Annotated in this window: 52 protein-coding genes (2 of these 52 cut by a window edge); 27 read left to right on the top strand and 25 right to left on the bottom strand. The window is 45.1% G+C overall.

Annotated features, from left to right (window positions below):
* On the bottom strand, positions 1–495 hold the 5' portion of the coding sequence (locus AC3WJC_RS12070; protein ID WP_492399364.1) for a LuxE/PaaK family acyltransferase. 492 nt of this gene lie to the left of the window's left edge; the window shows 495 of its 987 coding nt (coding positions 1–495); it begins with the start codon at positions 493–495; its stop codon lies off the left edge, out of view.
* Positions 496–652: 157 nt separating this feature from the next.
* Here AC3WJC_RS12070 and AC3WJC_RS12065 point away from each other — a divergent pair, with 157 nt between their 5' ends.
* A complete protein-coding gene (locus tag AC3WJC_RS12065) occupies positions 653–1,324 on the top strand; it encodes a lipid-binding SYLF domain-containing protein (RefSeq protein ID WP_492399363.1) in 672 nt (223 codons plus the stop codon).
* A gap of 58 nt (positions 1,325–1,382) precedes the next feature.
* Here AC3WJC_RS12065 and AC3WJC_RS12060 read toward each other — a convergent pair whose 3' ends face one another.
* The 6 genes from AC3WJC_RS12060 to AC3WJC_RS12035 form a co-directional block, all read right to left on the bottom strand.
* Complete coding sequence (locus tag AC3WJC_RS12060) at positions 1,383–2,075, bottom strand: DUF1345 domain-containing protein (RefSeq protein ID WP_492399362.1); 693 nt, start codon at positions 2,073–2,075, stop codon at positions 1,383–1,385.
* 53 nt (positions 2,076–2,128) lie between these two features.
* Positions 2,129–2,371 carry a YwbE family protein gene (locus tag AC3WJC_RS12055; RefSeq protein WP_492399361.1) on the bottom strand — a complete coding sequence of 81 codons (243 nt, stop codon included), beginning with the start codon at positions 2,369–2,371 and terminating at the stop codon, positions 2,129–2,131.
* 5 nt (positions 2,372–2,376) lie between these two features.
* A complete protein-coding gene (locus AC3WJC_RS12050; protein ID WP_492399360.1) occupies positions 2,377–2,706 on the bottom strand; it encodes a DMT family transporter in 330 nt (109 codons plus the stop codon).
* Positions 2,707–2,717: 11 nt separating this feature from the next.
* On the bottom strand, positions 2,718–3,827 hold the full coding sequence (locus AC3WJC_RS12045) for a thioredoxin-like domain-containing protein (RefSeq protein ID WP_492399359.1): 1,110 nt from the start codon (positions 3,825–3,827) through the stop codon (positions 2,718–2,720).
* Between the two features lie 55 nt (positions 3,828–3,882).
* Positions 3,883–5,217, bottom strand: a complete 1,335-nt coding sequence (gene argH / locus AC3WJC_RS12040; RefSeq protein WP_492399358.1) for an argininosuccinate lyase — start codon at positions 5,215–5,217, stop codon at positions 3,883–3,885.
* 292 nt (positions 5,218–5,509) lie between these two features.
* Positions 5,510–6,814 (bottom strand): flavin monoamine oxidase family protein, encoded by a 1,305-nt coding sequence (locus AC3WJC_RS12035; RefSeq protein WP_492399357.1) that lies wholly within the window; start codon positions 6,812–6,814, stop codon positions 5,510–5,512.
* 93 nt (positions 6,815–6,907) lie between these two features.
* Between AC3WJC_RS12035 and AC3WJC_RS12030 the strand changes: the two genes are divergently transcribed.
* Entirely contained in the window at positions 6,908–7,642 is a 735-nt protein-coding gene (locus AC3WJC_RS12030) for a DNA-formamidopyrimidine glycosylase family protein (protein ID WP_492399356.1), read from the top strand.
* A 3-nt stretch (positions 7,643–7,645) separates the two neighbouring features.
* On the opposite strand, the gene AC3WJC_RS12025 is transcribed toward AC3WJC_RS12030, so the two are convergent.
* Positions 7,646–8,962 (bottom strand): serine hydrolase domain-containing protein, encoded by a 1,317-nt coding sequence (locus tag AC3WJC_RS12025; protein ID WP_492399355.1) that lies wholly within the window; start codon positions 8,960–8,962, stop codon positions 7,646–7,648.
* A gap of 172 nt (positions 8,963–9,134) precedes the next feature.
* Here AC3WJC_RS12025 and AC3WJC_RS12020 point away from each other — a divergent pair, with 172 nt between their 5' ends.
* Together AC3WJC_RS12020 and AC3WJC_RS12015 are read left to right on the top strand one after the other, a co-directional pair.
* Complete coding sequence (locus tag AC3WJC_RS12020; protein ID WP_492399354.1) at positions 9,135–11,720, top strand: FtsK/SpoIIIE family DNA translocase; 2,586 nt, start codon at positions 9,135–9,137, stop codon at positions 11,718–11,720.
* 137 nt (positions 11,721–11,857) lie between these two features.
* A complete protein-coding gene (locus AC3WJC_RS12015) occupies positions 11,858–12,205 on the top strand; it encodes a hypothetical protein (protein ID WP_492399353.1) in 348 nt (115 codons plus the stop codon).
* Here AC3WJC_RS12015 and AC3WJC_RS12010 read toward each other — a convergent pair.
* Positions 12,202–13,119: a DUF72 domain-containing protein gene (locus AC3WJC_RS12010; protein ID WP_492399352.1), complete on the bottom strand. Its 918-nt coding sequence runs from the start codon at positions 13,117–13,119 to the stop codon at positions 12,202–12,204. The two genes, AC3WJC_RS12015 and AC3WJC_RS12010, sit on opposite strands and share 4 nt — an antisense overlap.
* Positions 13,120–13,145: 26 nt before the next feature.
* Positions 13,146–13,550, bottom strand: coding sequence for an EVE domain-containing protein (locus AC3WJC_RS12005; RefSeq protein ID WP_492399351.1), 405 nt, complete (start codon positions 13,548–13,550; stop codon positions 13,146–13,148).
* A gap of 137 nt (positions 13,551–13,687) precedes the next feature.
* On the opposite strand from AC3WJC_RS12005, the gene AC3WJC_RS12000 reads away from it, so the two are divergent.
* Positions 13,688–14,635: a hypothetical protein gene (locus AC3WJC_RS12000; RefSeq protein ID WP_492399350.1), complete on the top strand. Its 948-nt coding sequence runs from the start codon at positions 13,688–13,690 to the stop codon at positions 14,633–14,635.
* A 6-nt stretch (positions 14,636–14,641) separates the two neighbouring features.
* Here the strand turns inward: AC3WJC_RS12000 and holA are convergent, their stop codons facing one another.
* Positions 14,642–15,664, bottom strand: a complete 1,023-nt coding sequence (gene holA, locus AC3WJC_RS11995) for a DNA polymerase III subunit delta (protein ID WP_492399349.1) — start codon at positions 15,662–15,664, stop codon at positions 14,642–14,644.
* Positions 15,665–15,780: 116 nt separating this feature from the next.
* Between holA and AC3WJC_RS11990 the strand changes: the two genes are divergently transcribed.
* Positions 15,781–16,239, top strand: coding sequence for a type I restriction enzyme HsdR N-terminal domain-containing protein (locus AC3WJC_RS11990; protein WP_492399348.1), 459 nt, complete (start codon positions 15,781–15,783; stop codon positions 16,237–16,239).
* Here AC3WJC_RS11990 and AC3WJC_RS11985 read toward each other — a convergent pair.
* The gene (locus tag AC3WJC_RS11985; protein WP_492399347.1) at positions 16,236–18,035 is read right to left on the bottom strand and encodes an ATP-binding protein; all 1,800 of its coding nucleotides are present in this window, start codon (positions 18,033–18,035) and stop codon (positions 16,236–16,238) included. The two genes, AC3WJC_RS11990 and AC3WJC_RS11985, sit on opposite strands and share 4 nt — an antisense overlap.
* 81 nt (positions 18,036–18,116) lie before the next feature.
* Positions 18,117–20,864: a valine--tRNA ligase gene (locus tag AC3WJC_RS11980; protein WP_492399346.1), complete on the bottom strand. Its 2,748-nt coding sequence runs from the start codon at positions 20,862–20,864 to the stop codon at positions 18,117–18,119.
* Between the two features lie 394 nt (positions 20,865–21,258).
* Here AC3WJC_RS11980 and AC3WJC_RS11975 point away from each other — a divergent pair, with 394 nt between their 5' ends.
* From AC3WJC_RS11975 to AC3WJC_RS11940, 8 genes are all read left to right on the top strand, one after another.
* Entirely contained in the window at positions 21,259–23,304 is a 2,046-nt protein-coding gene (locus tag AC3WJC_RS11975; protein WP_492399345.1) for a M13 family metallopeptidase, read from the top strand.
* A 197-nt stretch (positions 23,305–23,501) separates the two neighbouring features.
* Positions 23,502–24,842 (top strand): rhodanese-like domain-containing protein, encoded by a 1,341-nt coding sequence (locus AC3WJC_RS11970; protein WP_492399344.1) that lies wholly within the window; start codon positions 23,502–23,504, stop codon positions 24,840–24,842.
* 16 nt (positions 24,843–24,858) lie between these two features.
* Positions 24,859–25,614: a DUF4262 domain-containing protein gene (locus AC3WJC_RS11965; RefSeq protein WP_492399343.1), complete on the top strand. Its 756-nt coding sequence runs from the start codon at positions 24,859–24,861 to the stop codon at positions 25,612–25,614.
* 9 nt (positions 25,615–25,623) lie between these two features.
* Positions 25,624–26,307 (top strand): tRNA (5-methylaminomethyl-2-thiouridine)(34)-methyltransferase MnmC2, encoded by a 684-nt coding sequence (mnmC2, locus tag AC3WJC_RS11960; RefSeq protein ID WP_492399342.1) that lies wholly within the window; start codon positions 25,624–25,626, stop codon positions 26,305–26,307.
* Positions 26,308–26,440: 133 nt separating this feature from the next.
* Positions 26,441–27,244, top strand: a complete 804-nt coding sequence (gene mazG / locus AC3WJC_RS11955) for a nucleoside triphosphate pyrophosphohydrolase (protein WP_492399341.1) — start codon at positions 26,441–26,443, stop codon at positions 27,242–27,244.
* A gap of 66 nt (positions 27,245–27,310) precedes the next feature.
* On the top strand, positions 27,311–27,763 hold the full coding sequence (locus AC3WJC_RS11950) for a hypothetical protein (RefSeq protein ID WP_492399340.1): 453 nt from the start codon (positions 27,311–27,313) through the stop codon (positions 27,761–27,763).
* Positions 27,764–27,765: 2 nt separating this feature from the next.
* A complete protein-coding gene (locus AC3WJC_RS11945; protein ID WP_492399339.1) occupies positions 27,766–28,383 on the top strand; it encodes an RNA polymerase sigma factor in 618 nt (205 codons plus the stop codon).
* Complete coding sequence (locus AC3WJC_RS11940; RefSeq protein WP_492399338.1) at positions 28,380–29,768, top strand: hypothetical protein; 1,389 nt, start codon at positions 28,380–28,382, stop codon at positions 29,766–29,768. The genes AC3WJC_RS11945 and AC3WJC_RS11940 overlap by 4 nt, the downstream gene beginning before the upstream one ends.
* 160 nt (positions 29,769–29,928) lie before the next feature.
* On the opposite strand, the gene AC3WJC_RS11935 is transcribed toward AC3WJC_RS11940, so the two are convergent.
* Positions 29,929–30,825, bottom strand: coding sequence for a diacylglycerol/lipid kinase family protein (locus AC3WJC_RS11935; protein WP_492399337.1), 897 nt, complete (start codon positions 30,823–30,825; stop codon positions 29,929–29,931).
* Positions 30,826–30,906: 81 nt separating this feature from the next.
* Between AC3WJC_RS11935 and surE the strand changes: the two genes are divergently transcribed.
* The gene (gene surE / locus AC3WJC_RS11930) at positions 30,907–31,647 is read left to right on the top strand and encodes a 5'/3'-nucleotidase SurE (RefSeq protein WP_492399336.1); all 741 of its coding nucleotides are present in this window, start codon (positions 30,907–30,909) and stop codon (positions 31,645–31,647) included.
* Between the two features lie 52 nt (positions 31,648–31,699).
* On the opposite strand, the gene AC3WJC_RS11925 is transcribed toward surE, so the two are convergent.
* Complete coding sequence (locus AC3WJC_RS11925) at positions 31,700–32,191, bottom strand: hypothetical protein (RefSeq protein ID WP_492399335.1); 492 nt, start codon at positions 32,189–32,191, stop codon at positions 31,700–31,702.
* A 306-nt stretch (positions 32,192–32,497) separates the two neighbouring features.
* On the opposite strand from AC3WJC_RS11925, the gene AC3WJC_RS11920 reads away from it, so the two are divergent.
* The gene (locus tag AC3WJC_RS11920) at positions 32,498–33,358 is read left to right on the top strand and encodes an N-acetylglucosamine kinase (RefSeq protein ID WP_492399334.1); all 861 of its coding nucleotides are present in this window, start codon (positions 32,498–32,500) and stop codon (positions 33,356–33,358) included.
* A gap of 79 nt (positions 33,359–33,437) precedes the next feature.
* Here the strand turns inward: AC3WJC_RS11920 and AC3WJC_RS11915 are convergent, their stop codons facing one another.
* Positions 33,438–34,157, bottom strand: a complete 720-nt coding sequence (locus AC3WJC_RS11915) for an NUDIX hydrolase (protein WP_492399333.1) — start codon at positions 34,155–34,157, stop codon at positions 33,438–33,440.
* 126 nt (positions 34,158–34,283) lie between these two features.
* On the opposite strand from AC3WJC_RS11915, the gene pfkA reads away from it, so the two are divergent.
* The 4 genes from pfkA to AC3WJC_RS11895 all read left to right on the top strand — a co-directional run bounded on the left by pfkA (position 34,284) and on the right by AC3WJC_RS11895 (position 37,875).
* On the top strand, positions 34,284–35,270 hold the full coding sequence (gene pfkA, locus AC3WJC_RS11910) for a 6-phosphofructokinase (protein WP_492399332.1): 987 nt from the start codon (positions 34,284–34,286) through the stop codon (positions 35,268–35,270).
* Positions 35,271–35,273: 3 nt separating this feature from the next.
* A complete protein-coding gene (locus tag AC3WJC_RS11905; RefSeq protein WP_492399331.1) occupies positions 35,274–36,122 on the top strand; it encodes a hypothetical protein in 849 nt (282 codons plus the stop codon).
* A gap of 5 nt (positions 36,123–36,127) precedes the next feature.
* A complete protein-coding gene (gap, locus tag AC3WJC_RS11900) occupies positions 36,128–37,123 on the top strand; it encodes a type I glyceraldehyde-3-phosphate dehydrogenase (protein WP_492399330.1) in 996 nt (331 codons plus the stop codon).
* A 137-nt stretch (positions 37,124–37,260) separates the two neighbouring features.
* Positions 37,261–37,875, top strand: a complete 615-nt coding sequence (locus tag AC3WJC_RS11895; protein ID WP_492399329.1) for a hypothetical protein — start codon at positions 37,261–37,263, stop codon at positions 37,873–37,875.
* Between the two features lie 12 nt (positions 37,876–37,887).
* On the opposite strand, the gene AC3WJC_RS11890 is transcribed toward AC3WJC_RS11895, so the two are convergent.
* Both AC3WJC_RS11890 and AC3WJC_RS11885 read right to left on the bottom strand, forming a co-directional pair.
* The gene (locus AC3WJC_RS11890; protein WP_492399328.1) at positions 37,888–38,652 is read right to left on the bottom strand and encodes an MBL fold metallo-hydrolase; all 765 of its coding nucleotides are present in this window, start codon (positions 38,650–38,652) and stop codon (positions 37,888–37,890) included.
* Positions 38,649–38,921: a hypothetical protein gene (locus tag AC3WJC_RS11885; RefSeq protein ID WP_492399327.1), complete on the bottom strand. Its 273-nt coding sequence runs from the start codon at positions 38,919–38,921 to the stop codon at positions 38,649–38,651. Before AC3WJC_RS11885 ends, AC3WJC_RS11890 begins: the two co-directional genes overlap by 4 nt.
* Positions 38,922–39,043: 122 nt before the next feature.
* On the opposite strand from AC3WJC_RS11885, the gene AC3WJC_RS11880 reads away from it, so the two are divergent.
* Positions 39,044–39,598: an AAA family ATPase gene (locus AC3WJC_RS11880; RefSeq protein WP_492399326.1), complete on the top strand. Its 555-nt coding sequence runs from the start codon at positions 39,044–39,046 to the stop codon at positions 39,596–39,598.
* Between the two features lie 3 nt (positions 39,599–39,601).
* Here the strand turns inward: AC3WJC_RS11880 and AC3WJC_RS11875 are convergent, their stop codons facing one another.
* From AC3WJC_RS11875 to AC3WJC_RS11850, 6 genes are all read right to left on the bottom strand, one after another.
* Positions 39,602–40,192, bottom strand: a complete 591-nt coding sequence (locus tag AC3WJC_RS11875) for a hypothetical protein (RefSeq protein WP_492399325.1) — start codon at positions 40,190–40,192, stop codon at positions 39,602–39,604.
* Between the two features lie 116 nt (positions 40,193–40,308).
* Positions 40,309–41,223 (bottom strand): hypothetical protein, encoded by a 915-nt coding sequence (locus tag AC3WJC_RS11870; RefSeq protein ID WP_492399324.1) that lies wholly within the window; start codon positions 41,221–41,223, stop codon positions 40,309–40,311.
* A gap of 11 nt (positions 41,224–41,234) precedes the next feature.
* Positions 41,235–42,116 carry a hypothetical protein gene (locus AC3WJC_RS11865; RefSeq protein ID WP_492399323.1) on the bottom strand — a complete coding sequence of 294 codons (882 nt, stop codon included), beginning with the start codon at positions 42,114–42,116 and terminating at the stop codon, positions 41,235–41,237.
* A 173-nt stretch (positions 42,117–42,289) separates the two neighbouring features.
* Positions 42,290–42,967 (bottom strand): outer membrane lipoprotein periplasmic chaperone LolA1, encoded by a 678-nt coding sequence (lolA1, locus tag AC3WJC_RS11860; protein ID WP_492399322.1) that lies wholly within the window; start codon positions 42,965–42,967, stop codon positions 42,290–42,292.
* A gap of 84 nt (positions 42,968–43,051) precedes the next feature.
* Positions 43,052–45,490, bottom strand: a complete 2,439-nt coding sequence (locus AC3WJC_RS11855; protein WP_492399321.1) for a penicillin acylase family protein — start codon at positions 45,488–45,490, stop codon at positions 43,052–43,054.
* Positions 45,477–46,049: a thermonuclease family protein gene (locus AC3WJC_RS11850; protein ID WP_492399320.1), complete on the bottom strand. Its 573-nt coding sequence runs from the start codon at positions 46,047–46,049 to the stop codon at positions 45,477–45,479. Before AC3WJC_RS11850 ends, AC3WJC_RS11855 begins: the two co-directional genes overlap by 14 nt.
* 181 nt (positions 46,050–46,230) lie before the next feature.
* Here AC3WJC_RS11850 and AC3WJC_RS11845 point away from each other — a divergent pair, with 181 nt between their 5' ends.
* Positions 46,231–47,940, top strand: coding sequence for an alpha-amylase family protein (locus AC3WJC_RS11845; RefSeq protein WP_492399319.1), 1,710 nt, complete (start codon positions 46,231–46,233; stop codon positions 47,938–47,940).
* A 3-nt stretch (positions 47,941–47,943) separates the two neighbouring features.
* Here the strand turns inward: AC3WJC_RS11845 and AC3WJC_RS11840 are convergent, their stop codons facing one another.
* On the bottom strand, positions 47,944–50,325 hold the full coding sequence (locus tag AC3WJC_RS11840) for a hypothetical protein (RefSeq protein ID WP_492399318.1): 2,382 nt from the start codon (positions 50,323–50,325) through the stop codon (positions 47,944–47,946).
* A gap of 265 nt (positions 50,326–50,590) precedes the next feature.
* Between AC3WJC_RS11840 and AC3WJC_RS11835 the strand changes: the two genes are divergently transcribed.
* From AC3WJC_RS11835 to AC3WJC_RS11815, 5 genes are all read left to right on the top strand, one after another.
* The gene (locus AC3WJC_RS11835; RefSeq protein ID WP_492399317.1) at positions 50,591–53,047 is read left to right on the top strand and encodes a glycoside hydrolase family 31 protein; all 2,457 of its coding nucleotides are present in this window, start codon (positions 50,591–50,593) and stop codon (positions 53,045–53,047) included.
* Between the two features lie 175 nt (positions 53,048–53,222).
* Positions 53,223–54,134, top strand: a complete 912-nt coding sequence (locus AC3WJC_RS11830; protein ID WP_492399316.1) for an OmpA/MotB family protein — start codon at positions 53,223–53,225, stop codon at positions 54,132–54,134.
* Between the two features lie 323 nt (positions 54,135–54,457).
* A complete protein-coding gene (gene glgB / locus AC3WJC_RS11825; protein WP_492399914.1) occupies positions 54,458–56,416 on the top strand; it encodes a 1,4-alpha-glucan branching protein GlgB in 1,959 nt (652 codons plus the stop codon).
* 69 nt (positions 56,417–56,485) lie between these two features.
* Positions 56,486–56,902: a BLUF domain-containing protein gene (locus AC3WJC_RS11820; protein ID WP_492399315.1), complete on the top strand. Its 417-nt coding sequence runs from the start codon at positions 56,486–56,488 to the stop codon at positions 56,900–56,902.
* 68 nt (positions 56,903–56,970) lie between these two features.
* On the top strand, positions 56,971–57,671 hold the 5' portion of the coding sequence (locus AC3WJC_RS11815; RefSeq protein WP_492399314.1) for an alkaline phosphatase family protein. 568 nt of this gene lie beyond the right edge of the window; the window shows 701 of its 1,269 coding nt (coding positions 1–701); the start codon lies at positions 56,971–56,973; its stop codon lies off the right edge, out of view.

The raw sequence follows: 57,671 nt of genomic DNA, 5'->3' as shown, positions 1-57,671 counted from the left end.
CTGATGAAATAGGTCGGCGTGGTTGTACAGGTAAAAACCGCTGTCGACGTTGTTTGATTGTTTGATCAGGTCATCAGCCATATAAATAAGCGATGAACCTTCGCGCTCCAGGTAGGAGGGCAGCAGGGCCAGCACCGTATAATCCTTTATATCGCCATAAAACAAACTGAATGTCTTGCGAAAGCTCTCCACATACCAGCTTACATCAGTAACATGGTGGCGGCTGGTAACTATGCCGGTAGTGCCCGAACTGGTAAAGGTAACCTCAATATCATCATGCGACGTAACTACCGCCTGTGATTTAAAGAACTCCACCGGCAAAAACGGGATGCTGCTAACATCCTTTACCGAAGCTGCATCAATATTCAATCCGCTTAAAAACTCCTTGTAAACAATATTATGCTCAGCCTGGTAACTGAATACATCAATTGCGGCGTGGTTAAACTCAGCCTCGTTGCTGATAGAAAATATTTGCTCTTTACCGGGTTTGTTCATTACTGCAAAGATAATTAAAAGCCCGGCCATGCAAATTTAACGCCTGCCCGGCCTATCATAATAAAGTAAAATGCACGTTTAGTTAAACAAGCATTATGCTTGTTGGTTGTAATATTGCAGCTAAATACATAGACGATACCAAACATTTAAAGAGCTTATGAAAACGCTAAAATTTTTAAAACTCCCGCTTTTGTTAAGCGTGTTTTTTATACTGACCTCAGCCGCTGACGCAGGTAAGGAAACAGAAAGAATCAATAAATCAACCGAGGTGCTTACGGCATTCACCAAAATGAAGGAAAGCATACCGCACGAATTGTTGCAGGAATACCAGGGCCTTGTAGTAATCCCTAAACTAATAAACGCGGGCTTTGGCATTGGCGGCAAACGCGGCAAAGGCGTGGCCATGGTAAAACTGGCCGACGGTAGCTGGAGCGATCCGGTATTTATTACCATGACCGGCGGTAGCATCGGTTTCCAGATCGGTGTACAATCGGTTGACCTGGTGCTGGTGTTTAAAAGCAAGGGCGTGCTAACCAAGGTTAAAAATGGCGACTTTACCATCGGTGGCGATGTGTCGGCAACTGCTGGTCCGGTTGGCCGCAGTTCGAGCGCCAGTACCGATCATGAACTGGATGCCGAGATCTACTCTTACTCGCGCAGCAAAGGCTTGTTTGCCGGTATCAGCATCAATGGTTCAAACCTAGCAATTGATAAATCATCCATTGCCAACTACTACGGTGCAAAAGCTACCTCGCAGGAAATATTCGCTTCATCAAAAACTACAACAGAGGAGGTGAAAAATCTTAAAGCTACTTTAGCTAAAATGTAATTGATTGTACCGGGTAAAAATTATACGGAAAGCCGATCCTGTACAGGGCCGGCTTTTTTTAGTTTGATACCAGGCCCGAGATAATGTTGATGCTCAAGGCTACTATCGCGGTATTGAACACAAACGATACCAAGCCATGCACCAGCGCCAAACGGCGTATGCGGCGTGAGGATATCTCCACATCAGACACCTGGAACGTCATACCGACTACGAAAGAGAAGTATACAAAATCGAGATAATCGGGCAGGGGCTCATCCGGAAATTGCAGGCCCGCAGGCGAATCGGGCTTATCAGCCTGTAAGTCATAGTAAATATGGGCATAACGCATGGTAAATAGCGTATGTACCAGCCACCACGAAGTAATAACCGCGCCAAGGGCTAAAAATACGTTTGCGGTAACTTCATCATCCGCATGGCCTTTGGTGGATTTGAGTAAGATGTAAATTGCCGATAAACTGATTAAAGCGGCACCCAATACAATGATGAATATAAGGGTACGGCTTGAGTCCTCCAAACTGGCTATCTTACGGATCTCGCGAGGGTGAGCGCCGAATATCACTATCCAATCCAGTATAATAATACTCAGGGCGAAGCCTATCCAGGTGGTAAGAATGGTAGCGGGTACCGATTCGGCACGAAAGATAAAAAATGCCCCCGCGGCCACCAGCATTGAAATATAGATACGGTAATGCGCGTCTATCCGTAAAAATAATCCTTTGGGTTTTTGCAATTTAGGGGGGATGCCGCTCATGTATCAAATATGAATAAACGGCGGCATATATTACACGGCTTGCTGATGAAATTTTAGTCGCCGATAATTTCAACTACCCGGCCCACCTGCCCGTCTTCCAGCCTTACTTTTATGCCGCGGGAATGAAATGCCGCGCTGGTGAGCAGCTTTTCAACAATGCCGCGGGTACGTGCGCCGCTGCGCTGATCTTTTTTCAGGATGATATCGACCTCCAGGCCGGGGTAAATATCTTCGCGGCGCTGGCCGTTGTTGCCGCCGCCTTCGCTGGTGAGCCTGAATGTGGGTATGCCTGCCATAATTATTAATGTGAGGATACAAATTTAAGCCCAACAATTGAACTTATCAGCGTAGCGATAAAAAATAAACGCCAGAAGCTGGCCGGTTCTTTAAAAAACAGGATGCCGATGATTACCGTGCCCACCGCGCCAATGCCTGTCCATACGGCATAGGCTGTGCCCAAAGGCAGGGTTTGGGTAGCTTTGTACAGCAGGATCATGCTCAGGGTCAAAAAAAACAAAAAGCCGCCGATCCACGACCAGTACAGGCTGCCCGAAGCTTCTTTAGCTTTACCCAAACAGGTGGTAAAGCCAACCTCGCAAAGGCCGGCTAAAATGAGTATAAACCAGTTCATGCCGGCAAATATCAGCTTTTTGCCAGATACTGATTGATAAATTCCACAACTGCCTTATCGCCGCCTTCTTCAAAGCCGTCAATTTTTTTAACCACTTTGTTGTGCTGATCAACAATATAGATCTGGGGGATAAAGCCTAAATTGTAGCGGGCGTCGGCACGGGTTTTCTCCGCTGGTTGTATTAAAAGTTGCTGCCAAGGCATTTTTTCCTGCGCCATGGCGGTTTCCCAATCAGTCTTTTCATCATCAATTGAAATGCTGACGATACGCACATCCTTAGCCGGGATTTGGTTATAGACTTTTTTAAGCGATGGTATTTCTTGCCGGCAGGGACCGCACCAGCTTGCCCAAAAAACTACAATGTTCAGCTTTTTGGTGCTATCGAGCACGGGCAGCAGTATATTGTTTTGATCCGTCAGGCGGCTTTGTATAAAGATGTCCTTGCTTGGTGGCTGCGCGTCAATAAAGCGTTTTATATTGCGGCCTTTGTAGGATGACTTCACACCGTCACTGAAATTGTTGTAAAAGCTTTCAAGTGTTTTGTGGTCAAACTCATACTGCAGATTTTGTAAGGCGTGGAGCGCGTAAAAAGCATCAGGTGTTTCTTTTATGAGTTTGTTTATCCTTGCGGCCTGCGCTTTCCTTTGATTTGAATCAATGCTGATTCTTGTAAAAGGAAGATCGTAATTTTTAAAGTAGAATTTATTTTGCGGCCCGCCGGTAAGCATCGCTTTATCACTTGGTTTAGAAATAGTTCCTTCAAGTTCGATGGTTCCTGGTTCAAGCATAAAACTATCATAACCATTTAGGCCGTGAGCGGTCATCTTCGCTCCTTGGTGAGTTATAAATAATGGGTCTTTTTTACCACCCTTATTATAGCTTAGCTTAACCAGGTCCGGTTCAATTATAGTATCGGGATGGATGTTGAATTCAAACTTACCATCAGTAACTTTTGCAGAATCAAACGGCTCGCTACTGATGGGGTAGGTTTTGGCCAGGTACACCATATCGGTGTTCAGCCCTTTAATATCACCTTTGATTATAGCGGTATTATTTTGTTTGCAGGCCGAAAAAGTCAACGCGGCAAACGCGAAGATCAAAAGGCGGGTAGTTGTATGCATAGGATCAGGTATAAGTTCCATGTAAATCTACCTATACCTGATCGTATTTTGATAATTATTCAACCAGTTTATTTACAGCCTGTTCAACCTTATTAAAATCAAAGCTTGATAATAACTCGTTGAATGCCGCGCTGATATGCTCATTGCCGAGGTTGCCAATGCTGCCTTCGTGCGTGTGGTTTACTGTTTTTTCAGGGTTAAAGTTGCCTTGCTCAATAGCCAAACCTACCTGTTTATAAGCATCGCGGAAAGGTACGCCGCTTAGTACTTGCTTATTCACTTCTTCTACGCTGAACAGGTACGTGTATTTGGCATCATCCAGAATATTGGTTTTTACCTCGATGTTTTGCAGCATAAAGGTGGCCATGTGCAGGCAGTTTTTTAGTTCCGTAAAGGCAGGGAAAAGCAGCTCTTTTAACAGTTGCAGTTCGCGGTGATAGCCTGATGGCAGGTTAGTGGTCATTAGGGCTACATCATTGGGCAGGGCTTGCAGGCGGTTACATTTACCGCGCATGATCTCCCACACATCCGGATTTTTTTTATGTGGCATAATGCTGCTGCCGGTGGTCAGGTTTTCCGGGTAGCTTACAAAGGCGAAGTTTTGGCTCAGGTACAGGCATTGGTCCATAGCCATTTTAGCCAGGGTTGCTGCTATGGATGATAGTGCCTGCGCGATAATGCGCTCGGTTTTACCCCTGCCCATCTGTGCGTAAACTACGTTATAGTTAAGGCGATCAAAGCCTAGCAACTGCGTGGTAAGCGTGCGGTTAAGCGGGAATGATGAACCATAACCCGCCGCCGAACCCAGGGGATTTTTATTGGTAATTTTATAAGCAGCCAGTACCAGTTCCAAATCATCTGCCAGGCTTTCGGCATAAGCGCCAAACCACAGCCCGAATGATGAGGGCATAGCCACCTGCAAGTGGGTATAGCCCGGCAGCAATACATCCTTATGTTTTTCACTTAGCGCGATTAATTGCTTAAACAAACTCTCCGTTTCGGCAACCACCTGCTGTAACTCATAGCGAAAAAACAGTTTCAGGTCAACCAGTACCTGGTCGTTACGTGAACGGCCACTGTGAATTTTTTTACCGGCTTCGCCAATGCGGCGGGTAAGCAGCAGTTCTACCTGCGAGTGTACATCCTCAACATGTTCCTCTATCTCAAAATTGCCGTTGGCAATCTCTTTATAAATGTTTTTCAGTTCGGCCTGTACCAGCTCAAGATCGTCGGCACTCATCAGGTTAATGCTTTGCAGCATACGCGTATGCGCCAGCGAGCCAAGCACATCAAAAGCGGCCATTTGGCGGTCAAACTCGCGGTCGCGGCCCACGGTAAAATCTTCTACTAACTGGTTAACGTTGGTTGTTTTTTGCCAAAGTTTGCTCATGCTGCAAATATGGTAATTTATAGGGAATGTATACCCGTCGAAATAAAACCTCACCCCGGCCCTCTCCAGGGGAGAGGAAGCTGAAAATTTTCCCGTCATTTCGAACGAGGTACGAGGAGAAATCTGTCGCCTGACCATGTACGGCGGCAGGTCCCTCACGCCGTTCGGGATGACAGATTATATAAATCAAGAAATAGATGCGTCATTGCGAGGTACGAAGCAATCTCTTTAGGATATTCTAAAAGATAGGTCGCTCGGGGATTGCTTCGTACCTCGCAATGACGTTTTGATTCTATATTGAACAAATCCGCTCCGCCACCGCCTTCCCGCTGCTTAACGCCGCTTCAACCGTGCCCATGGCGGTACCATCGTAAAGATATTCGCCGCAAAAGTAGAGGGTGTCATCAACGGGCTTGTAAAGCACCTCGCGTGCCTGGTCGCTGCCAACCATGTCATAAGCGTAGGAGCCGAGGGTAAAAGGGTCAGCCGTCCAGTTGGCAATGTTCCAGGCAATGAGCCTGCTTTTCAATACGTCCGGTGCTATTTTAAATATATGACTTAGCGAGGCTAAGGCTAAATGTAATATTCCTTCATCACTTATATCCTTTTTATCAAAAGCGGCAGGACCGCCCAGCCAACCGGTTAACATCGGCGAGGGGTGGGGCGATTGCGTCCACCAGGTTGGCACAGCTTCGCTGCTGAGCAGGAAACCCATGTTTTTCAGATCAGCACCGGCCAGCCTGGCTATATCAGCATCCTGCCAAAAAGCGTGATCAAACTCCAGCAAAATTTTAATGATGGCACCAAAGCCTATTTGTTTGATCGCGTTTAACTGTTCAGGAATGCCGGGCTCAAACATGATAGCGCTTTTTAAGTCGGGAGCGGATTTCAGCACGCCTAAGGGCAGGGCTATAACCGCTTTTTCGGCAGTGTACACGGTGCCCTCAGCCGTAGTTACGCTAACCTGGCCTTGTTGCCAGCTTATATTTTTTACGGTGGCATTTAAAACAATGCTGTTGCCCGCGGCCTTGCAAACATCAGCCAGGTATTTAATCAAGTGGCAATAACCCCGGTCTATACGGTATTGGTCTGCTTCCTCATGCTGCCACTCATTAGCCAGGGCTTTGGTGCCGGCCAGCGCCGGGTCGGCCGTATCGTAGCCGGATACAAAGCTGATGGCGCTTTTTCGTAACTCCGCATAACGCTCGCCGGCAAAATATTTATCTAAAAATTGTGTGAGCGGCATGTCCTCTTGCAGTAAACCCAGCTTTTCAAGCAGTTCGTCCCAGGCTTCGTTCATTTGGTTGCTTTGCAAGAAACGGCCGTTATCGTACTGCCACATCTCAAACCCGGCTTGCCGGTATTTTAAACCGGCTTCATCCAGCAACTGCAAGGTAACAGGCAGATTGCCATGCACAAACTCGGCACCCAACTCGGCCTGCTGAAAAAATAACTCGTTATTGATGGTATGGATACGTCCGCCCGTACGGTTGCGCGCCTCAAGTACCATAACCGTTTTGCCGGCGCGGGTTAGTTCACAGGCAGCCATCAGACCCGAAGCGCCCGCGCCAATTACAAGTACGTTTGTTATTTTCATAAAACGGATAGATAAAGCAAATTAACAAAACATGCGCCTTAACTCCAACCGTATGCCGTGATGCTTGTTATCATCCTTATAAACTTAGTAAAAATGCCCGAAGGCCCAACCATCATCATCGCCAAAAATAACCTGCAAAAATTTAAAGGCAAGCGGGTTATGGCAGCTATTGGCTATACCCCGGCGTTTGAGCCGGCGATGCTGGAGGGCAAAGTGCTTACTGATATTAAAACCTGGGGCAAGCACCTGCTGCTGTGTTTTGGCAAGCTCACCGTACGCGTACATTTTATGCTTTTTGGCTCCTATAAAATTGATGAGCGTGGAAAAAATAACGCCGTTTTGCAATTGGAATTTGCTAACGGCATACTCTATTTTTATGTAGCTAAATTACTGCTGATAGAACAGGATCTGGATGAGGTTTACGACTGGCAGGCCGACATCATGAATGATGATTTCAACCCCGAAAAAGCCATCGAAAAAATAAAGACCAAACCCAACCGCATGATCTGCGATGTGCTTATGGATCAGCAAATTTTCTCTGGCGTGGGCAACATCATCAAAAATGAAACCCTGTTTCGTTCAAAAATACATCCTGAAAGTACAGCCGGTTCTATCCCGGCCGCTAAACTCAAGCAGTTGATCAACCAAACGGTTAGCTATACATTCCAGTTTCTCGAACAAAAACAAGCCGGAACCCTGAGTAGCAACTGGCAGGCTTATGAGCAGGAAGAATGCCCGCGCAATCATGTGCCGTTTGTTAAAAAGGAACTGGGTAAAACCAAACGCTGGTGTTATTACTGCAACAAGTGCCAAAAGCTGTATCAGTAAAAGTTATTCTTTTTTGAAGATGGTACCCCTGCCGCCTTGTTCAATGTTCAGCTCACCTTTCGCGGTATCAAACGTAATTACAATACCCGCCGCTTCAAAGGCGAATTTATCAGGGCCGATAGGTTCCAGCGGGAAATCGCTTTGCCCGGTTGCCTGCGCGGTGAGCACGCCATTTTTCTTAGCTACGGTTATTTTTATGGATGCCTGGCTGATGCCGTAAACACCGGTGTATTTCGTTAAATCGGCATCGCTAAGTTTTATATCGCTGAATACCGGTAGCTGGTAAGGTTGCACGAAGTAGATTTTTAAAGCCGCCAAACCTATGGTATTGATGGAATAGCTGCCGCCGTTACTGCAAATGGCAACAGTTAGTTTTTCCTTAGGATAATATACCAGGTCTGAGTTAAACGCGTCGATACTGCCGTTATGGCCAAAGCCCTGCAACTCATTAAAACGATAACTAAACATACCCGACCCAAAATTACCGTCGAGCGTTTTCATCACATTCAGGCTGCTATCGCTCACCAGTTTGCCGTTAAACAATCCTTCAACAAAACGGGTCAGGTCAGCCGGGGTAGATACAATGGCTCCCGCACCGCCCGGTACGCTCATGTCGGTAGCAGTTTCCGGCTGCCATGCGTTAGCGTATTTAAAGGATTGTGCCTCACCATTCTTTGGGTTGATGGCACCGCCCGCATAGGTTTTAGCCAGGCCAAGTTTACCGGTTATACGATCTTTAACCAGTTGCGCATAGGTTTTGCCGGTAACCTTTTGCGCTATGTAGCCCAGCAGTACATAGTTGGTGTTGCTGTAAGCTGATTTGGTATCCGGATCAAAAGCTTTTGGCTGTTTCTCAAACCGGGCAATTTGCTGTTGCTCTGTTTGCGGTTGGGCGAAGTAGGTAAGGTAAGTACTGTCGTTAGTAAAATTGAACAAGCCACTGCGATGTTTTAACATCAGGCCGATGGTAATTTTATCAGCCCCGGGTATTTTAGGGTACCACTTCGCCAAGGCATCATTTAACTTTAATTTACCTTCATCAACCAATTGAAAGATGAGGGTAGCCGTAAACATTTTACTGATGGAGCCGATGCGGTATTTAGTGTCTGTCGTGGCCGGTACGCCAGGCGCTGCTATCCCTGTAGCCTTTTGATAGACTATTTTGCCATTCTGCGAAATTGCCACACTCACCATTCTGCGGTTTTTTGCCGCCAGCAGATCAAGCAGGCTGTCAAGCTTTGCTTTATTAAACGTGTTTTGCGCGAAAGCGTTCGCTGTTAAGATAATCAGGAGGCAAATGGCCGTTGCTGTTTTTTTCATTATGATGGTTTTCGGTAATGAGACTGCACCGCCGGGAAATAAGTTACACCCTATTCAGTAAAAGATTATTGTTGAATTTTGATATAAATTTCTAACAAATTTTAAAAACTACCGCCCAATAAGTTGTTAACTAATTAACTTTATATTTGAAGATTATTAGAGCTATTGCAGGATGCCGCCAAAAGGAAATCAGTTTAAAACCAATACGATAAGGGACGAAAACAAACCCCGAACCCCCGGCGCGAAGCCCGAAAAGGGCAGGGTGTTTAAGGTAAAACCCGAACATTTACCCACGTTCGACCTTAAAAATGGCCGGATTATAAAAGTTGCCGGTTTGTTTTTTTTGATCCTCTCCATATTTTTTTTAACGGCTTTTACCTCATACCTTTTTACCTGGCAGGAGGATCAGAGCTACGTATCAAAGGCTAACGGCGGCTGGGATAACCTGTTTAAAACCACGCAGGAACTCGCCCTTAAAAACATTGACCCGGTGGTTGATAACTGGCTGGGTAAATTTGGCGCGCTGCTGGCCAACCAGTTTATTTTCGAGTGGTTTGGCGTGGCATCGTTCCTGTTTGTGTTTGTGTTTTTTGTGATGGGATACCGTATGCTGTTTAAGGTGCGGTTATTCTCCATCAGCAAAATGCTGGCTTATACCTTGTTTGGAATGGTGTTTTTGTCCATTGCCTTTGGATTTTTCCATTCGTTTATTAATGATACACCACATTACCTGGAAGGGCAGTTTGGTTTTTGGAGCAACCGTTTACTTGAAGCGCAGATAGGCCAAACAGGTGTTTTAGGCATTTTGGTATTTGCCGCGTTAACAGTGCTGATCATCGCCTATAATATCGACTTTAAATTACCCGAACGTAAGGAAAAGGTAAAACCCGAGGCCATATCTGATGTGGTGCCTGAACCGGTTGATTTAATAGAAGAGGAGCCCTCAGCGCCGGTTGAATGGCCGCGTGCCAATAACCATGGTACCCTGCGCGACAAGCTGGCCGCCAACGTGCCGAAAACCGAACCGATAAGGCCGCAGCCGGTAATGCAGGATGTACCTGTTTTTCACGAAACGGTAGTACTTACGCCTGACCCGGTAGTGAACGAGCGCGTGATACATGAGCCGGAAGAAGAAGAGGAAATACCTTTAACCGTAGAAACAGAACGCCCAACTGCCATACTGAATATCGAAAAAAGCGACTCAGACAAGGCTAATGATTTGGTTGAGCAGTTCGGTATGTTTGACCCGACACTTGACCTGGCCAGCTATAAATACCCGCCGCTGGAATTGCTGGAGAATTACGGCACCAACAAAATAGCGGTTAACACGGAAGAATTAGAGGCCAATAAAAACAAGATCGTAGAAACCCTCAATCATTATAACATCGAGATTGATAAGATAAAGGCTACCATCGGTCCGACAGTAACACTGTACGAGATCATCCCGGCACCGGGTGTGCGTATCTCCAAGATCAAGAACCTGGAGGACGATATCGCGCTGAGTTTGGCCGCCCTGGGTATCCGTATCATTGCGCCAATGCCGGGTAAGGGTACCATCGGTATCGAGGTGCCTAACCAGCATCCCGAAATGGTTTCCATGCGGTCAGTACTGGCTACGGAGAAGTTCCAGAATACTACGATGGATCTCCCTATCGCCCTGGGCAAAACCATCTCTAACGAAGTATTTATTGCCGATCTGGCCAAAATGCCCCACTTACTGGTGGCAGGTGCTACCGGTCAGGGTAAATCGGTGGGTATTAACGCCATCCTGGTATCGTTGCTATACAAACGCCATCCGGCGGAGTTGAAGTTTGTACTGGTCGACCCGAAAAAGGTAGAGTTAACCTTGTTCCGCCGTATTGAACGTCACTTTTTGGCAAAACTGCCTGACGAGGCGGATGCTATCATCACCGATACTAAAAAGGTGATCAACACGCTGAACTCGCTATGTATCGAGATGGATCAGCGGTATGATTTGTTGAAGGATGCCCAGGTACGTAACCTGAAGGAATACAACGCTAAATTCATCAACCGTAAAATACCTAACCCGGAGAAGCACCGCTTTTTGCCGTTCATCGTACTGATCGTCGACGAGTTTGCCGACTTGATGATGACCGCCGGTAAAGAGGTGGAGATGCCGATCGCCCGTTTGGCGCAGTTGGCCCGTGCGGTGGGTATTCACCTGGTTATCGCAACGCAAAGGCCATCGGTAAATATTATTACAGGAACCATCAAGGCCAACTTCCCGGCCAGGCTGGCGTTCAGGGTACTGTCAAAAATCGACTCGCGTACCATATTGGATGCCGGCGGTGCCGATCAGTTAATTGGCCGCGGTGATATGCTGTTATCAACCGGCAGCGACCTGATCCGTTTGCAGTGTGCCTTTGTTGATACGCCTGAGGTGGAAAAAATATCATCCTATATCGGCGATCAGCGGGGCTACCCAACAGCGCACATGCTGCCTGAATACGTAGGCGATGGCGAGGAAAGCAACGGCCCTAAGGATTTTAATCCGGACGACCGCGACCCTATGTTTGAAGATGCCGCCCGCCTGATCGTACTGCATCAGCAAGGTTCAACCTCACTAATACAGCGCAAGCTTAAACTGGGCTACAACCGCGCAGGCCGTATTATTGACCAGCTCGAAGCCGCAGGCATAGTTGGTCCGTTTGAAGGCAGTAAGGCACGCGATGTATTATACCCGGATGAATATAGCCTGGAGCGTCATCTGGAAGCGTTATCGGGCAAGGGAGAGTAAGACCTCATCACAACCTAAAAATCGCGTCATTGCGAGGTACGAAGCAATCTCTTTAGGATATTCTAAAAATAGGTCGCTCGGGGATTGCTTCGTACCTCGCAATGACGGTAAATGAAATAGATAAATCAACATAACCCATGCTGCTATTCGCCATTATACTCACATTAACCTTTATCAGCGGATTATTCCTGCCCTGGTGGGTAGCCGTGCTGATCGCACTGGTGGTGGCATACTTTGTAAAAACAAGTGGCAGCGCATTTTGGTCGGGGTTTGCAGGGGTGGGGCTGGCCTGGCTGGCTTTTTCATTGCTTAAAACCTTGCCAAATGATAATGTGTTGGCTACACGCATGGCCACGTTATTCCACCTTCCGCACTGGTTATATTTGCTGCTGGTAACGGTAGTGATAGGCGGCTTACTTGGCGGTTTTGCCGCGCTTACCGGCAGGCTGGTACGCAAGGCGGTTGAGCGACCGCAATCAACTTAATCAAACAATCCTTTTTCCTTGCCGATGAATTTTGGCCGCATCAGGTTCAATCCCAGTTTTTTGTTGAATTGATCGGATACGTAATCGCTCAGCTCGGGCGAATAGCGTTCATCATGCTGGTGCATAAAAAACCAAACGGATTGCAGGCCTTTATCGGCCCATTGCTTAATGCGATCGATCCATTCGTCCACCCGCAGGTAGTCGGTACGGTCGAGGCTGTTACCCACAAAGCGGATAAAAGCATGCGGCGTAGGCAGGTGCATGTGCACACAATCGCGCCGGCCGCTGGCATCGGTAATTACCGCGCCTATGTTGAGTTGCTTAAACAAGTTGAAAACCTTTTCGCTGTTTTCTGGCACGGCAAACCAATCCTTGTGCCGCAGTTCCACAAATACCGGTACATCCGTTGGCAGGTGTTCCAGGTAGGCCTTTAATTCGGGAAAGCTTTTGGGTGTAAAGTTATCGCTCAGTTGCAAAAACAGTGGGCCCAGCTTATCGCCAAAGGCGGTTATGCCTTCGTAAAAGCTGGTGGTAATTTCTTCGGCGTTCTTTAACCGGCGGATATGGCTGATACTTTGCGAAAACTTAGGGCAGAACCTGAAATCAGGGTTGATAGCCGCCTTGTCGCGCCATTTGGCAATGGTTTCGGCACCGTAAACCTGGTAAAAGGTGGCGTTAAGTTCAATACAATCAAAGTGCTTAACATATTCATCCAAAAAATTGGCATCCTTGGTTTTGGGCGGATAAATTTTACCTACCCATTCCTTACGGCCCCATTTGGCGCAGCCTACGTGTACTTGCAAGTCGCCCTGCCGGTTTGATGACGCCAGCGTGTCCGTAGTGATCTGCGGATCAGGCTGCAAGGTGAAATCGGTAGTTAAAAGCTCTTCGGGGGTTACGCGGCCAAATTCCATAGGGTAGGGTTTTAAGGGTGTATAATTTAGCTGCCTAATTCAACAATGCGGTCAAACTCCTCGGGCTTGAGCGACATAACCGACAAGCGGCCCTGGCGCACCAAACTAATGTCCTTCAAACGCTCGTCTGCTTTGATTTGCTCCAGTTTAACCGGTTTCTTCAACGCCTCAACCGGCGATAGGTCGACCACCACCCAGTTAGCATCATCCGTAGTAGGATCCTGGTAAAATTCCTTAACCACTTTGGCAATACCCACAACCTCTTTACCCTCGTTGCTATGGTAAAACATCACCAGGTCGCCCTCTTTCATGCCCTTCAGGTTGTTACGTGCCTGGTAATTGCGCACGCCATCCCAAAAGGTACGGCCATCCTCATTAAATTTTTCCCAGCTATATTTAAATGGTTCGGATTTTACTAACCAGTAGTTCATTTACTGTTGAATTATCTTTTAGTTTATAAATAGCGAAAATAGGTAAAATAGTGTTTGATGAATTTAGGAATTATACATACAAGCTTCATTTTCTATTATGATAAATATTATATAACTTGGAATATATTTATAAGTACATGACAACCAGCCTTATCAACAAATTTGAAATACATTATTATTTTAGTGATGATTCGCATACAATGGACGCGTTTGTTCGAAATAAATGCGAGGCGGAGGCTCTATCAATAGCAAAGGAGATTTTAAGCACATTTAATCTAGAACTGACAGTTGAAACTGAGCCTTATGTTAATGGAGGTTTAAAACAAATCTGGAAATTTATAGGGAAAAATCAAGCGCAGATAACTTTAATAATGTCTGCAATTGCAATAGTTATTTCTTTAAGGTCTAATAACAATGAGAAATTAGATATTCTTCAAGAAGAATATTATAAGTCAAGTATTGAAAAGAATAATAAGGAGATTAAGAAATTAGATAATGAATCAGGAGACAAAGAGCATGATGAAATATTAACAGATACTGTTTATATAATTTTAAGTAATCTGAAAATTATCAAACATCGATCTAATTTTTACACCTATTTAGAAAATTATCCTAAAGTAACTCAGATATCTACTTCTATCCTTGATGAACAGAATCAAATAACTGAAGATTCAAGATTTGTAAAAAGAGATGAGTTTTCAGACTTTATTTTAGAATCAGATGACTTGCCGATTGTCACTGATGATCAAGCCTCAATTGATATTGTATCGCCGGTTCTTAAAAAGGGGAAATATAAATGGAAGGGCTTATACAATGGTCAACCTATTGAATTTTACATGAGGGATGATAAATTCAAAGAAAGTATATCGAAGCAAGAGGTTGCTTTCAAAAATGGTATTCAAATAGAATGCGTACTTGAAATTAATAAGAGAATAAATGAATTGGGGTACGAACAGGTGTTTAATTATAATGTTGTAATAGTTACTGCTGTTAAAGAAGGGGACGCTAAGGTTGAGACTGAACAAGGAAAAAGCTATAAAAAGATTCAAGAGCTTATGAAAACTCAATTAAGCATGGATCTCTAATACCCTTCAATGCAATATCTTAAACATCAACTCTCGCATCAATTCCCCGGGCGGCAGGTTTGATTCTACGCCTTTGCTTTTCAGGTCGTACTCGCGCAGCAGGCCGATGATCTGCATGGTTTTGGCGAAGTTGTAGTTGCGGGCGGCTTGTTCGTAATCCTTAATAAAGTAAGGGTTCACACCCATTTCCTTAGCCAGGTTTTGTGGGGTTTTGTCCTTTACGTAATGGTACACCAGCACTTTGCTAAAATAGTTGTTGAGGTTGCCAAACAGCAGCACAATAGGGTTGGCCTTGGGGTTGGCTTCAAAGTAGTTAATGATCTGGTTGGTTTTCAGCACATCCTTTTTAGCCAAAGCGGCCTGTAACTCAAAAACATTATACTCCTTGCTGATGCCAATGTTATCCTGAATGTGTTTCAGTGTAATTTCCTCGCCCTGCGGTACGTTCAGCATCAGCTTTTCCAGTTCGTTGGCAATTTTAGATAGATCATTACCCAGGTATTCGGCCAGCATGGTGGTAGCCTGCTGGCTGGCGCGGTAGCCTTTTTCCTGCACAAAGCCCTCTATCCAGCCGGGTATCTTATTATCATACAAACCGGCGGATTCAAACACCAGCCCGTTCTTATCAATAGCTTTGTAGGTTTTTTTGCGCTTATCAATTTTGCCGTATTTATAGCAAAACACCAGTATGGTGCTTGGCAGCGGGTTTTCAAGGTAGGCTAATATGGGGTTAATATGCTTTTTATCGTCGTCGTCCTTACCCCATTTCATTTCCTGCGCCTCTTTTACCAGTACCACCTGGTGGTCGGCCATCATGGGGTAACGCTTGGCGGCGTTAAGCACGGTCATGATGTCGGTATCCTTGCCGTACAGCACGGTTTGGTTAAAGCCCCGCTCGGCTGCAGGCAGCACGTTATGCTCAATATAATTGCTGATCAGGTCGATATAATACGGTTCATCGCCATGCAGCAGGTACACAGGTTTAAACTTACGGTTTTTCAGGTCCTTTAAAATATCAGTAGCAGTCATATCGTAAGGTCAAAATTAAGCATTACAAACCGCAAAGCCGAGGCATGCTGCATGGCATTTTAAATTACTTATAAACGTTTTGTACCTTGCGACGCTAATTAAGCTGAGCGTTTAATATGAGTTTGCTGCAACCGCTGGCCTTGCCGCCATACCCTTTTAAAATTACCGAAGCTAACGGACAGCTTACCCTGTTTGATGAGTTGCGCAAGCGAACTATTATTATTACGCCGGAGGAATGGGTGCGCCAGCATTTTGTACAATACCTCATCAACCAAAAGCAATACCCCAAAGCCTTAATGCGTTTGGAGGGTGGGCTAAAGCTGAATGGCATGAGCCGCCGTACCGATATTGTGGTATTTAACCGTGAGGGCGAGCGCATCTTAATGGTGGAGTGTAAAGCGCCATCGGTAAATATTGATCAGAAAGTGTTTGACCAGATTGCCCGTTACAACATGACGCACAAAGTAAGTTTGTTAGCCGTTACCAACGGCCTTATCCATTATTATTGCCGTATTGACCACGTGCAGCGCAGCTACCAGTTCATCCCCGACCTGCCGGGTTTTAACGAGCTTTAGCTGGCGATGGCTACCAGGTTTTGTATCTTCTCAAACAAGTCATCAGGCTTAAAAGGTTTTGATACATAATTGTTCATGCCCGAGGCGTAAACCTGCTCCTGTATATCAAACAACGCCGAGGCGGTAAGCGCGATAATAGGGGTTTTCGCTTTTTTAGGATCAATAAACCTGCGGATCTCGCGGGCGGCCTCAAAGCCATCCATTACGGGCATTTGCAGGTCCATCAGTACAATATCAAAATTACCGTATTGCAGTTTTTGCACCGCCATGGCACCATTCTCGGCAAAGGTGGGCACTATCTTCCATTTAGAGAGCAGCTTTTTCATCAGCATAACATTTACGGCATTATCTTCCGCGATGAGCACCTGCAGGTGGCTCAAATCATTACTGTCTGAAACCAGTTTCGGAACTTCGGCAACTTCAACCGCTTTGGTTGATACCTCAAACGCCATACTGAACGAAAACTCTGAGCCTACACCCGGTTTGCTGTTAACGTTAAGCTGCAGGCCCTGCAACTCCAGCAGCCTTTTTACAATGGCCAGGCCCAGGCCCGTACCGCCGTACTGGCGGGTAATGGTAATATTTTCCTGCGCGAAGGGTTCAAATATAGCCGCGAGGTTGCCGGGTTCAATACCGATGCCGGTATCCTTTACCGAAAAAAGCACCGTGCTGGTATTGTGCCGGTCTTCAACACAGGTGGCGCGTACCCAAACATTGCCCTGCTGCGTAAACTTAATGGCATTGCTCACCAGGTTAAAAACGATCTGGGTAATGCGGGTAGGGTCGCCAAAGAATACTTTGTTTTTTAAGCGGCTGTCAATATCAAGCTTAAAAAGCAAGCCTTTTTCTTCGGCTTTGATGATAAAGCTGCCGCAGATGTTGTTGAGCAGGTCAACCAGGTTCATGCGGATATGCTCAAAGGATACCTTGCCCGACTCTATCTTATCAAAGTCCAGCACATCATTTACAATAGACAGCAGGTTGGCGGCCGAAAACTTCAGGATGTCAAGGTTCTCCTTCTGATCCGTGCGTGGACTGTTCATGAGCAATAGGTTGGTCATGCCGATCACCGCATTAAGCGGCGTGCGTATCTCATGCGACATGGTCGACAGGAATTCCGATTTAGCGTGCGATGATTTTTCGGCCTTTTGCATGGCCAGTTCCAGTTTGCTGTTTAACTGCGCCTGCTCGTCGCCCACGTTTTTGAGCTGGCGCATATTGGTAATAAAGGCATTATAAAAATGACTGATCACAAAGATGGTGAGCATAAAATTGGCAAACACGCAGATGATCATGGTAGAAGGATCGATCTTTTCAGGCCTGAAATTGATGATGTAGCTGGTTTTATACTGTAATACTAAAAAGGCCAGTATGGGCAGCAGGTTAACCAGCGAATAAAATATGCCCCAGCGGTGCCCAAGCATGTAAAAGGAGAATACCACGATCAGGATGATGATCTGCACGGTGATCATGTTCACATCCTGCAAAATCACAAAAACATTACCCAGCGTTATCAGCGTGCCAATAACAAGCATGCCATGTGAAATAACGTACCAGTCGGGTTTATATGTAAGATACTTGAACATAACCACCACACTGGCAAGCAGCGCGGCCGAGGTAAAGAAAATAGCGGGCTGGCTTGTTAAATTAATACTGGCCAGCAGCAGGAGCATGGCTACGCCTACAAAAGTAAGCCCGTAATACAGCAGTTTAACGCGTGCCTGATCAAGTAGCGATTGATCGCTGTTGAGTATGCGTTTTAATGAAAAATTGAAAATGCCTGCGGGGTTGCTCATTGATAATACACCATTCAAATAACCGCGGGCCAGTGCAAGCCTTTACTTTTACCGGCCCGTGGTTATGGGTATTATCTGCAATTAGTTAGCCAAAGATGCCAGGCCTTCTTCAACAACGGCGAGTTTTGCTTCGGCATCAGCCTTTTTGCGCTGTTCGTTTTCTACAATCTCCGGCTTGGCGTTTTGTACAAAGCGTTCGTTGCCAAGTTTGGCATTAACTGATTTCAGGAACCCGATCAGGTATTCTTTCTCTTTTTCCAATCTTTCCTTTTCAGCTTCGGTATCAACATTCAGCTCCAGCGGTACAAAAAACTCGTCGGTATAGGCCATAAAGGCAACCGCGCCGCTAACTTTGGCATCAGTATAAGTCAGCTCGCTTACATTAGCAAGTTTTTGGATGATGCCGGCGTAGCTGTTATAGCTGATTCCGGAGTTTATTTTTCCTGTAAGTTGTAAGGTTTCTTTAGGCGATAGCTGATTTTTGCTTCTGATGTTCCTTACCTGCCCGATCACGGTTTTCACCACTTCAATGTCGCTGATTAACTGTGTATTTACTTCCCCATAAGTTGAAATTTGCGCTACAATACAACAATCGTTTTCCCCACGTTCGCCAAATAATCCATCGTGCCATAGCTCTTCTGTAATAAACGGCATAAAGGGATGAAGTATCTTCAGGATATTTTCAAAGTAGCCGATGGTTACGTTATAGGTTTGCCTGTCAATAGGTTGCTGGTAGGCCGGTTTGATCATTTCCAGGTACCAGGCGCAGAAATCGTCCCATACCAGTTTATAGGTGGCCATCAACGCTTCAGATAGACGGTATTGCGTAAAGGTGTCCTCAATTTCTGCCAGGGCCTGGTTAAAACGGCTTTGGTACCATTCAATAGCGATGTTGTTGGGGCATGGCAGGCTATCATCAACTTCCCAGCCTTTAACCAATAAAAAGGCATTCCATATTTTGTTGCCGAAGCTGCTGCCCCATTTGCAGTGCTCTTCGTCAAACATCAAATCGTTACCGGCAGGTGATGAACGCAGCATACCAATACGCACCCCATCGGCACCATAGGTGGCGATCAGATCCAGTGGGTCGGGCGAGTTGCCTAATGATTTCGACATTTTGCGGCCCAGCTTATCGCGCACTATACCGGTAAGGTACACATTGCGGAAAGGTATTTCCTGGCGCCACTCCAACCCGGCCATGATCATACGCGCTACCCAGAAGAATAATATCTCGGGCGCGGTAACCAGGTCATTGGTTGGGTAGTAGTATTTAATCTCCTCGTTATCCGGCTCGGCAATACCGTTGAATACCGATATCGGCCATAACCACGACGAGAACCAGGTATCAACCACATCATCTTCCTGGCGCAGTTCCGTAAAGGTCAAGCCTGCTTTTTCAAACTCAATTTTGGCTTCGGCCTCGGTTTTGGCAACAACCCATTCGTTTTTTCCGTTGTACCAGGCCGGTATGCGCTGCCCCCACCAAAGCTGGCGACTAATGTTCCAGTCCTTCACGTTCTCCATCCAGTGGCGGTAGGTGTTGATGAATTTTTCGGGGATCAGCTTAACCTCGCCATTCAATACCACATCAAGCGCTGGCTTAGCCATCTCGCTCATTTTACAGAACCACTGCATAGATAGCTTTGGCTCAATAACGGCATCCGTACGCTCCGAGAAACCTATCTGCGATTTATAATCCTCCGTTTTAGCTAATGATCCGGCTTCTTCCAACAGCACAGCTATCTTTTTACGGGCGGCAAAGCGGTCTTCGCCAACTAATATCTGCGCGCTTTCGTTCAGCGTACCGTCTTCGTTCAATATGTCAATTACCTGCAGGTTGTGCTTTTGGCCCAACTGGTAATCATTCAAATCGTGCGCCGGGGTAACCTTTAAGCAGCCGGTACCAAATTCCATATCTACATACTCATCCAGTATAACCGGTATTTCACGGTTAACAAGCGGTATCAATACCTTTTTGCCATGCAGATGCGTGTAGCGCGCATCATTCGGGTTAATGCAGATCGCGCTATCCGCCATAATGGTTTCCGGGCGGGTGGTGGCGATGGTGAGGAAGTCCTTAGAGTCCGAAAGTCCGTAAGTCGGTAAGTCCGTAAGTAGCTCGTCCTGTACAGCAAGTACTTCCTGCTTTTCATCATCACCAATTACAACCTTAGGCTTTTCTTCTTCATTTCCTGTCTTTCCGTCTTGCTCACTTTCCGACCCAACTACTTTGTAGTTGATATAATAAAGTTTCTGATTTACCTCTTTGCGGATAACTTCCTCGTCGCTAACGGCGGTTTTACCTTGCGGGTCCCAGTTAACCATGCGTACGCCGCGGTAAATCCAGCCTTTTTTGTACAGGTTGATAAAGGTATCGATAACGGCTTCGCTCATGTGCGGATCCATGGTGAAAGCGGTGCGGTCCCAATCGCATGATGCGCCCAGTTTTTTAAGCTGTTCGAGTATGATGCCGCCGTATTTTTCTTTCCACTCCCAGGCGTATTTCAAAAACTCTTCCCGGGTAATATCCTTTTTATTGATGCCTTTTTCTTTAAGCATGGCCACCACCTTAGCTTCAGTGGCAATACTGGCGTGATCGGTGCCGGGTACCCAGCAGGCGTTTTTGCCTTTCATGCGGGCGCGGCGTATCAGCACATCCTGAATGGTATTGTTAAGCATGTGGCCCATGTGCAGCACACCGGTAACGTTAGGCGGCGGGATCACGATGGTGTAAGGCTCGCGCTCGTCCGGTACAGATTTAAAAAACTGCTGCTGCAACCAGTAGCTATACCATTTATCTTCAAATTCCTGTGGCTGATATTTACTCATAGGCTGCAAAAATAATAATCCTGCGGTTATTGTCAGTGGTCATTTGTCAATAGTCATTAGTCAGTTGTCATTGGTGATTAGTCATTTGTCAATAATCAATGGTATTGGATGATGTTCTTAGCATTCATTGCTCGTTGGTATAGTATCAATTTGATTGGTCCAATGACTAATGACCAATGCCAAATGAGCACCGCACAATAATTTTACAATTGCGCAGTTATTAGATAGTACATAAGTTTTTATCAGCATGAAAACACTGTCGTTCAATAGGTTTGTGCACGAGTTGTTAAAAAAGTCAGGGCTTGAGGTTCTGGTCAACTGGTTCAACCGTTAATAGCAATTGAGATATTAACAAGCATTTACTTAACTTTAATTTCATAACAACTGACCGACGATGAAATTAAAGTACCTGAGTGTAGCACTCCCTGTAGTGTTATGCACCCATACGGCCACATTTGCTCAAAATGGCGGCAATGATCAACCACAAAAATTTATTGATACTCAAAATATGGACACCGCCGTTAAACCCGGTGACGACTTTTTTGAATATGCCAATGGTGGCTGGGTAAAAAACAATGCAATCCCTGCCAAGCAAACCCGCTGGGGCAGTTTTATTATGCTGAGGCAGGAAAGCACCGATAAGCTGATCAGTATATTAGATGAGGTAAGCAAAGCGCCCGATAATCCCAAAGGCAGCGTAAAGCAACGCACCGGCGATTTATATGCCAGTGCTATGGATAGCATCGACATTGAAAAAAGGGGTTATACCCCCATTAAAACCGACCTGAAACGTATTGATAAAATTGCCTCGATACAAGGCGTGGTGAACGAGCTGGTTTATCAGCGTGTAAACGGTGTAGGCAGTCCGCTGTTCGGCTTTGGCGTAGGGCAGGATTCAAAGAATCCAACAAAATACATTGTTAGCCTTAGCCAGGGCGGCACCACCTTGCCTGATCGTGATTATTACCTGAAAAGTGATGCCCGCAGTCAAAAAATTCAGGATGCTTACAAAAAATACGTCATTCAGTTATTTACCCTGACCGGTACGCCTGCTGATGTTGCCGAAAATAACGCGGCCATCATCTGGCAAGCCGAAAAAACATTGGCCAACGCCCAGCTAACCCGCGTGGCCATGCGCGACCCGAACGCTACTTACCATAAATTTACGGTAGCGGCCTTCAGCAAAACCACACCAAATCTTAACTGGGCGGAGTTATTGCCCAAGCTTAAAACTCCGGGCCAGGATTCAATGCTGGTATCAAACCCGGCATTCATGAAAACGGTTGACTCCTTACTAACCGCTACGCCGATTGCCGATATGAAGGTGTACCTGAAATGGAACATTTTAAAAGGCGCGGCAGGCTCATTAAGCGCACCGTTTGTAAAGGCCAGCTTTGATTTTAACAGCGTACTTACCGGCCAAAAAGTACAGGCTCCGCGCAGAGAGCGCATGTCGGCCCTGGTTGATGGCAGTTTGGGGGAGTTGTTAGGTCAGCTTTATGTGGCCAAATACTTTCCGGCCGCGGCAAAGGAGTATATGGAAAAGCTGGTGAACAACCTTAAAGTCGCTTACGCAGAACACATCAAAAACCTGGAGTGGATGAGCGACGAAACCAAGGCGCGTGCCCTTAAAAAGCTAAACGCCTTTACGGTTAAAATTGGTTACCCGGATAAATGGCAAACGTATGATGGCCTGAACATCAGCCGTAATGATTACGCCGGAAACCTGCGCAATATTTCGGTATGGCGATATAATTATATGGTTACCAGGCTGGGCAAACCGGTTGACAAAACCCGTTGGGGCATGACACCGCCGACCGTTAACGCTTACTATAACTCGGTAAATAACGAGATCGTTTTCCCGGCGGGGATACTGCGCTTTCCGTTTTTTGATTTTAAGGCTGATGATGCCATTAACTATGGTGGTATAGGCGCGGTTATCGGGCACGAGATCACCCACGGGTTTGACGATCAGGGCCGTAAGTATGATGCCGACGGTACCCTGCGCGACTGGTGGACAGCAGCAGATGCCGAAAAATTCAAACAACGCAGCGACAAGGTGGTGGAGCAGTACAACGCGCTTACCGTATTAGATACCATGCATGTAAACGGCCGTTTAACGCTCGGCGAGAACTTGGCCGATTTAGGCGGACTAAGCATTGCTTACGATGCCTGGAAGAAAACCAAGCAGGGCCAGGGCGGCGAAAAGATTGATGGCTTTACGCCCGATCAGCGTTTCTTCCTGTCGTGGGCGCAGGTATGGCGCAGCAAGCAGTTAGCTGAAACCGCCGCGCAACGCATCCTTACCGATCCGCACTCGCCGGAGGAGCACCGTACCAACGCCCCTTTAACCAATATTGATGCCTGGTACAAAGCGTTCAACGTTCAACCCGGCGATAAGATGTATAAAAAGCCTGAAGACAGGGCGAAGATCTGGTAACCCACCCAACCTTCCCAAAGGGAGGGCTTAAAAAGAAAAGAAAGTCCTCCCCATTGGGGAGGATTTAGGAGGGGAGTAGCCCGGCAGCACAAATGTTGCCAGGCTTTTTTTATGATTAGCTATTGATTTGTAAAACTTGACCATACCCTTCAAGGTATATGTTTTATTATTCGGCAAAACCTATCTTTGCGCCGACTATGTTCATCAATCAATTTTATGACAAGGGCCTGGCCCACGCCTCTTATGGCATTATTCGCGCCGGCAAAATGGTGGTTATTGATCCCACCCGCAACCCGCAGCAATATTATGATCTGGCCACATTGCATGAGGCCGAAATAGTAGGGGTGATTGAAACCCACCTCCATGCCGATTTTGTGAGCTCGCACCTGGAGATACACCAAGCCACCGGTGCCACGGTTTACATCAGCAAACTGGCCGGTGCCGAGTACCCGCACGAAACTTTTGATGATGGGGATGTAATTGATCTGGCGGATATAAAACTCGAAGCCATCAACACACCCGGCCACTCGCCCGATTCCATTTGTGTATTGGTAGAGGATGAAAACGGCAGAGATACCGCCATATTTACCGGCGACACCCTGTTTGTAGGCGATGTTGGTCGCCCTGATCTGCGCGAGAGTGCAGGCAATATCACCGCTAAAAAGGAAGAACTGGCGCGCCAGATGTATCATACCACCCGCCATAAACTGATGACGTTGCGTAAGGATGTGATCGTTTACCCGGCGCATGGCCCCGGCTCGTTATGCGGTAAAAACATGAGTGCCGATTTGCAGAGTACCATCGGTCGCGAAGTGCGTGAGAACTATGCCCTGAAACTCATGGATGAGGCGGATTTTGTGAAGCTTTTAATAGCCGATCAGCCTTTTGTGCCCAAATACTTCGGGTATGATGTGGAAACCAACAAAACGGGTGCCCCTGCATATCAACAGTCTGTTGATGCTGTTAAAATAGTGGAAAGTATAAGCGCTGAAAAGGATGCGCTGATTATAGATAGCCGCCCTGCGGAGCAATTTAAAAACGGGCATTTACCCGGTGCCATTAACTTGCAGGACGGCGAAAAGTTTGAAACCTGGCTGGGCTCCATTGTAGCGCCGGATGAGCAGTTTTATTTGATTGCCGCAAGCGAACATTGTATTAATGAAGCTGTTGCCAAGGCTGCCAAAATAGGCTACGAAAAAAATATCATCGCCGCATCAACCGCGTTAAAAGGCGACTTGTTAAAGGACAGTGTTTTTAATGATGACCTGGTAGCCAACCAAAACAACTACACCATTGTTGATGTGCGCAATACCGGCGAAACAGCCAAAGGCAAGGTGTTCAACAACGCTATCAACATCCCGCTGCCCGAACTGCGCGAACGCGTGAATGAGATACCAACCGGCAAACCCATAGCGGTACATTGCGCGGCAGGCTACCGCTCCGCCGCGGCAAGCAGCATTATTGAGGCCGCTGTAACTAATGTGCCGGTGTTTGATTATGGGGAGAGGATAAAAGAGGTAATGGTTGCTGATTCATAATTTTATACTTTAACTTATGGAATACGATTGCGATCATCAACCTTTAGATACAGAACTAATACGGCACAATATTGAAAAATATGGCTGTCATGTTACTATGGTGCAGGCTGATAATTATTTGCCTGGGTTTGCTTATTCCATAGGTTTATATAAGAATTATGGGCACCCGGAAATTATCTGCTTTGGGCTAAAACTTGAATTAATGCATGAGCTGACCAATGAGGCTTGTAGTCTAATACAGAAAGGAAACCGGTTAGAAGCAGGGAGATTCTACGATGAATTTCTGGATAATTACCGGGTAACTTTTATTGATGTTGCTAAAGAACACTATAACGATTATTTAGGCATCGCGCTAAATTATTATGGTAAAGGAGTCGATTTTCAAGTATTACAGCTTATTTGGCCTGATAAGCAGAATAATTTCCCCTGGGACAATGATTTTAACAAAGATTGGGCATTTGTTCAACCATTGTTAGACCGAAACACGGATTTTAAATTTTACGAAAATCGAAATACAGCAACTTTTACTACTCAACATGTTTTAGATGGAGAGCCAATACTGTATGTGTATCATGATACAGATGGAGATTGGCAGTTTCATTCATGCGATGATCCAAGCATAGATGATAGTAAAATAGTAAGTCTTGAAGAAATTGTAAAATCAGATCCTTCTATTAATAGTGTTTATCATCTGCAATATGGTTGGAGTGCGTGGCGCAGTTCGAAAGCAGAAGAATGGCAATATGCACCCCGTGAAGATGCTGACGAATAATTGTCAACCATGAATCAAGAACTTCAAATAGTTACCACTGCCGATGGTTCCAAAACTATCTATAACCCGGCTGTGGGCGAAAATTACCACTCCAAACATGGCGCTTTGCAGGAGAGTCAGCATGTTTTTTTGAACTCCGGACTGCGGTATTTTCTGGCAGGCGAAGATGTAAAAGAGGTATCCGTGCTTGAAGTAGGATTTGGTACGGGATTGAATTTTTTACTGACTGCAGATTTTTGCTCAGCCCGGCAGATCAAGCTAAATTATACCGGCATTGAGGCTTACCCGCTTACACAAGAGTTGCTGGAGCAAACTGGCTATTATGCTTATTGTTCGCCTGCGTTATGGCGGCAGTTTACCGGCGCTTACGCCAATGCCTTAACCGCCGAAGTTAAGCTGAATGAATATTGCAATCTCGAAATAGCCCATACCAAGCTGCTTGAATTTACATCCCCAAAAGAATTTGATGTGATCTACTTTGATGCCTTCGCCGCCATCCATCAACCCGAAATGTGGGATGATACGGCCATTGCCCATACCCTGCAATTCCTGAAACCCGGCGGAGTATTTGTTACCTACGCCATTACCGGTAATTTGAAACGCAGCATCAAAGCACTCGGTTTAAAGGTTGAAAAAGGTCCCGGAGCACCGGGTAAGCGGGAGATGCTAAGGGCGTTAAAGATGAAATTCTAAATGCTAAATCCTAATTATTAAAATCTAAATCCTAAACTCTAAACACTAAATTCGAAATTGAACTTTAGAAATCCGAAATCAAAACCACTCCGAACTCCGAAATAACGCCTACCTTTGCCCAAAACATCGTATTATGCCTTTAATTCCGCCTGTTACCGGCGCTACGCCAACTGTTGCTTTTGAACGTTTGTTGAAGATCATGGATGATCTGCGGGAAAATTGTCCGTGGGATAAGAAGCAAACCATCGAGAGCATCAGGCACCTCACCATTGAGGAAACTTATGAGCTTTCGGATGCCATTTTAAGCGGCGATTTGCAGGAGGTAAAAAAGGAACTGGGCGACATTATGCTGCACCTGGTTTTCTATTCGCGCATCGCGTCCGAAACCAACGATTTTAATATTACCGATGTGCTGAACAGCATCAGCGATAAGCTTATTAACCGTCACCCGCATATTTATGGCGATGTGGAGGCTGAGGACGAAGCCGCGGTTAAGCGTAACTGGGAGCAGATCAAGCTAAAGGAAGGTAATAAATCGGTTTTGGGCGGTGTACCCGCATCGCTGCCAGCATTGGTAAAGGCATCACGTATACAGGAAAAAGCCCGCGGTGTCGGGTTCGACTGGGAGGACAAAAGCCAGGTTTGGGAAAAAGTAGAGGAGGAGTTACGCGAATTTAAGCAGGAATTTAACCCGGAAGATCACCGCGACTTTGATCACGAAAAAGCCGAGGGAGAATTTGGCGATGTGCTGTTTTCACTCATTAATTACGCCCGCTTTATCAATATCAATCCCGAGGATGCCCTCGAAAAAACCAATCGTAAATTTATTAAGCGCTTTCAGTACCTCGAAACTAAAGCTAACGAGCAGGGCAAAAAACTACAGGACATGACCCTGGCCGAAATGGATGTGTTTTGGAATGAGGCGAAAAAGTTGTAAAAATTATTTAACCCCGTTGTATCGTTTTACTTTAAGCTGCCGTAATGGTAAAAAAGCTTAAGGAAAATGAAAAGAAAACTGACTAATGTGATGGCCGTAGGCGCCTTGCTTATTGGTGTGTTAAGCACCGGATGTTTAAAAAACAACGACAACAATGTTACCCCGCTTGCTGATTTAACCGGAACTTTTAAAGGTTCTTTCTACAAACTGAAAAAGAAAAGTACAGGTACCGGTTTTGATACCGCGAAAAAAATTCCGATCACGTTACGTTTAAAAGCCGATAGTGGTTATACATTGCGTACAGACAGTACCAAAGTGCACAAAAACAGCAACGGTAATTTCGCGTACGATTATTCGGCCATCAGGTTTACTGACAAAACGTATAGTGATACCTCAAAAAGCAACCACCTGGTTGGTATTTATGCCTATTACTATAATGGTACCATATTTCAGGTAGCACGCGGCTCAACGCCTGATACTACCCGCTGGATTTATGATTTGAGGAAAACGGCTAATTAATTGTGTCATTAGTTACCTTTACCATCCCCCAAAGGGAGTATAACACAACTAATCAGTCTGAGTATTTAATGCATGTAACCAAGGGCATTACTGAGAGCGAGCTCATCAGTCAATGTAAAAAAGGCAGCTTACGTTACCAGGAAGTGCTTTACAAGCAGTTCTATGGCTATGCTATGGGTGTTAGCCTGCGTTACAGCATTAACCGCGATGATGCTTTGGAGGTGGTAAATGATGCTTTTATAAAAGTTTTTAACGCTATACATACTTATAACGAGGATAAGCCATTTAAGGCCTGGCTGCGAACGGTGGTAGTTAATACCGCTATCGATCAGCGGCGCAAGGGTTTAAAGTTTATGGCCAATACGGATATTGATGAAGTACCCGCTATTGGCCAGGGCGCTACGGTGATCGGTAAAATGAACGCGCAGGATATTTTAAAGCTGCTAAATCTTTTACCCGAGATACAAAGCACCATTTTTAATTTGTATGAGATAGACGGTTATAACCATGACGAGATCGGCAAGATGTTAGATATACCGGTTAGCTCTTCACGGGTTTACCTGAGCAGGGCGAAGGAGAAGCTGAGAAAAATTTTAAGTACGGAGGAGCAAAGCTTATGAAAGAAGAGCTTGAAAACGACTTAAAAAACCGCATCAGCGAGGTTTTTGATAATTACGAAGACCCGGGAGCTGATGCCGGCTGGTTGCTGCTCAGAGAGCGGTTACCGGCGCAGGCACGTAGCCGTGGGGTAGTAAAGTTATGGTGGCTTTCTGCTGCCGCCATAATACTCCTGTGCCTTGGCCTTGGCTTATGGATCAGGTTTGATAAAGCTGAAAAGAATGATCAGATAACCGCTGCCAAACCGGTAAAGAAAACACAGCCTGAAACACCGGAGAAGCAGGATAACGCGCCTGCCGCGGTAGATACTAATAACGATAAAAATACAGTTACTAACGAGGAACAAATTGCCGATAACTATGCTGACAATAGTTTAAATACTAAGGCACCGGCAACCACGGATAGGTACCAGTCAACAGAACAAGCTGTAACTGCGGCACAACGCGGAGCTGCTGAAAACAACGGTGTGGCCACAAGCCGCATCGCATCAACTGTTAATAGGGGGAAAAAAGACAGTGTGATCAGTACTCCGCGTTCGCAGGCGGCTAACGAGCAATACATGGCTACCAATATACCTGCCGAAAAACCAAATACAGCAGTAGCTGAAGCTCAGGCTGATGTAAAGCAATCTGCCGTAACGCCCAAAAAATCCATCGATGCCATGTTTGATGCTGATTATGCCAAAAACACGGGTAAAAAGCAGGAGAGTGGAAACAACAAGGCCGTACATTTTGGTGTGTATGCCGCTACCTATGTTAACTACGCCAAAGGCAGTGATAACCGGGTAAATGTAGGGGCGGGTGTATCGTCGGATTTCAGGCTATCTAAAAACCTGAAACTCTCAACCGGTATCTCCATAGCCCAAAACTCCTTCAATTACAATGTTAATAATACCACGCAGATTTCTGCCGTAGCTTATGATGCTTCAACGGTAGCCAACGCAATAAAGGCTACGGATGAAAAGGGATTTAATACCTCGATAGCCGCGCCTGAACTGCAAAATTACAACGCTAACCTGGTAGGTCTTGATGTGCCTGTGAATTTGAAATATGAGTTTAACCCGGATAAGAGTGATACTTATATATCGGCCGGTTTAAGTTCAGGTGCCTTTCTTAATCAAAATTATAATTACAGGTATAACTATTCTTCACTATCCGGCAGGGATAGCCGTGTGGTTGACGAAAAGATTGAGCAGGGTGTAGGTAACTTTTACTTTGCCAAAACGCTTAACGTGGCTTTTGGTATCGGCTATCCGCTGGGTAAAAGTAACCGGTTGGTGATCGAACCATTTGTTAAATACCCGTTAGATGGCTTGGGTGCCCAGCAGATTAAATTCGGTGCAGGCGGTATCAACCTAAAGCTGAACTTTCAAACCAGGAAGAGATAGATCAAATAACTTATAAACAACAAAGCAGAAGTAACTATGCGCATACGCATAGTCACTTCTGCTTTGTTTCTTTTTTACAGATAGGGTTCGGGTCAAAAACTTCCTAAAACTATCTGTAATATATTCAATTGCAAATACTCACTTGTGGGTAAATGAACGGTTACGGTACCAAAAACTGCATCAATCCCGGTTTTACAGATAGGGTAAGGTTAGCAGGGTGCTGGTAATCTATCAGTTCATCATCGGCATGCAGATCAACACCCATCCATTTCAGGGCGATGCTTTTGCCGCTGTAGGTTTGGTACGGAAAAGGCGGGCAGTCATTACCATCTATCAGGTGCTGTAGATAATCGGCAAACTGGCGGCGTTGCTTTTCGGGCAGTAAAACCAGTTCAAGCGTACCATCACCCGGTTCAGCATCCGGTGCCAGGTGCAGGTTAGGGCCTATCGAGCAAATATTTAGGGCTTCGACCAGCAGGTAACAGCCGCTTATGGTTTGGTTATCAATATTGATAATACATTCGCGGCCTTCGTATTTCAGCACAATATCTTTCAGCACTTCCAGCGCTTTCCTGATTTCTTTTTCGGGCGTGTCCAGTTTCTTTTTGTCAACCAGTTTCATATCCTTCATCAACTGGGGGAATATGCCGTAACCAAACCCTTCCAAAAACAGCACCTGCTGCTCAAGCCCGCTCACATAGGTAACATCAAAAGGTACCGTATTTTTGTTATGCCATGATTGTACGATGTCCTCAACAGCACCGTCGATCTTTAATGTTTTGGCTATGTTGTTGGCGGTACCAAAAGGCAGTAAGCCAATCAGGTAAGGGCAGTGCATATCTGTTTTCAGGATGGCTTTAGCAGCTCTTCGTACAGTGCCGTCGCCCCCCACGATAACCACCATATCCGTATCTGATGATACCTCTTCCCAGCCTTCTTCTTTAATGGATGAGTAATCGGTATCAAAACCTTGGCTGGCTATAAGCTCAATTAATTTCTCTTTAGAGTGGTCTTTATCACCCGCCCTTGGGTTGTGCAGTAACTTGGCTTTTGGCATTGGTAAGTATGTTTAAAGTACAATCAAATCAAACATACTTTTTGTTTTATGGTTGAAATAATAAACCAACTGTTAAATGTTATGAGGATATTGATCACCAACGATGATGGAATATATAGCCCCGGCATTGCCGCCTTGGCACAAATAGCGCGTAAGTTTGGCGAGGTTAGGGTAGTTGCGCCGGATGTGGAGCAATCATCAATGGGGCACGCGGTTACGCATTCGCGCCCGTTGAGTTATAAAAAATCGCCTATTGAGTTTCCTGGTATTGAGGCCTACCGCGTAAACGGTACCCCTGCTGATTGCGTGGCATTGGGCACGCACCTGTGGAGTAAAACGGATGTGGTACTGTCAGGCATTAATATGGGCCCTAACCTGGGTAATTCCATGTGGCATTCAGGTACGCTGGCTGCTGCCAAGCAAGCTGTGTTATTTGGTATAAAAGGCATAGCACTGAGCACGCCGGTAGGTAATACCGAGCCCGATTTTAAGGCGCTTGAGCCTTTTGTAGAAAAGGTGCTGACCTCGTTATTGCAGGATAACAAGCTGGCTTTGTATAATGTGAATTTCCCCGAGCACCCTACAGATATTACCTGGACAAGGCAGTCGGTACGACTATATGACGGAACGGTAATACCCGGCACCGACCCGATGGGGCGTAAGCACTACTGGTTTACCGTAACCCCGCTTGAGCCTGCCGACGAGGGCACCGACCGTTGGGCAGTTGAAAACAACCTGGTATCAATCACCCCGCTAAGGCTCGACCTGACCAACGAGGCCGAACTCAAGCAAATGATACAAACGCAGCCGGTAGGCTTATAAAACAACAAAGGGGAGCACTGTGCTCCCCTTTGTTGTTTTATAGTGGGTTGTTTTACAATGCCTGTTCCAAACGCCCGGCTTTATAAGCGGCCATCAGCTTGTTCATATCATCGCGCAGCAACACATAATTATCATCATTATCAGCATAATCAAGCAGCAGCTTTAATGCGCCTATGGATATTTTGCGGTCGTCCTCAATATCGGGGTTTTGGAGTTGATATTTGGTAAGCGCGGCCATGTACAGGTCGGTTAAGTCTTTATCATCCTCAAAATTGGCTATAATATCCTCGTCTAAAATAAACTCAAAGTTTGGCGTTTCTTCCATCCACTTATTCAAAAAGCTCATGGCGCGCAGGCGGGCAGGGTCGTCCTTTATGGCCGGAACTTTGAACAGGTATTCGGCAACAGGCAGGGCTATGGAGTCGGCATCGATCGCGCCTTCTTCGGTTTCCAGATCATACCTGTCAAACCTTGGCAGCGTTTGCGAAAATGATGGTAGTACTACTGCGCTGGTTAACAGTAGCATAAGCAGTAATTTTTTCATCCTGATAAATTTATATCTGTTAAACAAACGGGCGGATATTAGGTTTAAATATAATAAATTTTAAGATCCTTAAAAAGGCCGCTTCAATACACTATGTTAATGAGTTGGATATTATTTACCTAAAGCCTATATTTGATAGTTAACAAGTAATGAATTTTTCACAAAAAAACCGTGCTAAATGCATTTAAATATTGAAACGTTGTACAGGCTTTAGATTTAAAAAAGCGTTTTTTTAATTTCAAAGTGTTCGTTTTACAATAAGTTAATTATACATTTACCGGAATTTCTAATCAATAAAAAACAATTATGATCATTATTGCCGATGGCGGCTCAACTAAAACTAACTGGTGCCTGGTAAATGAGGAAGGCAAAAAAGTATACTTTAATACTGAAGGTTATAACCCTTACTTTGTAAGCAAGGAATACGTTATTAAATCGTTACAGGAAAACCTGCCTACCGACCTGGAGATCGACAAGATCAGCGAGGTTAACTACTACGGCGCGGGTTGCTCAACGGATGAAAAGCGTAACCAGATAAAAGAGTCGATGCAGGTGGTGTTCACAGCCGCTAAAGTAAATATTGGTCATGATCTGCTGGCTGCGGCACGTGCGCTGCTCGGCAATACCGAAGGCTTTGCCGCTATTTTAGGTACCGGTATGAATACCTGTACTTATGATGGCAAAAACATTCTGCAAAATATTGATTCAGGCGCTTACATTTTAGGTGATGAAGGCAGCGGCTGCCACATTGGTAAAAAATTACTGGTTGATTACCTGCGTGGGTACATGCCTGAGGCTGTGCGCAAACTGTTTTGGGAAACCTTTAAACTTACACCTGATGATGTAAACGAGCAGGTTTATACCAAACCATTAGCTAACCGTTTTTGCGCGAGCTTTAGTAAGTTTGTGTATGATAACAACGTACATCTGGAATACTCACGTAACCTGGTGCGTTCATCATTTGTTGATTTCTTTAAAAACGTAGTTACCAAATATCCCGATTATCAAAAATACACTTTCAACTGTATCGGTTCGGTAGGTTATAACTTCCGCAACGTGTTGGAAGAAGTAGTTACCGAGAATGACATGACGGTAGGTAAGATCATCCGCTCACCTATAGATGACCTGGTGAAATACCACCTTGAGCTTGCGCCAAGCCAGTTATAATCAGGCTAAAGCATATAAAACAAACAGCCCCTGTTTCAATTGAAGCAGGGGCTGTTTGTTTATGTTAAAAATATACTTTCTATTCAGATACGGCGGCGGCAGGCAGAGCCTCCATGTTCAAATCGTTCTGGAATATCTTGTTGTATTTACGGCGATCGAACTTATATAATTTGGCGGCACGATATGATACCCCTTTTTGTTTCTCGCTCAGTTCCTTTAAAAAGCCGTAGCTCAGCATTTTTTTGCGGAAGTTACGCTTATCCAGCTTTTTGTTCAGGATGATCTCGTACAGTGATTGCAGTTGTGTAAGCGTAAATTTTTCGGGCAGCAGGTCAAATGCTATTGGCTGATAATTTAACCGTTTCCTGATCTTGCTGAAAGCGCTCCTGAAGATCTCGCTATGGTCAAACGCCAGTTTAGGCATCTCGTTAACCGGTATCCAGAATGCTTTACGCGCGTATTGGGTGATAGGGGTAAGCTCCTTTTGCCCGCTGATGCGGATCAGCGCGAAGTAAGCCACCGTTATAACACGCCCCTGCGGGTGGCGGTTAACCTCGCCAAAGGTATGTAACTGTTTTATAGGCATATTGCGCAGGCCCGTAAGCTCATACAATATACGTTTCGCGCCATCATCAATGCTCTCGTTCTGCTCAACAAAGTTACCGGGCAGGGCATACCAGTCTTTAAAAGGTTCCTCGTTACGCTCTATCAGTAATATCTTCAACTCGCCGGCCTCAAAGCCAAAAATCACACAGTCAATAGAAAATACGGAGTCGAATTTAGGTAGTACAGTTTCCAAAATATCAGTTTATAACAATAGGATAAAGATATGCGTTAATAATAAACAAAAAAATAAAAATAAATTTAATGGTGTAAATTGCACACAGTATCTTCGTAGCGTAATTTCGATACCAAATAAACGCAAATGCAAAAACTTTCAAAGATAGCTGTTTTAACTTCCGGAGGTGATGCCCCCGGAATGAACCCCTGTATAAGGGCGGTTGTTAGAACAGCCTTATATAATGGTTTACAGGTGGTTGGCGTTAGGCAGGGTTACCAGGGCCTTATCGACAATAACATGTACGACATGAACAACCGCTCGGTAAGTAACATACTTAACCTGGGTGGTACCATCTTAAAAACCGCGCGTTGCCTGGCTTTTCGTAACGAGGAAGGGATGGAACTGGCTTACAAAAATTTAAAGTCCAGGGGTATTGATGGCTTAGTGGTTATAGGCGGTGACGGTACCTTTACCGGCGCGCTGCGTTTTTCGCAAAAATATCCGGATATCTCGGTGATCGGTGTTCCGGGTACTATTGATAATGACCTTTACGGTTCAACTTATACCCTGGGTTTTGATACCGCTACCAATACCGTTATTGAAGCTATTGATAAGATACGTGATACCGCCGACGCGCATGACCGTTTATTCTTTATCGAGGTAATGGGCCGCGATTCGGGTGCTATAGCGCTGCGCGCGGGTATCTCATGCGGTGCGGAAGCTATTTTGCTGCCTGAAAAGGAAACCGCTATTGAGGAGCTTATTGTTAGCCTGAAGGCAGGGCATTACAACAAAAAATCATCAAGTATTGTAATTGTTGCCGAGGGCGATAAGCATGGCGGCGTTTATGATATTGCCAAGGCCGTTGAAAAGGAAGTTAAAAATTACGATATAAAAGTAACCATATTAGGCCACCTGCAGCGTGGCGGCAGCCCAAGCAGTTTCGACCGTATTTTGGGCAGCCGTTTAGGTTTCGCGGCGGTAAACGCCATGGTAGCCGGGCAAACACAAAAAATGGTAGGCTTACAGGCCAATCACATTGTACTAACCTCGCTTGAGGAAGCGCTAAACCAGCACGAGTTTAAACTGGAGGAGGATTTGATGCAGATGATGGAAATTCTCTCGATCTAATTAATGGTAGCAGTTATTTATAGCGGATCTCATTATGCACACTGGCGCCTTGCCGATAAGGGGCGTACTGTGGCATCATTTAAAACCACCGGTATAAATCCTTACCTTAATGATGAGAAGCACATCATCCACGTATTTAATAAAAACATAAACCTGATACACCATGCCGAGGAGATCAGGAAGATATACTTTTTCGGGCCGGGCCTTTCATCGCCCGAAATGAAGGAAATTATTCGTAATGCTTTCAATGCTTTTTTTAAATTTGCCAAAATAACAGTAGGGCATGACATTGATGCAGTTGCCCTGGCCGCCTGCAAAGGCGAGCAAGGCATAGTTTGCATTTGCGGCAGTGGCACCAACGCCGCCTGGTATGACGGGCGCAAGATAAAAACCAACAATTTTGGCCTTGGTTATATACTTGCCGACGAAGGATCAGGCAATTGGCTGGGCAGGCAACTGCTAAAAGCATTTATAAGCAAGGCATTGCCGGATGGTTTATGTGCGAAGTTTACAAAAAAGTATAACTATGACCGTAATGCCATTTTAGACAAAGTGTACCGCCAAAAGCAAACGGCACTGTTTTTGAGCTCTTTTAATGACTTCTTTATTGATAACAAGGACGATCAATATATCAGCAGCCTGTTAACTGCAGGTTTTGAAAAAATGGTGAACACGTACTTAGTACCCTTACATCAGCAATACCCGGAAGCACCGGTACATTTTTCAGGATCAGTAGCTATGCACTTTCAGGACGTATTGCAACCTATAACTGCCAATGCCGGTATAAGCGTAAGCAGCATTGTCAGGTCACCCATAAATAATTTATTAACGTATTACGCAAACAAAAATTAAACAATATGAAAATAGGAATTAATGGTTTTGGCCGTATTGGCCGCCTTGCTTTCAGAGCCGCTGTTGAACGCCCGGAAATTGAAGTTGTAGGCATCAATGACCTTGTTGAGCCTGATTACATGGCTTACATGTTAAAATACGACTCAACTCACGGTAAATTTAACGGTACGGTTACTGTTGAAGGTGGTAACCTTGTGGTTAACGGCAAAACCATCCGTGTAACTGCTGAGAAAGATCCGGCTAACCTTAAATGGGGTGATGTTGGTGCCGAGGTGATCATCGAATCAACCGGTTTATTCTTAACTCAGGAGACTGCTCAAAAACACATTGACGCAGGTGCCAAAAAAGTTGTGATGAGCGCCCCTGCAAAGGATGATACCCCTACATTTGTAATGGGTGTTAACCACAAGCAATTAAAAGCTGATCAACACATCGTATCAAACGCATCATGTACTACCAACTGTTTAGCGCCTATCGCTAAAGTATTGAATGATAAATTCGGTATCGAAGAAGGTTTGATGAGCACTATCCACGCAGTAACTGCTACTCAAAAAACTGTTGATGGTCCGTCTGCAAAAGACTGGAGAGGTGGCCGTGGTGCTTACCAAAATATTATCCCTTCATCAACCGGTGCTGCTAAAGCAGTAGGTTTAGTATTGCCTGAGCTGAAAGGTAAATTAACAGGTATGTCATTCCGTGTTCCGGTTGCTGACGTATCAGTAGTTGATTTAACCGTACGCCTTAAAACAGCAACTTCATACGAGGCTGTTAAAGCTGCCATGAAAGAAGCATCAGAAGGTGAATTAAAAGGCATCCTGGGTTATACTGAAGACGAAGTGGTATCAGAAGATTTTAAAGGTGATGCACGTACTTCAATATTTGACGCTAAAGCCGGTATCGCGCTGAATGATAACTTTGTTAAAGTTGTTTCTTGGTACGATAACGAGTGGGGTTACTCAAACAAACTGATTGACCTGGTACAAGAGTTAGGCAAATTATAATAGCCAAACCCTTTTATATAGCAAAGCCGGCCCTTAAAGCCGGCTTTGTTTGTTTATATGCATCATATAAATTTTTTCAGTGTAGCGTTTGGGTGTTTAATACCGTAACAACTATACAAATCAAACCATTATCCTATATGAGAAAATTTATCTTAATCTTTATCGCCATAGGTTTGTTTGCCTGTAAAAAGGAGGAGACATATGGCCCGCTAAAATTAAAGAATGGCCAGGAAGTTGAACTGCTGGTTGATCACCGTTATGGCGCGGATCAGGATTTGTTGTTAACTGCAAGTACTAAAAAACCCACTGAAGCCTATTTGTACGGATTTGAAGGACGCGAACCGGGATACAATTACAAGGTTAAGGCCAGGTTTCATTACGAGGAAAATCCGCCTGCTGATGGCTCATCTTTCTGGTATGATTTTGTTAAGGTAGAAAGCAAGGAGCAGTATAAAGGCAGCGAGCCCTTTACCGTACAAATGATAGTTTCCTATGTTCCCGGAGGACCGGTGATTACGCTGAATAAGGTGGATAACGATTATTATTACATCGCTGAAAAAATAAAGTTAACCTATTTGGATGATTCGGTAAAAGATCAGCTTGAGGAGATATGGGCCAACGCGCAGGATATGCGGAATAACTGGCAAACGGTACACGAACCTAAATGGAAGGCAATTCAGGCCACAGTAGTACATGATCCGCAGCAGTTTGGTAAAGCTTACCTTGTTAAGTCGATACAGTTTACCCCTTAACGGGTAAGGTTATTACAGGTAAAGCTGCAACGAATCATAAGCCAGTTCAATACCCTCCGGTAACTCCTGCGATATGATGTGATGCTTGCCCAAGCGATGGCTGATGTGGGTAAAATAGGTTTTTTCGGCACCGATAGTTTGGGCAAAGGCTACAGCCTCATTAAGCGTAAAATGTGATATGTGCGATTGCCTTTGCAGCGCGTTTATCACCAACGTTTTAGTGCCTTTTATTTTCTCCACTTCCTCAGGGGCGATGGTTTTGGCATCGGTAATGTAAGTAAAGTCGCCTATGCGGAAACCTAATACCGGCAGCTTGTAATGTAAAACTTCGATAGGGGTAAAAGCAACGCTGCCAATATTAAAATCAGCATCCTTGCTTATGGTATGCAGGTTTACCTGCGGAATGCCCGGATAGCCAGCATTATCGAAAATATAAATGAATTCACGTTTCAGGGCTTGCTGCACACGCTCAACAGCATATACATCCGTAGGGGTTTGCTGTAGGTAATTAAAAGCGCGTACATCGTCAAGCCCCGCCACATGATCCTTGTGTTCATGGGTAAATACAATGGCATCTAAATGCTGCACATCGGCACGCAGCATCTGGTAACGAAAGTCTGGGCCTGAATCGATTACGATGGTTTTGCCCTCGGTCTCGATCAGTATCGAGCTGCGCAGGCGCTTATCATGCGGATCATGCGATTTACATACCTCGCAATGGCAGGCAATAACAGGTACACCCTGCGAAGTTCCGGTTCCTAAAAAAGTAATGGTCACAGTTGCAGGTTGGTTTGTTTAAGCTGGTGTAAAAAAGCGATCTGCTTATCGTCCAGTTGTTTATGGTCTATCTCTAACTCGCGCAGCAACTCCACTAACGATTGTATGCGGCTCTCCAGGTTCGAGAAACGGTTCACCACGATCATTTTACTGCTTTGCAGCATGCATGCCCCGGTTTTAAAGTTACCCTTGTCATACCGCACCCTGTAACCGCTGGTTTTAAGCAGCAGCTCCAGTTTTTCGAGCGTATGGGTGGTTAATGGCAGCATGGCAAATAAGCGTATCCTTCAAAAGTAATAAAGAATGATTAAGGATGATATGTTTGCTGAAAAGTTTTCGTTTGTATGATAAAAGTGCATTTTTACTGTCCGGATAAATCATTCTGTAAGCCATGCGTATAAACATTCTGGGTGCCTCGGGCTCGGGGGTAACCACACTGGGGCAGGCCCTGGCCAATAAAACGGGCTATGCCTATGTTGACAGCGACTTTTACTATTGGGATAATACCACCAAGGCTGATCCGTTTACAATAAAGCGCCCGTTGGAGCATCGAAACCGGTTAATGCTGGACGAATTGCGCAGCCACGGCAACTGGATATTAGGCGGCCCCGTAATGGGCTGGAAGTTTACCGAAGAGCTTACCTTTGATTTAGTTGTTTTTTTGCATCTGCCACCAAGCATACGAATGACGCGCCTAAAAAAACGCGAATTTGAACGCTATGGCGATATTATATATACCGATGCGTCACGCAACCGGCAGTTTGTTGAGTTTATGAACTGGGCTGCCGGGTATGATGATAATACCGCGCCCGGCAGCCGCACGCTTCAAATTCAGCAAAACTGGCTGCAAACATTGAGCTGCCCCGTACTGCGAATCACAGGCGATACTACGGTTGATGACCGTGTAACCCGGGTTTTAAAAATGATGCAGCAGTTGAATGCCTAAACGCTATACATCTTCCCGGTCGTTTTCGGCTTGTTCTTTAAGCGCGTCATGGCGCTCTTCTTTTAGGTCTTTAACGGTGTCCTTATAGTCGTCCTCCAGGTCTTTCAACTCTTCCTTCATGTCCTTACGGGCATCGCGGCGGTCTTCGGCATCGTCAAATTCCTCGTTCTTAAAGTCGTCAATAATTTGTTTACGTTCCTGCTGGTAGTTTTGCTCCTCGGTATAAAGTTCCATTTCATACTCAAATTGCGATTGCAGGCGTTCAAACTTGCGCTCGTTAAATTTGGTGGCGGCATCTGTGGGGTTTTCGAGCACCTGTATCATCATGTTAGAGATCTGGCCGTAATAATCCTTGGTCAGCTTAGCTATTTTCCCTCCCGACTGCGTACCATTGAACTCCACGGTTTTGAGTTTGGCCAGCTCCTTATTTGATTTTCGCATCGCGCGGATCAAACTATCGCGGCTTTGTTTGGGCAGCATTTTCAGTGCGGACAGGTCATGGAAATTGTAATTGCCTGAAGGCGTAATACTTTGAGCGGAGGCTGCATTCGCCACAAAGCAAATCAATACAGCAAAAAGGAAAAGGTTTTTCATGATACAAGATTGGTTGGTTTATACGGTTTTGATAAAAATAAACATAAAAGGTTTAACGCCCATAAAAAAGCGGTGCTTTTGTTGAGCACCGCTTTTTTTATAATGGGTTCGATTTATTAAAAACCGTATTTCGTACTATCTATATTGAGTTCAGTATTGTTAAAAGAGATTTTAAACCCTGAGTTACCTGTGCTGGTAGTATCATTTGTAAGCAGTCTGCCGCGAAGTATAGTCTTTTTATTACGATAGAACATTACATTATTAATTGTTTTTGAAGCGATAAGAGAGATGCCATTGCGGCTGCGATATGCCCCTATATGTACTGACATAGGCGTAACAGTATTTAAAATTGCAGGAATTGTTCCAATATCAACAGTATCCTGTCCGCTGGTTTCCTTTAACAAAATTCTTGATATCGTTTCAGTACTTAAGGGCTCATAATTAAAGATCGAAAAACTATTGTAATCTTTTACACTGATAACGTATGATCTTGGATAGACGTTAGCAGGTATTTTATCTTCGATAATTACTTGTAGCCCGGCATTCATGCGTTCAAGTAATACTGATTGTGAAACAGGACTGTTTGAAACGGTAAAACTTATTTTTTTATAAAAAAGAACATACTCTGTACCCTCCTTATTGGGATCAATGACCATTGAACCGACATTGTTTTTGTTTGTCACATAATCACCCCCCACTATTACGGCTATATAATTGCCCTGTGGCAGGCTATCTCGTATGGTGCCAAACTCCAATTCGGTATTTTTGTAATATTTGGTTTTTATTTTGGTGCCATTTGTTTTAAATAGCACATAGGTCAGGTTTGAAAGTTTTTTAATTTTTGACGTGTCGGCCAATGTTTTTTTGCCTGTTTTAGTGCCTATTGGATCAATTACCTGATCAAAACCACTAATGCCAAAATTCACAGCATATTTTTTGCCATCAGTATTATTGCCCGGGGTAGCTTTATCTTTTTTACACGAAAAAAGGGCTAAGCTTATGATGATTAATAGTATTATATTATTTTTCATTTGATTATTTATTAAAATTCACCATTTACAGGTTCGTCCCAGGTATCATCAAGGTCAACAGTAAAACCGGTATTATAGGGGGTAAATAACTTACCTGAAATAGTAGTGCGGTAATTGGTTTTCCGCATTACATTCGGAATGGTTTTAACACCATAGGGAACATTAAGGTCATTTTTATAATACTTAATAGTAACGGTTGATGCAGCGGTATAACCCGTATTTACCGCAATTTTGAAATTAGTTTTTCCAATGTCGGCAGCTTTAACATAAACACGTACGCTTTGTGTCCGTTGATTGGTGAAGCCACTGCCCTTATAAGTTACTTTAAATGATGAATGATCAGTGTATAATAAATCAAGTATTTTAACATCAACTGGTATGGCATCTTCTATATTCAATACCAGTTGGTTAGTAATACGATCAAGCACTGCTGTGTTTTTAACAGGTGCTGATGTTACAGTAAAAGGTACACGCTTGCTAAAGGTATCATCCCACGGGGCACCGTATTCAAATGATTCTTTGCCACCATCATTCCTTAAAGCTCTTGAGCCTCCAACAAAAACAGCAACATAGTTTCCCGGGGCAAGTTGCTCAGAAAATGTACCAAACTCTGAATCTCCATTAACCAGATTTTTGTATGCCATGAAGCCGGTAGAGCCTTCTTTAAACAACTGATAAACTAACCTTTCTACTGACGAAGTGTCTGCATTAAGTTTAAGTCCTTTCTTTTGTTTGATAGCGCCAAGCGGGCCATATTCCTCAGTAAAGCCGGATACATTAAAGGTTACCGGGTACTTTTTGTCATCGGTAGGAGTGGGCGTATCCTTACTGCCTTTTTTACAGGCAAACAGGAGTAAAGCCAGTACACTACAAAGTAGTAATGGTTTTTTCATGGTCAATGGAGTATTAATATTTCACAATACAGGTATTCAATAACATTAAAATGTTACGCTTTTATGAAATAGGGGATTCATAAGATTTAAGCGTTGTAAAGGTATAAAAAAACGCATTATAATATGTTGATTATAATGCGTTTAGTTTTTTAGCTGTAAATATTTAATGTCATCTACCGCAGGTCAACCACCTCAACACCGGGATGCTTTTTGGCATCAAAGCTAAAGTAGGCATCGGCAACGGGAGCGTTAGGTGTGGTGGTTTTGAGTGTGTAATTGTAGCGTGAGCCGTTACGGTCAAACACCAGCACGTTGTAGATCTGTTTTTTTACCTTGTCAATCATCAGCCTGATCTTGAAGAACTGGGCTTTCTCGGCTTCCGGGGTCAGGTCAATCACCTGGTAGATTTTACCATTTTGCTTTTGCAGGCCATTGTACACATACTTGTATCCTTTTTCGTAAATAGTAAAAATCTGCACCGGGTTAAAGGCATCGTCGCCCTGGCCGGCATCATTTACCTGTACCTCTTTTTCATCAACCATGTAGCTCCACTGGGTTTTGCCATCGCTGATGATCTCCTGGTCGATCACCTGTTTTTTGCCGTTGGTTTGATAGATGCTCACCCTAAATTTGTTGCCCTGTATTTTTGATATCAGCGTTCCGGTCTGGGTATTTAATATGCCGGCCTGTTTATTATCAACAGTCAATGTAAAATCAGTTTTTATAGAGTTGTACGAGCGGTATTTTTTGCTCAGTTCGCTCAATATGGTTTTAGCATCGCCATCCTTTTGGGCAAAGGCACCGTAAGCTTGTACGGTAATCAGCAACGCGAGTATGATGTATTTTTTCATGTATCTGTTATAGTTATACGCCTAACGCAAATTTGCCGCAGGGGTTTTGATATTTTTAGAGTGATTATTGTGCCGGGGGTTTAATTACTTAACAGATAGTTTTAATTCAGCTTTGATGCGTTTTGATGGTTCGCGCGGAGAAAGCAGGAATAACAGTTCATCCAGTTTACCGGCTTGCCAGGTGGCCAGCATATCATCATAATAATAACTACCCGGATTGCCGGATTGCCCGCCGGGGATAATGCCGTAACCTTTTACCTGAGGCCCTAACTGCACCACCATGCGCCAGGATGGGCCATGCCCGTCAACCAAAGCATTAATGGTTAAACCGGTGCCCGGCGTGGCAAAGTTGCCTGATCCAAAACCATCCAAACCGGCAAGGTGCGCCACTTCAAAGGGTTTTACTTTGGCCCATATCCAGTTTTTGTCGGCCTTGCCATGGTCTCGCACCAATTCATCAACCGTATTGATGAAGGCTCGGTTTACCACATCGGCAGCGGTTTCAACAACCGGGGTACGCTGGTTATCAAACCATTTTGATTTGGGTTGTTTAATAAGCAATTGCTCGGTAACATCACGTTCTGGAAAACGTAGCGGCATTTTGCTGATGTTAAACTGATCGTTCCAGGTCATGGCGTAAAACTTGCGCCACCAGCCATCAAAAATACTTGGCCCTGACGAATTTACGAAGTAATGTTTATCCCAGCTTTTTACAATTTGGTAAGCCTGCAGTTGCGATTCATCGAGCTTGGTAGTATCCAGGTAGGCGAGAATGGCAGGTAATACATCCTGCGCTACTATGCTGTACTCATCCAGTTGTAAAACGCGCAGACTGTCGACGGTTGCACGCTGCATGGCCGCCAGGCGGTCGTTTATGCGTTTGCCCCGTTCGTAGCCGGCAAATTGCCAGTTAATGTAATACGGGTAAGTTTTATCGGTACTGAACTGGTTGGCCGAGCTTACAAAGCCTCGCGGCGGGTTTTTTACCGTTGGGTTGTGGGTATAAGGTATAAAGCCTTTCCAATCATTCCCCGGGTCGCTGCCATCCATAATGTACTTGCCCTGTTCAAAATATTTAAGCGGAATTTTGCCATTAGGTGTGATGGCGATATCTTTATTTACATCGGCGAAAATAAAGTTCTGTGCCGGTGCCGAGTAATATTGCAAAGCTTTGCGGTAATCGGCATAATTGGTAGCACGGTTAAGCAGGTAAAAGGTCTTGAACTCGTCCGATTCATCATGCGCTATCCACCGCAGCGCATTGCCAACAGGGATATACGCCGGTGCATTTTTAGCTTTCTTAGCGGCGGTTTCGTAAACCACCGGACCATGGTGGGTATATAACACGGTATCGTATACGGTACTGCCATCTTTTACGGCGATAGCTTCAATGCGTTTGGTTACTTTGTTCCAGCGATTGTTGTACCAGTATTCGTTCTTTTTAGCGTCGCGGAATTTTATCTGGTACCAATCCAGCACGGCGGCATCAACATTAGTTACGCCCCAGCTTACCTTGTTGTTAAAGCCGATAACCACACAAGGTGCTCCCGGCAGCGATACACCGTAAACATTTACTCCCGGCGCGCTCATTTGTATTTGATACCAGATGGACGGAAAGGTCAGATTTAAATGCGGATCATTAGCCAAAATAGGGTAGCCATTGGCTGATTTACTGCCGCTGATGGCCCAGTTATTACTGCCGATACCTTCCACCTTTTGCCGCGGTTTCGCGGCCGCGTTCATTTGCGCTGTAAAGCTTTTTGAGGGTTGGGGTATAGTCAGCGGTTTAAAATTCCATTTGATACCTGCGGGGATGATCGGTTCATCACGCACCGGCCTGTCCGGAAACAACTCTTTAATTACATCTGCTCCAAAAAGCTGCAGGGTATTGGTCATAGCAAACTGGTCAGACCCACCCGCCAGCGTTTGCGACATCAGCTTTAACAAAAAAGCGCAGTTAATAGGTTTCCAGGGCTCGGGTTTATAGCCCATCAGCTTAAATTCCAGCGGATAATCCTTTTCATCCAGCCCGGCTATGTAGGCGTTGATGCCATCGGTATAAGCGTTGATTACTTTGCTCATCACGCTGTCCTTCATGATGCATTTCAGCGTATTTTCGGCACCGTAAACCATACCCATGCGGCGGGCGGTACGGTCGCGCTCCAAAGCCTTGTCGCCCACAATTTCACACAAGCGGCCTGCCGCGCTGCGGGTTTGAATATCCATTTGCCACAGCCTGTCGCGCGCGGTGATGTAGCCCTGCGCATAGTACAAATCGTGGTTATTTTTGGCGAAGATATGAGGTATGCGGCGTTCATCAAATTTGATGGTTACCTCTTCGGTAAGTCCCGGCAGGCTTAATTCATCATCCCCAACCTCGGTACGGTTCTCGGCATTTTGCCAAAAACCACTTACCGGATTCAGCAAGGGGCCTACGGCGGGTATGCTGCCAAAGTTGGTTTGCAATGCCCATAGCAGCGCAACGGTAACAGCAAGCGAAAAAATAGCTTTAAAAAACTTCATCAGGTATGGTGTAAAGGCTTACTAAAGATACTGTTTCCTCTTGTTTATGCCTCCGCTTTTTGCGCGGTTTTTTGTTCTTGTTCTTTGTTTTGTTGCGTCGGAAGTTCCAGGGTTCAACCGGGTTTTCATCCTGCCATAAGCCTAAACGGTTTTGGCGGGCATATTGTTCAAGTCCTGCCAGCTCCGGGTCTTTAGAGTAGGTTTTATACTCCCAGGCATGGCCGTTTTTAACCAGTTCGTGGTTTAGGTTGCGGCCATCGGCCAAAATTACATAAGCTACCGTACGGCCATAGCGGTCCTTATCGCTGCCATTAAGCGTAACATTCTGCCCGAAGCATAATTGGGCGGTATATTGCCTTGCCGCGGTACCAAAGGCCTGCGCTTTTTCGGGGCAGTCAATACCGGCCAAACGCACGGTAATATTTTGCAGATCGCGGCTTAATAGTTCAATAGTGTCGCCGTCTTTAATCTTGACCACCTTGTAGGTGTCCTCGGGTAAAGGGTTACAACCGGCAATGGCTACCAGCAGAAATATGATGAGCAGGCGTATATTTTTCATAGGGTGTAAAACGGGGGCTAAGGTAGGGAATAGTGATTAGAGATTGGTGAATAGTAAGTGGTGAATGGTGAGTGATTCATATTAAGTGATTGATGGAGGGCATTGGTTGTTGATCCTGATATAACCTTGCGAATCGTCCAAAAAATATATCTTAGCGATGGACAATCCAACATTTATCAATATGAGCGACCATAAACTCACCATATATCAACTACTGCCGAGGTTATTCGGTAATACCAACATTACTCGTAAATATTATGGCTCCATAGAAGAGAACGGCTGCGGTAAGCTGAATGATATTAATGAGCAGGCGTTGAGCGAGATCAAAAACATGGGTTTTACCCACGTTTGGTACACGGGTGTGATAGAACATGCCACCATGACAGATTACTCCGCCCATGGCATCGCGCCTGATGATCCGGATGTGGTTAAAGGCCGTGCGGGATCGCCTTATGCCATTAAGGATTATTATGATATCGACCCCGATCTGGCGGTTGATGTACCCAATCGCGTACAAGAGTTTGAGGCCTTGATCGCCCGTACCCACACTGCCGGTTTAAAGGTGATAATAGACTTTGTGCCTAACCACGTCGCGCGCACCTACCACTCGGATATGAAACCCGCCGGGGTGCGCGATTTTGGTGAGGATGACGATGATACGGTAGCCTTTTCGGCCACTAACGATTTTTATTATATACCCGGCCAGCCGTTGATGATTCCGCCTGGTTACAACCCCGGCGGCGATGAGTTTACCAGTCCGTTAAAGGATGGGCGGTTTGATGAAAACCCGGCCAAGGCCACCGGCGATAATGTTTTTAATGCCTGGCCATCCATCAACAACTGGTTTGAAACCATTAAGCTGAACTACGCGGTTGATTACGTGGCCGGATACCAAACTCACTTTAACCCCGTACCGCCGCTATGGCATAAAATGCTGCACATCCTGTCGTACTGGGCTGATAAGGGGATAGATGGTTTCCGTTGCGATATGGTAGAGTATGTTCCCTTTGAGTTTTGGGGCTGGCTGATAGCCGAAATGAAGCAGCGTTACCCTAATGGGATCTTTATCGGCGAGGCCTATAATCCGCAGGAGTATCACAACTACCTGTTTAATGGCCGGTTTGATTATTTGTACGATAAGGTAGGCTTATACGATGCCGTTAAGCGCCTTACCCGTAACGAGTGGAATGCCTCAACATGGGACATAAATGCCGTTTGGAATCACCACACCCGTGGCTTTGACGAACGCATGTTGCGCTTTATGGAAAACCACGATGAGGAACGCATAGCCTCGGCGCCCTTTGCTGGCGATGCCTGGCTGGCCCTGCCGGGTATGATCGTGAACGCAACCCTATCAACCGGACCGGTGATGATCTACTTCGGGCAGGAAGTAGGGGAGACCGCGCAGGGGGCATCCGGCTTTAGCGGCGATGACGGCCGCACCACCATATTTGATTACTGGGGCGTGCCCGAACATCAAAAATGGGTACACAACCACGCTTATGATGGCGCGCAATTGCATGAAAGCCAGGTAAGGTTACGCGGGTTTTACAGCAAGCTGCTTAATGCTGTTCGCAATAACGAAGCCCTGCGCAAAGGCGCTTTTTATGAGCTGATGATAGCTAATGAGCATCAGCCCGGCTTTAATAACCGCTTATACATTTACCTGCGCTACACGGCTGCTTCAAGGGTGCTGGTAGTAGTAAACTTTAACCGGCATGCGTTAGATATCACAATAAAATTACCTGAGGACCTGATTGAAAAACTAAACATTCCGGTTGCCTTAACTTTTGAAGATATTATTACCGGTGAAAAATTTAATACAAGCAACATTAATAATGGCCTGCCACTGAACTTACCATCAGCCGGGGGGTATTTGTTGCAGTTTTAATAATTACTTACTGTTTTTCCAGCTAATGGTTTGGGTGGCAAATAATGGCACAAGGTTTCCGGTAATGCCCTCAACCATTACGCGGTACTCTTTATATTGTTCAACCGGTACCGGTACTTCCAGGTAAGCCTCGCCATTCACATCGTTGTATATGTTAGGAGACCAATAGATGGTTGTGCCAAAGCCGTCAACATTTTCTTTGTCAAATTCAAGCGGTATGGATATGTTTTTTAAAACTACGTTGGTTGGGTTTTTAGCTTGCGCCGGAATCAGGCAGCCTAAATAGGTGGTGAGCATATTACCCTTGTACAGGTACGATTCGCCAATTACAGGCGATGTGGTTAAAGCTTCACTGGGCTTGTGGTTTCTGCAATTTAATATATTGTACTGGCATACATAATCATCGCAATCAGGGTAATTGGCACGTGCACGTGCAACCCGCTCTTCCCAGCTTAGCCTGTTTTTAGCGTTTATGTTTACCACCTTTAGCGGCACTGCGCCCCGCAGCTTTTCCATAGCAGGTTTTGTTATATCGTACCCTATGGTGTTAGCAGGCATTACATCATAAAAACTGCCGGATATTTGCTGGTCAAATAAGGCTGCATAATCTTTTATTTCGATGTAATAATCGCCCTTGTTTTTATTTTCCAGGAATAAATTGTTCCGGCTGCCATCAGGGTTAATTAATAAATCAGCAGGTATGGAGAATTGACCTGACAGATCTAACGGGATGGTGTTAAAGCCGTTGCTGTTCTTCAATAATAGTTGCTTTACTTTAATCGGCTTTTTATTGTTTATATGCTTTACTATGCCCCAAACACCGGCGGTATTGGCATAAATCCTTCTTTTTCCGGTTGGGTTATAATTGAGTATCCGGTTCCAGCTATGTATCAGTCCACCCTGCTTTGGTGCACCAAAAGTGGCAAAAATAGGCGTGTAGGCAGTGGTATCTATCACTTGCCGGGCCACAACCGAAACTGAAAAGTTACAGCCCGACGCTTTAGCCTGCCCGTATTTGCTTGATAGCTTTATCCGCATAAAGGTTTTACCCTGCTTGTTTACTTTACTAAGCTCTATTTTTAAAGGGTTAACATTTTTAGCCTGATCTGTAAACTGTCGCTCGGCAATCAGTTTGCCATCATTTGTAAATAAGGCAAGGCTAAGTGCCTGGCCATAAATGTTGGCAGTAGGTACCGGGATGGTTAATGAATCATGCGATGCAAAGTCAAGCATCTTGCTCCATATTATATCGCGCTCGTTACGCAACACTATGGCCACTTGGTTGGGCGTGTTTTTTTTGTGTATAACCGCCTGGTATTGGCCATTATTATTTAGCAGCTCCATAACATACCCTGCTGATTTAATTTTTAGTTGTAATGGAAAATTTTGTTTACGGCCATGATGCTCAACTGATATATTATAACCGTTTTTAACCGTGTCAATGGGGGCTGGGGTGAACGTTAATAGGGCATCTCCGTTTGCTGAGGCTATAGTTTGCAAGCCTGCGTTGTTACGGATGAACCTTATTTTAGCGTTAACAGGCGTATTATTTAAATCGGCCGCATGTAAGCGTATGTTGCACGGAATGCCTACCAGGCAGCCCTCCGCGTCGGCTTTGGTAGTGACATGAAAATACTCATTATGTTTTGGCAATATGTACCTAAGCTGTGTTTGCGCTTTGTTTTTTTTGAATGCTATGTTCAATATCAACGGCAGGTTTGTGTTTAAGTGCTTTGCCGGTAAACTGAATGCAGCACCGCCAAAATTGTTGGTTTTGGTATTGCCCTTAAAAAGCACATTATCGCTCGTGTCCGAAAGTGTATAATTGCATTTGCCATCGGCTATGCTAATGCCATCCAAACTAAGCTTACATACCACATCCACATCCTTGCCTTGTGATAGAGCGGCGGTATCAGCCAAAAATGCGGTAGCGTTAAGCACATTGGCCGAGTTATCTACAACGGTTATGTCACGGCTGAAAACTTCCTTTGGCGAAAAATTGATCATTTTATCAGTATAGGCATAAAGGCGGTATTTGCCTTCGGCCAGGTCATCAGGCAGGTTTATATCGCCGTGCGACCGTACATCATACATCTCAAACTGCTTTTTCATTACCGGCTGGTTACCTTGATCTACCAGGCGTACATATAAAACCTCGTTATTTAGCGTAGTGTCTCCGGTAATATAAGCTTTAAACCACATGGTTTCGCCGGGTACATAGATGTTCTTATCGGTATGCACATACAAACCAAAGCTGATATTTTCGCTGTAATAATTAGTTATTTTAGCTAAAAGATCATCGCCTATATCAGCCGGCTTGTGGCCAAATAGGGTTGTTAACGAAATAATCAGGCAAAGGTATACGGCAACTGATCTTGCTCTCATGTTATAAAGGTAGCGTGATAATTAATTGAGGTGTCGGGCTAAATTAAATATAATCTTATAAAAAATTCAGCTTTTGCAATAGGGTATTATTTTGTAATATTAATCACTTGCAAAACATAGTCTTGATGATAAATTAAACATAAGTTAACGCCTGTTAAAAAATTATAATGCCCGACGTAAAACTTCTGCCGATAAATGGTTTAAAACATTATATTGCGTTTAAGTTATGTAATCAGCATTTTTGCGGCACCTATAATTGATTTAAATGGAAGATAATATACTTAACCCAAAGCAGATACTTAACGATTTTGTTGAGGAGGAAGAAGGGTTCAGGCACCTTAATAACCCGGCTGATGGTATTAAGCCCATAACCAAAAAATATCTGGGCGTGCCAACGCACGGCGTAGGTTCGGGCAGTAAATATTACTTTACCGATGGCGATGCCAAGGTGGAACTGATAGTGGTTAACGAGGAGATCATGCGCGTAAGGCTTGCCCCGCACGGTGTTTTTCTGGAAGATTTCTCGTACGCGGTGCCTAATCTTAAGCCTAAAAATATCCCGGTTAAATTTTATGAGGATGACAAGGAGTTTCGTGTATCAACGGATAAGGTAAACTGCCATATCCGTAAAGCAGATTTTTTTATCTCCTTTTCTGATCATAACAACTTAGTTACCAGTAGCGATGCCAAGGCCATGCACTGGGAGGAGAACACCCAATTTGGCGGTTACTATGTTTTTTCAACCAAAGAATGCCATGACGAGGAAAACTTTTTTGGGCTGGGGGATAAGCCAACCGAGCTAAACCTGCGCGGCAAACGCCTGGTTAACTGGAATACCGATGCCTACTCCTTCGCCTGGAACCAGGACCCGCTGTACCGTAGCATACCTTTTTACATCAGCGTAAATGAGGGCATAGCACACGGCATTTTCTTTGACAATACCTTTAAGGCGCATTTTGACTTTGGCGGCGAGGACCGCACCAAAACCAGCTTTTGGGCTGATGGCGGCGAAATGCAATACTACTACATACACGGGCCGCACATGATGGATGTGGTAAAAAGCTACCACCTGCTTACAGGCACGCACCCTATGCCGCCGTTATGGGCGCTGGGTTACCACCAATGCCGCTGGAGCTATTACCCCGAATCTAAGTTTCGGGCCGTGGCCAAAGGTTTCCGTGAGCATAAAATCCCGTGTGATGCCATTTATCTGGATATTGATTATATGGATGGTTACCGCTGCTTTACCTGGAACCGCCGTTACTTTCCTGATCCTAAAAAGATGATTGCCGACGCGGCCGAAATGGGTTTTAAAACCGTGGTGATTGTTGACCCGGGTATCCGTGTGGATGATAACTACCCGATTTTTAAAGAGGGTAAGGAGAAAAAATATTTTTGCCGCCGCAGCGATGATTATTATATGGAGGGCCACGTATGGCCGGGCCGCTGCCAGTTTCCGGACTTTACCAACCCCGAAGTACGCGAGTGGTGGGGCAGTTTGTTTGACGAATTGATTGAGTACGGCGTGGCCGGTGTTTGGAATGACATGAACGAGCCTGCCGTTTTTGGCTCAGGTACCTTCCCGGCCGATGTAAGGCACGATTATGATGGCTACCGTGGTTCGCACCGCAAGGCGCATAACGTGTACGGTATGCAAATGGTGCGTGCCACTTATGAGGGGATGCGCAAGATATTAAAGAACAAACGCCCGTTCACCATTACCCGCGCGGGTTATGCCGGTTTGCAGCGTTACGCCTCGGTATGGACGGGGGATAACGTAGCCTCGTGGGAGCATTTGCGTTTGGGTAATATTCAGTGCCAGCGCCTGTCTATGTCGGGCATACCGTTTTGCGGTACTGATATTGGCGGCTTTAGCGGCGAGCCTGATGGCGAACTGTTTACCCGCTGGATACAATTGGGTTCCTTCTCACCGTTTATGCGCGCGCACTCCGCCGGTGATACCAAGGAGCGTGAGCCATGGAGCTTTGGCGAACCGTTTACGGCTATCAACCGTAATTTTATTGAGTTGAGGTACCGCTTGCTGCCGTATATGTATTCGGCATTTTGGGAGCATCACCGTTATGGTTTCCCGATACTGCGCCCGGTGGTTATGCAGGAGCAGGACGTGTTGAAAAACCATTTCCGCCAGGATGAATTTACTTATGGCGATAAAATACTGATTTGCCCGGTATTGGAACCCGGCCAAAAAAGCCGCAAGGTATATCTGCCTAAAGGCAAATGGTATAATTTTTGGACGAATGAGGTTGAAACCGGCGGCGATGAGGTGGAAGTACCTACACCGTTGGAAACTATCCCGATATTCATTAAGGCAGGTTCGGTGATACCTGAATACCCGGTAATGCAGTACGTGGGTGAAAAACCAATCGAAGAGATCAAGCTTAATGTTTACTATAGTGATTACGAGGCTAACTCCTTCCTGTTTGAGGATCATGGCGAATCATTCGCGTACGAACAGGATATTTATTCTGAAAAGAAATTCGTTGTGAACGGCGATGAAAGCTCGCTGACACTTAACCAAAGTATGGAAGGCCTGTATACCCCGCGTTATGATGGCTACCATTTCAGGGTGATCGGCCTGCCGTTTGTGCCCGCAAGCATCACCATAGATGGTAAAGATATTACTGATTTTGCGATCAGCGATGAAAAAGTGCTGGAGTTTAAATACACCAAAACCTTTAACGCTTTGCAAATAAGTAAATAATACGGTTAAATAATTAAAAGCGGCGGGTATAAACCGCCGCTTTTAATTATTATAACCTTTTTTATCGATACAATTAAAATGTAATTCAAGTGTATAATTAGCCTTTTAAAACTTTATGGCATAATATTAGTTAAATAGTATTGTTAAATATTTTTATCACAAAATATATTATACTATGAAACTATCATTAACAACAATACCTGTGCTGCTGCTTGTAGCGGTAATTGGCCAGGGTTGTGTAAGCAGCAAAAAGTACAAAGAGCTGCAAACAAATTATAACCGCCTGGATAGTAATACCCGCTCCATGCGTATGAAATACCTCACCACTGAGCGTAACCTGGCTGTGGCCACCAACAAGGTTGAAAACCTCACCGACCAGATCGCTACCGAACGCGCTAATAACAAACAACTGCAGGCCGCGCTCGATAAGTGTTTAACCTCAAGCGGTCAGGGTAATGTTAATATTTCAAAACTGGTTGACGAAATCAACTCATCCAACCGCTACATACAACAACTGGTAAATGCCAAAAACAAAAGCGACTCGCTCAACATGGTGCTCACCAATAACCTGACCCGCTCGCTAAACCAGCAGGAAATGCGCGATGTGGATGTACAGGTATTAAAAGGCGTGGTTTATATCTCACTGTCTGATAATATGTTGTACAAATCAGGCAGCTATGAAATATCTGATAAATCAGGCGAAACCCTGAGCAAGATCGCCAAGATCATTAAGGATTACAACAATTACGATGTGTTGATCGAAGGTAATACAGATAATGTGCCTATCTCGCAAAAAAATATACGTAACAACTGGGATCTGAGCGCGCTGCGTGCTTCATCAGTGGTACAAACCCTGCAAAACAATTACGCGGTTGATCCTAAACGCTTAACCGCCGCCGGCCGCGGGCAGTACAACCCGATTGCCGATAACAATACCGAAGCAGGTAAAAACAAAAACCGCCGTACCCAGATCATCATCACGCCAAAACTGGATCAGTTTATGGACCTGATCGGTAAAGCACCTGATCAGCAAGGTACAGCGCAGCCTGCTACAACCCCGGCACCTGCGACAACGCCACAGCAATAATTAATAATAATACTTATATAAAAGGGAGTTATCCGGATAAACGGATAACTCCCTTTTATATTTGCGGCTATAGCCTTGCAGTGTAAAACAAAGGCATACTAAGTATGTTCAATTATGATATATTTGAGCATCAATCATCCTACCACAATTGGGTATAATAGCCCTGAAAAGGCATTTTTATTATGGCAAAAAAAACCAAGAATACCGAAACCGACCTAAATGATATTACCCCCGAAAAAGTAAAAAAAGCATCAAAAGCAAGTGTTAAAGCCGCTTTGGCCGCGGAAGGGGATGTGGTAATTAAAAAGAATAAGAAAGCCGTTATGGAGGCTATACCTGCTCAGGCTGTATCTGTAACTGCTACGCCTGCGTTAAAACCGGTAGAAAATTACAGTCGTTTTACCGAGTTTGATGTATCGCTATTTAAAGCCGGCAAACATTATAAGCTGTACGAAAAATTCGGCTCGCACGTGGTGGAGCATCAGGGCGTGACAGGTACCTACTTTGCTGTTTGGGCACCCAATGCGCAATATGTATCAGTAATGGGCAACTTTAATGGCTGGAACCGCGGTTCGCACCAATTACTGGTACGCTGGGATAGTTCGGGCATTTGGGAAGGCTTTATACCCAACGTGGGCGTAGGCGAAACCTATAAATATTTTATCAAATCATCCTCAGGTGAGGAACTGGAGAAAAGCGACCCCTTCGCGCTGCGCTGGGAGTTACCGCCACACACGGCATCGATAGTGGCCGATACCTACTACGAGTGGACCGACAAGCAATGGATGGCAGGGCGTTATGAGCATAACGCGCTGGATAAACCTTACTCGGTTTATGAGATGCATGTGGGCTCATGGGCACGCAGTCCTGAAAGCCCGGATGAATTTTTGAGCTATACCCAGTTGGGCGATAAGCTGGTGCCGTACCTGCAGGAAATGGGCTTTACGCATGTAGAGTTTATGCCTATTATGGAGCACCCTTACTATCCAAGCTGGGGTTACCAGGTAAGCGGCTTTTTTGCAGCCTCATCCCGCTATGGCACACCGCAGCAATTAATGGAGCTGATAGAGCGTTTGCACAACGCAGGCATTGGTGTGATTTTGGATTGGGTACCGTCTCATTTTCCGGGTGATGCACATGCCTTATACCGCTTTGATGGCTCGCATTTATATGAACATGCCGATACCCGCAAAGGCTATCATCCCGACTGGAAATCATATATATTTAACTACGGCCGTAACGAGGTACGCGCGTTTTTGATCAGTAACGCGCTGTTTTGGCTTGATCGTTACCATGCGGATGGTATACGGGTAGATGCTGTAGCATCTATGCTTTACCTTGATTATTCGCGCAACCACGGCGAGTGGGAGCCTAACATACATGGCGGCAACGAAAACCTGGAAGCGATATCATTCCTGAAAGAATTTAATGAAGCGGTTTACGCGCATTTTCCGGATGTGCAAACCATTGCCGAGGAATCAACCGCATTTCACGGCGTAAGCAGGCCAACCTTTATCGGCGGGCTTGGCTTCGGCATGAAATGGATGATGGGCTGGATGCACGATACGCTGGAGTATTTCGCTAACGACCCTGTTTATCGCAAGTATCATCACGGGCAGATCACCTTCAGTACCATTTACGCCTTTACCGAAAACTTTATGCTGCCATTCTCGCATGATGAGGTAGTATACGGCAAAAAATCGTTGTTAAGTAAAATGCCGGGCGATGAGTGGCAAAAATTTGCCAACCTGCGCCTGCTGTACAGTTACATGTTTACCCACCCCGGCACCAAGCTGCTGTTTATGGGTGCGGAATTTGGGCAGAGCGGCGAGTGGAATTACCAGTACTCGCTGGATTGGCATTTGCTGGAATATGATTGCCACCAGGGCATCAAAGAATCAGTAAAAGCCCTGAACCACATCTACCGTACGGAACCGGCGCTTTACGAAAAAGCGTTTGACTGGAGCGGTTTTGAGTGGGTTGATGGCGGCAATGCAAACGATTCGATAATTGTTTACTCGCGCAAAGGCCGTAACCCGGCTAATGAGGTAGTAGTGATATTGAACATGACCCCGGTTGTGCGCCAGAATTACCGCATAGGCGTACCCGAGGCAGGCACCTGGCGTGAGATATTTAACTCTGATGCCCGTGAGTTTTGGGGCAGCGGCTCGGTAAATAACGGCGAGTTGCATACTGAAGGGGTAGCCTGGCACGGCAAACCACAATCTGTAAATTTATCGCTACCTCCGCTTGGAGCCGTGTTTTTAAAGCGGATTGTATAAAATTATTGTTTGTACATATAACAAAAAGCCTGCATTTGCTGTTTAAGTAGCAAATACAGGCTTTTTTTGATGTTTAATATAATTTACCTTAGCACTGCTACCACTTTGTTTAATGATTTTGAGCTGGCCGAAATATTATCGGTAAGCCGTGATAATAATGTTATTCAGGGCATTACCGGTATGCTGCTATATGCCGACGGTACCTTTATGCAGGTGCTTGAGGGCGATAAAGACGTGGTAATGCGCACCTACCGTAAAATATTGCTTGACGACAGGCACCGCAATGTAATAGAGCTTGCGGCAGGCCCGCTCACCGCACGCAACTTTCCGGAGTGGTCCATGGGGTTCGCCTCTGTAAATGCCGATGTGCTTGAAGTATTTGATGGTTATGTTGACCCGCAGGGCCAGCGTTTTTTAGATACCGATAAAATGCATGCTGCCATTATCATGCTCAAAGGCTTTGCTGAGAATAACAAAATGAATTAAACAGGCAATAGTGTGATAACATGCGCATAGTGTAAGCTTAACGTTATTTCAATAACTTTGCTATCTGTATGAAGCATGTTCTTATTATCCCCTTTTTATTGTTTTTTTTGAGTAGTTATGGCCAAACGGATACCACGCAACAGGTTATATCCGGCCGTAAAAACAGCCCGGCTCAGCAAAAAAAGCCGTACGTTATACTCATATCCGCTGATGCCTTCAGGTACGATTTCGCTAAAAAGTACAATGCCGCCCACCTGTTAGCCTTTAGCGATAGCGGTGTTCGTGCCGATGCCATGATCCCTTCTTACCCCACGCTCACTTTCCCTAACCATTACGCTATTGTTACAGGCATGTACCCCTCGCATATTGGGTTGATACACAATAACTTTTTTGAGCCAGGTACCAATAAGCAATATAACAATGCCGATAAAAAAGCCGTTGCCGATAGCTCATGGTACGGCGGCACACCGTTATGGGTACTGGCCGAAAAGCAACACATGCTCGCCGCGAGTTTTTACTGGGTTGCCGCCGAAGCACCCATACAGGGCATCAATCCAACTTATTACTACAACTATAGCAATACCATACCCATAGGCAGGCGTATACAAAAAATAGGCGAGTGGCTAAACCTGCCGGAGGAGCAGCGCCCCCACCTGATAACCTTTTATTTGTCTCAGGTTGATGATGCCGCCCACAAATACGGCCCCGACTCTAAAGAAGCGGGAGCGGCGGTTCAATATGTAGATTCGGTAGTAAATGAAATGGTAAA

The organism is Mucilaginibacter sp. FW306-07-L (assembly GCF_058782065.1).
This window is presented reverse-complemented; position numbering and strand designations above follow the sequence as displayed.

Coding starts and splice junctions, on each gene's coding strand:
- AC3WJC_RS11850 (WP_492399320.1), bottom strand. CDS start 46,049: ATGAAAAATATACGCCTGCTCATCATATTTCTGCTGGTAGCCATTGCC.
- AC3WJC_RS11975 (WP_492399345.1), top strand. CDS start 21,259: ATGAAATTAAAGTACCTGAGTGTAGCACTCCCTGTAGTGTTATGCACC.
- AC3WJC_RS11980 (WP_492399346.1), bottom strand. CDS start 20,864: ATGAGTAAATATCAGCCACAGGAATTTGAAGATAAATGGTATAGCTAC.
- AC3WJC_RS11925 (WP_492399335.1), bottom strand. CDS start 32,191: ATGAAAAAATTACTGCTTATGCTACTGTTAACCAGCGCAGTAGTACTA.
- AC3WJC_RS11845 (WP_492399319.1), top strand. CDS start 46,231: ATGAGCGACCATAAACTCACCATATATCAACTACTGCCGAGGTTATTC.
- AC3WJC_RS11965 (WP_492399343.1), top strand. CDS start 24,859: ATGGAATACGATTGCGATCATCAACCTTTAGATACAGAACTAATACGG.
- AC3WJC_RS11840 (WP_492399318.1), bottom strand. CDS start 50,325: ATGAGAGCAAGATCAGTTGCCGTATACCTTTGCCTGATTATTTCGTTA.
- AC3WJC_RS11835 (WP_492399317.1), top strand. CDS start 50,591: ATGGAAGATAATATACTTAACCCAAAGCAGATACTTAACGATTTTGTT.
- AC3WJC_RS11865 (WP_492399323.1), bottom strand. CDS start 42,116: ATGAAAAAACCATTACTACTTTGTAGTGTACTGGCTTTACTCCTGTTT.
- AC3WJC_RS12050 (WP_492399360.1), bottom strand. CDS start 2,706: ATGAACTGGTTTATACTCATTTTAGCCGGCCTTTGCGAGGTTGGCTTT.
- argH (WP_492399358.1), bottom strand. CDS start 5,217: ATGAGCAAACTTTGGCAAAAAACAACCAACGTTAACCAGTTAGTAGAA.
- holA (WP_492399349.1), bottom strand. CDS start 15,664: ATGACTGCTACTGATATTTTAAAGGACCTGAAAAACCGTAAGTTTAAA.
- AC3WJC_RS11830 (WP_492399316.1), top strand. CDS start 53,223: ATGAAACTATCATTAACAACAATACCTGTGCTGCTGCTTGTAGCGGTA.
- surE (WP_492399336.1), top strand. CDS start 30,907: ATGAGGATATTGATCACCAACGATGATGGAATATATAGCCCCGGCATT.
- AC3WJC_RS11885 (WP_492399327.1), bottom strand. CDS start 38,921: ATGCTGCCATTAACCACCCATACGCTCGAAAAACTGGAGCTGCTGCTT.
- AC3WJC_RS12000 (WP_492399350.1), top strand. CDS start 13,688: ATGACAACCAGCCTTATCAACAAATTTGAAATACATTATTATTTTAGT.
- AC3WJC_RS12005 (WP_492399351.1), bottom strand. CDS start 13,550: ATGAACTACTGGTTAGTAAAATCCGAACCATTTAAATATAGCTGGGAA.
- AC3WJC_RS11920 (WP_492399334.1), top strand. CDS start 32,498: ATGATCATTATTGCCGATGGCGGCTCAACTAAAACTAACTGGTGCCTG.
- AC3WJC_RS11855 (WP_492399321.1), bottom strand. CDS start 45,490: ATGAAGTTTTTTAAAGCTATTTTTTCGCTTGCTGTTACCGTTGCGCTG.
- AC3WJC_RS12035 (WP_492399357.1), bottom strand. CDS start 6,814: ATGAAAATAACAAACGTACTTGTAATTGGCGCGGGCGCTTCGGGTCTG.
- AC3WJC_RS12065 (WP_492399363.1), top strand. CDS start 653: ATGAAAACGCTAAAATTTTTAAAACTCCCGCTTTTGTTAAGCGTGTTT.
- AC3WJC_RS12010 (WP_492399352.1), bottom strand. CDS start 13,119: ATGGAATTTGGCCGCGTAACCCCCGAAGAGCTTTTAACTACCGATTTC.
- AC3WJC_RS12030 (WP_492399356.1), top strand. CDS start 6,908: ATGCCCGAAGGCCCAACCATCATCATCGCCAAAAATAACCTGCAAAAA.
- AC3WJC_RS11880 (WP_492399326.1), top strand. CDS start 39,044: ATGCGTATAAACATTCTGGGTGCCTCGGGCTCGGGGGTAACCACACTG.
- mazG (WP_492399341.1), top strand. CDS start 26,441: ATGCCTTTAATTCCGCCTGTTACCGGCGCTACGCCAACTGTTGCTTTT.
- mnmC2 (WP_492399342.1), top strand. CDS start 25,624: ATGAATCAAGAACTTCAAATAGTTACCACTGCCGATGGTTCCAAAACT.
- pfkA (WP_492399332.1), top strand. CDS start 34,284: ATGCAAAAACTTTCAAAGATAGCTGTTTTAACTTCCGGAGGTGATGCC.
- AC3WJC_RS12015 (WP_492399353.1), top strand. CDS start 11,858: ATGCTGCTATTCGCCATTATACTCACATTAACCTTTATCAGCGGATTA.
- AC3WJC_RS11985 (WP_492399347.1), bottom strand. CDS start 18,035: ATGAGCAACCCCGCAGGCATTTTCAATTTTTCATTAAAACGCATACTC.
- AC3WJC_RS11905 (WP_492399331.1), top strand. CDS start 35,274: ATGGTAGCAGTTATTTATAGCGGATCTCATTATGCACACTGGCGCCTT.
- glgB (WP_492399914.1), top strand. CDS start 54,458: ATGGAGGCTATACCTGCTCAGGCTGTATCTGTAACTGCTACGCCTGCG.
- AC3WJC_RS12060 (WP_492399362.1), bottom strand. CDS start 2,075: ATGAGCGGCATCCCCCCTAAATTGCAAAAACCCAAAGGATTATTTTTA.
- AC3WJC_RS12025 (WP_492399355.1), bottom strand. CDS start 8,962: ATGAAAAAAACAGCAACGGCCATTTGCCTCCTGATTATCTTAACAGCG.
- AC3WJC_RS12020 (WP_492399354.1), top strand. CDS start 9,135: ATGCCGCCAAAAGGAAATCAGTTTAAAACCAATACGATAAGGGACGAA.
- AC3WJC_RS12045 (WP_492399359.1), bottom strand. CDS start 3,827: ATGCATACAACTACCCGCCTTTTGATCTTCGCGTTTGCCGCGTTGACT.
- gap (WP_492399330.1), top strand. CDS start 36,128: ATGAAAATAGGAATTAATGGTTTTGGCCGTATTGGCCGCCTTGCTTTC.
- AC3WJC_RS11940 (WP_492399338.1), top strand. CDS start 28,380: ATGAAAGAAGAGCTTGAAAACGACTTAAAAAACCGCATCAGCGAGGTT.
- lolA1 (WP_492399322.1), bottom strand. CDS start 42,967: ATGAAAAAATACATCATACTCGCGTTGCTGATTACCGTACAAGCTTAC.
- AC3WJC_RS12055 (WP_492399361.1), bottom strand. CDS start 2,371: ATGGCAGGCATACCCACATTCAGGCTCACCAGCGAAGGCGGCGGCAAC.
- AC3WJC_RS11935 (WP_492399337.1), bottom strand. CDS start 30,825: ATGCCAAAAGCCAAGTTACTGCACAACCCAAGGGCGGGTGATAAAGAC.
- AC3WJC_RS11970 (WP_492399344.1), top strand. CDS start 23,502: ATGTTCATCAATCAATTTTATGACAAGGGCCTGGCCCACGCCTCTTAT.
- AC3WJC_RS11870 (WP_492399324.1), bottom strand. CDS start 41,223: ATGAAAAATAATATAATACTATTAATCATCATAAGCTTAGCCCTTTTT.
- AC3WJC_RS11820 (WP_492399315.1), top strand. CDS start 56,486: ATGTTTAATATAATTTACCTTAGCACTGCTACCACTTTGTTTAATGAT.
- AC3WJC_RS11875 (WP_492399325.1), bottom strand. CDS start 40,192: ATGAAAAACCTTTTCCTTTTTGCTGTATTGATTTGCTTTGTGGCGAAT.
- AC3WJC_RS11990 (WP_492399348.1), top strand. CDS start 15,781: ATGAGTTTGCTGCAACCGCTGGCCTTGCCGCCATACCCTTTTAAAATT.
- AC3WJC_RS11950 (WP_492399340.1), top strand. CDS start 27,311: ATGAAAAGAAAACTGACTAATGTGATGGCCGTAGGCGCCTTGCTTATT.
- AC3WJC_RS11895 (WP_492399329.1), top strand. CDS start 37,261: ATGAGAAAATTTATCTTAATCTTTATCGCCATAGGTTTGTTTGCCTGT.